Below are 56,228 nucleotides of genomic sequence, written 5' to 3'. Positions count from 1 at the left end.
TCGTCCTTCACCATCACGGTGCGGGCGAGGTAGTAGAACCCTTCGGCGTCATAGGTCACCAGACCCGCCGCCATGCCTTCGAGAAAGCCCAGATATTCCCGCAGCGAGACGGGAACCCCTTCACCCCGCAACGCCTGGAAGAAGGGCAGGAACATCGGCTACCGCGCCATGCGGTCGATGAAGATGGTGGCGAAGAGGCCCAGAAGCGTGAAGGCAATGGCATAGCCCGCCGCATATTGCAGGATGTCCAGCCGCCTGCCGCCGCGCCGTTTGGCGGTCAATCCGCCGATTGCCGCCCCCAGAATGAACCCGCCAATGACGATCAAGCCTGCCCCCGCCTGTTGCGGCAGGGGCCATTGCCCCGGCCTATCCGCGCGCCCCGCGCGCCCCCAGTTGGGCGATCTCCGCCGTCCGGGCCCGCACCTGCCGCTCTGCGCCGAAGCCATAGCGCGCCCAAGGCTGACTGTCGAGACGCAGCGCCTTGGCCTCGGCCACGCGGCCAAGGTTCTCAAGCGCTTCGGCCTTGATCAGCATGAGCGTGGCCAAGAGCCCGGCATTCTGCGCCGCCCGAACGGCCGGAATGGCGCGGTCGGCAAAAGAGATTGCGGCTTCGTTCTGACCCGAGGACAGGGCGACGGCCGCAAGCTGCATATCGACATGGGCAACGTGAACCTCGCCCCCCGGCAGGGCGCGCCAGATGCGGCGCGCTTCGGTAAAGGCGCGCACGGCGCGTTCGGGGTCCGACACCACCTGCGCCCGGCCCACCGCATACCACGAAAAGGCCAGCCGCCCGTCGGTCCAGCCCTGCGCCATGGCCATCGACAGCATCCGCTCTGCCGCCGAAAGTCGGCCATCCGGGCCGCCGCGCACGCCAAAGGCATTCTCGACCGCGGCAACCCATGTGCGCGGCGCGATGGATTTCGGATCGCTGGGCAGGCTCTGCCCGGCCGGGTTCAACCGGGCAAGGATGGCGGGCAGCCGCGCCGCCACCTCGGCTTCGTTCATCGCCGAGCGGAGTTCCGGCGCATAGTGCAGCCGCAGCATCAGCATGTCGAAGCCGGTCAGGACGGTGTGGAAGTTGTCGTCGTTATAGACGGAATCGGTCAGGTGATAGAGGTCGTTCAGCGGCCCGAGCGCCTGCGCCATTTCCTCGTGCAGGCAGTCGCGCACCTCTTGCGGGCTGGTGTCCGAGGGCACGAAGATCGCCACATGCTCGCGCCGGGTCAGTTGCGCCCAATCCACCGTCGCGGTGTTGCGGGCGGCGCGGTATTCGGCAAAGGAACTGACGTTCGGCACCACGAAACAGGCGGCGGTGGGCACCACGCGCTGCATGGCGCTGCGCGGCTGGAATTCAATGGTGATCGAGGCGGCGCTGCCCGGTGCGGCGGGTTGCAGGTCAAGCCCGGCCTCGCTGCGGAACCGCGTGATCAGGCGCTGCAATTCGGCCTGCGCGCTGGCGGGTACGTCGCCGCGCAACGCCACGGTGATCGGCCCTTCAAAGCGCGTCAGGACCGGCAGGCTGCGCCCGCTTTCCATGCGGAATTCAAGGTCAAGGAAGTCGCGGGCCAGCTCGGCATTGCCCCGCCCGGGCGAGCGGGTGACCGGCGCTGCAAGCGTCTCTGCCGGTGGCAGGCTGACGCCAAAGCCCGCTTCGGTGGCGGTGCTTTTGGTCACTTCCGCAGCGGGTGAGACGGCACAGGCGGAAAGCAGGCACAAGGCCAGAACAGACAAGGAACGGTGCATGGCTTGGCAGCTCACAACCATATATGGCGGGGGCGCACCCCCGGATTGACAGGCTGGGCGTCCGGCTGCCCCGCGTGCCGCCGGCCAGCGACCCCGAGGAGGATGCCCCCGCATCCCCCTCGGCGTCAGTCTGGCCGGGCTTTGGCCCGCACGGTCTCCGCACGCCCCCGGACCGGGTATTCCCCCCCGATCCGACGACGGGGACCGGACGCGGCCCCCACCGCTTCCCGCCCCGGATTGCCCCCTCTCTTCACGTCCCCACCCCCGAAAGGGTGTTGGTCCTGACCTCCCCCGCGCTCCTCCGGCCGCAGAAGCCGAAGCCGCGATCTGGTGTTTTCCGCAGCGGAATTCACCGGGATTTGGAACCAATGGGCCGATCCGAGACAGGATCTTTCCTGTAGACGAGACAACAGAGCCCAAGTGTCGGCATCGGGGCGTGTTTGTGTCAATGTCGAGAATTTTACCGACCGGGCCGCTCTCTACCCATCGCGTCGGGCGGCGTGTGCGACGCCAGATTTGGCAATGAATTATCACGCAATATTTCAAAATATGTCATAAAATGCAAATGCGTGATCTGATTGTGGCAAGACTGTGGCTAAATCCCGGCAGAATCGCCCGATTCGGACTTATCCACAGTCTTGAAGCCTATCGCTGGCCCCGCGCCATGAAGGCGAGACGCTCGAACAACTGCACGTCCTGCTCGTTCTTGAGCAGCGCGCCATGCAGGCGGGGCAGGCTGTGCTTGCCGTCGCGCCGCAGGTCTTCCGGCCCCAGATCCTCGGCCAAGAGCAGTTTCAGCCAGTCCAGCACTTCGGAGGTGGAGGGTTTCTTCTTCAGCCCGGGCGTTTCGCGCAGCTCAAAGAACTGGGTGAGGGCGGTGGTCAGAAGCGCCTCCTTGATGCCCGGATGATGGACGCGGACGATGGCCGCCAGCGTCTGCGGATCGGGAAAGCGGATGTAGTGAAAGAAACAGCGGCGCAGAAAGGCGTCGGGCAATTCCTTTTCATTGTTCGAGGTGATGATCACCACCGGGCGGTGCCGGGCGCGGACCGTCTCGCCGGTTTCGTAGACATGGAACTCCATCCGGTCGAGTTCCTGAAGCAGGTCGTTGGGAAACTCGATATCGGCCTTGTCGATCTCGTCGATCAGGAGGACCACGCGCTCCGGCGCCTCGAACGCCTGCCAGAGCTTGCCCTTGCGGATGTAATTGGCCACGTCATGCACCCGCGCCTCGCCCAACTGGCTGTCGCGCAGGCGGGAAACAGCATCATATTCATAAAGGCCCTGCTGCGCCTTGGTGGTGGATTTAACATGCCACTCGATCAGCGGCATTCCCAGCGCTTCGGCCACCTGCCGGGCAAGCTCGGTCTTGCCGGTTCCCGGCTCGCCCTTGACCAGAAGCGGGCGCTGCAATGTCACGGCGGCGTTGACCGCCACGCTCAGGTCGGGGGCGGCCACATAGGCCGCGGTGCCGTCAAATCGCATGGACCTATCCCTTCGCTCTGCTGCTGCCGCGCAAGGGATAGGCCGGGCGCGGCGGCAGGGCAAGCCGCAGACGGTTTGGCCGGGCAGGCTGTCAGTCGCCCGAGAAAGCGAAGGTTCCGGCACGGCTGGAGGTCGCGGCACTCCACCCCGTCAGATCGCGCCAGCATTCCTCGACCTTCAGGAGGGCGGCCTTCGACCCGGACAGGTTCAGCTCGGTCTCGGCCGGGCCGACATGGACATAGATGTTCTGGCCCTCGGCCACGGCCTGCCGCATCTCCAGCGGGAAGGACGCATAAACCCACACTCCGTCGCCGTAATAGGTGTCGGTGAAACTGTATTTGTCCACGTCGATCGAACCCGGATATTCGCCCTCTGCCGCAGCCGAAGTGTAGGGCAGGACAAGCTGCCAGCCGCCCGCGGGCGGCGTGTTGAACACGATGGGCATGGCCTCGGGATAGGCTGAACAGCCGAATTGCTCGCTCTTGACCACGGTCCAGTCGCGGACCGTGGCATAAAGCGTGCCGCCCGAGACGGAATAATCGGCGTCCTGGGCAATTGCGGGGGCCGCCGGAAGGGCCAGCGCAACGAGGAGCAGAACGGAACGCGCAGTCATATCGGATGCCCTCCGGGGCAGGGTGACAAGGACACCGCCGGGCTGCGGCGGCGGCAGGCGCGGTGAACGGCGGGGCCGCTTGCGGGCCCGACTGTCAGCACCGGCGCGGCTGCAACTGAGGCGGGCTGGCGGGCGGCCTGTCAAGCCCTTGCTGCATGGTCGGGTCGCCCGGGCCGCTCTGCGACATCCTGTGCTTTGTGTAGTGACATCCCCTGTCCATTGCGTTAAACGCCCGGCCAACAGGAGCGCGCCATGACAGAAGCCCACCTGTCGGTGCGAACCGACGCAAAGGAGAGTGCTGCGATGAAGCCAGAAGTCTTCCTTACCGACGACTACCGTCCGGCCGAAGACGAGCCCTTCATGAACGACCGGCAACTGGAATATTTCCGCCGCAAGCTGATCGTCTGGAAGCAGGAACTTCTCAGCCAATCCGCAGAGACCATCGACAACCTGCAGGATTCGGGCCGCAACGTGCCCGACATCGCCGACCGCGCCAGCGAAGAGACCGACCGGGCGCTGGAACTGCGCACCCGCGACCGTCAGCGTAAGCTGGTCGCCAAGATTGATGCCGCCCTGCGCCGGATCGACAATGGCGAATACGGCTACTGCGAAATGACGGGCGAGCCGATCAGCCTGAAGCGGCTGGACGCCCGCCCGATCGCCACCATGACGCTGGAGGCGCAGGAGCGCCACGAGCGCCGCGAGAAGGTTCACCGCGACGACTGATCGCGGGGCGCGGGCCTTGTGCCCGCAGCCGGTTGTGAAAAGATGACGCCGGGCCGCGAGGCTCGGCGTTTTGCTTGGCGGAGGGGTGATGCAGGGGCAGGAGGTGACGATCCTCGGCGCCGGGGTGGCGGGGCTGGCTCTGGCCCGAGCGCTGGCGCTGAAGGGGGCGGCGGTGACCGTGCTGGAGCAGGCCGATGCCATCCGCGAGGTGGGGGCCGGGCTGCAGATCAGCCCCAACGGTGCCGCCGTGCTGCGGGCGCTGGGATTGGGTGCCGCGCTTGAGGCGGCTTCGCTGCGGGCGCGGGCGGTGGAACTGCGCGACGGGCTGACGGGCGATGTCGTGCTGCGGATGGACATTGCGCGGCTGCGGCCCGGGCAGGGCTATCACTTCCTACACCGCGCCGATCTGATCGCGCTGCTGGCCGAAGGCGCACGCGCCGCCGGGGTGCAGTTGCGCCTGTTGCAGAAGGTGGAAACGGTGGACCTGACGGGCGCGCGGCCGCGGATCGTCACGGCGCAGGGCGCCGCGATGACGCCCGCGTTGCTGATCGGCGCGGACGGGCTACATTCGCAGGTCCGCAGCGCGCTCAACGGGCGGGTGGCGCCGTTCTTTACCCGGCAGGTGGCCTGGCGCGCGCTGATCCCCGAGGTGCCGGGCGCGCCCGATGTGGCCGAGGTGCATATGGGGCCGGGCCGCCATCTGGTCAGCTATCCCCTGCGCGGCGGCACCCTGCGCAACATCGTGGCGGTGGAAGAGCGCGACCGTTGGGTCGAGGAAAGCTGGTCGCTGCGCGATGATCCGATGGACATGCGGCTGGCCTTCGAGGGGTTCGGCCCGCGGGTGCGCGGCTGGCTGGATCAGGTGCAGGATGTCTGGCTCTGGGGCCTGTTCCGCCATCCGGTGGCGACGACCTGGCAAAAGGCGCTGCCCGAGGGCGCCGCGGCGATTCTGGGCGATGCCGCCCATCCGACGCTGCCCTTTCTTGCGCAGGGCGCCTCGATGGGGCTGGAGGATGCCTGGACCCTGGCCGAGGCGCTGGCGGCAGGCGGGGCAGGGGCCTTGCCCGGCTGGCAGGCGCTGCGGCAGCCGCGGTGCAGCCGGATCGTGGCGGCGGCCAATGGCAATGCGCGGGCCTATCACCTGTCGGGGCCGCTGCGGGCGGTGGCACATCTGGGGCTGCGGCTGGGCGGGGCACTGGCGCCCGGCCTGCCGTTGTCGCGGTTCGACTGGCTTTACGGCCATGATGTGACGGCGAGGTCGTGACAGCCGGGGGCGTCAGGCGGTGACCCGCAGCGGCAGACAGGCGATGTCCACGCCTTCGGCATAGATCACCTCGTCCTGCGCGAAATGCAGCATCAGGAAATGCGCCTGCGGCAGGACATCGGCGCAGATCAGGCGGCCATCCACCAGCCGCCTTGCGGGAACGGCCACTTCGGCCCGGCCCCAGATCGCCTGCGCCCGCCAGTCACGGATCCAGAGCGGCTGGGCCGGCGCGACCACCAGTGCGGCCCCCGGGCGCCCCGAACCCAAGGCGCGCGGCGCAATCCGCACCACCGGCGCATCGGCCTCTGCCCGCCAGTCTACCGCTTCAAGCCGCCGCATCCCGTTGCGCGCGATTACCCGGTCGCCGGGCGTCAGCCATTCGACCGGCAGGGCACCTTCGGCGGTCATTATCCGGGTTCCGGCCAGAAGACCGACCGCATCGCTCCGATCCGGTCGCGTCCCTGCCCTTGCCGCCTGCGACATCCGGCCTCCTGCCTGTCTCTGCTCTGGCCGTTCCGGCCTTTTTGTGTGCCGCAAGCCTAGGGGAAGATATCGTCAGGCGCGAGCCATTCTTCCCCGCGTTTGCCTGCTCTTTTCCTCTCGCTTCCCGCGCGGGGCTTTGTTAGAAGGGCGCGGATTTGCAGGGCCGTGCCGTGGCGGGGCTCTGCAGGGATTTGCGGGTGTGGCGGAATTGGCAGACGCACCGGATTTAGGTTCCGGCGCCGCAGGGCGTGGGGGTTCAAATCCCTTCACCCGCACCAGATTTGGGATGAGAAGGACGAACATATGCAGGTCACCGAGACCCTGAAAGACGGCCTCAAGCGCGCCTACACCATCACGGTGACGGCTGCCGAGCTGGAAGCCAAGGTGCAGGAAAAGCTCCTCGAGGCGCAGCCCGAGGTCGAAATCAAGGGCTTCCGCAAGGGCAAGGTGCCGCTGGCGATCCTGAAAAAGCAATTCGGCCAGCGCCTGATGGGCGATGCCATGCAGGATGCGATCGACGGCGCGATGAAGGATCACTTCGACGCCACCGGCGACCGCCCGGCGCTGCAGCCCGAAGTGAAGATGGTCGGCGGCGAAACCTGGGCCGAAGGTCAGGACGTCGTCGTCGAGATGTCCTATGAGGCGCTGCCGCCGATCCCGGACGTCGATGCCGGCAAGATCGCGCTGGAGCGTCTGGTGGTGAAGGCCGGTGAGGCCGATGTCGAAGAGGCGCTGACCAACCTCGCCGGCACCGCGCAAACCTTTGAGGCCAAGAAGAAGGCCCAGAAGGCCAAGAAGGGCGATCAGGTCGTGATCGACTTCAAGGGGTCGGTTGACGGCGATTACTTCGACGGCGGCTCGGGCGAGGATTATCCGCTCGTCCTCGGCTCGAACAGCTTCATCCCCGGTTTTGAGGATCAGCTGATCGGCGCCAAGACCGGCGACGAAGTGAAGGTCGAGGTGACCTTCCCCGAAGCCTATGGTGCCGCCCATCTGGCCGGCAAGGCTGCGGTGTTCGAGACCACCGTCAAGGAAGTGCGCGAGCCGAAGGCCGCCGAGATCGACGACGAGCTGGCCAAGAAGTTCGGCGCCGAAGACCTCGCCGCGCTGCGCGGCCAGATCGCCGAGCGTCTGGAAGCCGAATACAAGGGTGCCTCGCGCGCCGTGCTGAAGCGCAGCCTGCTGGATCAGCTTGACGCGCAGGTGAAGTTCGACCTGCCCTCGAAGCTGGTCGAGGCCGAAGCGGCGCAGATCGCGCATCAGCTCTGGCACGAGGAAAACCCGGATCACCACGGCCATGACCATGGCGCGGTCGAGCCGACCGACGAACACAAGGCGCTGGCCGAGCGTCGCGTGCGTCTGGGCCTTGTTCTGGCCGAAGTGGGCCGCAAGGCCGAGGTCACCGTGACCGATGCCGAAATGACGCAAGCCGTTCTGGCCGCTGCCCGCCAGTATCCGGGCCAAGAGCGCCAGTTCTTCGAGTTCGTGCAGAAGAACCAGCAGATGCAACAGCAACTGCGCGCGCCGCTCTACGAGGACAAGGTTGTGGACCATATCATGGGTCAGGCCAGCGTCACCGAAAAGGAAGTCGGCAAGGAAGACCTTCAGAAGGCCGTCGAGGCGCTGGACGAACTCTGATCCGCGCAGATTTTTCTGCGAAAAATCTGAAAGCCGCCCTTCGGGGCGGCTTTTTGCATGGGCAGCCGACCGCGCGGACGCGGGGCGCGCGGGCCTAACCCGTCTGCGGCACTGGGGCGGGTTTTGGCGCGGGTTCCGCGCGCAGCACATAGATGCCTGCCGCCACGATCACCGCGATGCCCAGCCAGCCGAAGGCGTCGGGCAGGTCGCCCCAGAACAGCCAGCCCCACAGGATGCCCCAGAAGGCGAAGGTGAACTCGAACGGCGCCACGACCGAGGATTGCGCAATCCGGTAGGCTTGCGTCAGCAGGGTCAGCCCGATGGCCGCGATCACGCCACAGCTTGCCATCATCAAAAGGTCGCGCGTGGTCGGCATGACCCAGCCCCGGGTCAGGAAGGCAAGCGAGGGGTGCAGATCATCCGCCGCACCACCCCAGCCGAACCACAAGGACAGCGCGGCGGCGCAGAGCAGAAAGGCGATATTCCCCCAGAAGGCCATGGCGGCCGCACTGTCGCGCGTGCCCATGGTGCGGGCCAGAATCATCGAACCGGCATAGGCAAAGCCGCAGAAGACCGGCAACAGCGCCGCCCAGTCGAACAGCGCGCCACCGGGGCGCACCATGATCAGCACCCCGCCGAACCCCGCCAGCACGGCAAGCCAGCGCCGCGCCGACACCCGTTCGTGCAGCACGACCACCGACAGCACGGTGATCAAGAGCGGCGCGGTGAAGTAAAGCGCAACGGTCGTCGCCATCGGCAGCGCCGCAAGTGCGAGGTAATAGGCGGTGTAGGCGGTGAAGTTCAGCAGGCCCCGGCCCAGCATGGCCGGCCATGTCCGGCTGAGAAGCCCGCCAAAGCCGCCATCGAACCAGCGCACGATCAGCAAAAGGCAGGGCACCGCCGCAAGGCTGCGCAGCATCATCGCCTGATGCAGCGGATAGTCGCCCGAAATCAGCTTGAGGATGAGATCCTGCACCGAAAAGATGGCGATCCCGCTGACGAGACACAATATTCCGGCCGAGGTGCTGGACAGGCGCATGGCCGGACCCTAGCCCGGCCATCGCTTTCGTCTGGCTTCGTTGCGACAGTGGCGGTCGCTTCCCGCCTGTCAGACGATCAGGAAATCCGAGGCGGCAAGGTCGATGTCGCCGGTAAAGCGCGCCATTGCATAGACGCCGCCTGCCGGATCGTCGCCGTTCGGATCCCAGACAAGGGTGGTGGTGTTGGTCCCGGCATCATAGCTGTAGACGAATTGCGCCGCCGCCCCGACCGCAGCACCTTCGTTCAGCAGGGCAGGGTTCAGCGCCCCGGCACCCGGCCCGAATTGCAGCAGCACGGTCGAGAATTCCAGCCGGTCCACGCCGGTTTCAAAATCGGTGATCAGATGGTTGCCGATCTCGTTGGCGCGGAAGACGAAACGGTCGGCCCCTGCGCCGCCGGTGGCGGTGTCATTGCCCAGTCCGAACACCAGTTGATCGTTGCCGGCGCCGCCATCAAGGCTGTCATTGCCCCATTGTCCTTCCAGCCGGTCATTGCCCTCGCCGCCGATCAGCGTGTCGTTCCCGGCCCCGCCCCAGAGGAAATCGCCGCCGGTGCCGCCATCGAGATAGTCCTGATTGGCACCACCATAGAGGCTGTCACCCCCGGCGTCGCCCATCAGTTGGTCATTGCCCAGCCCGCCCTCAAGCCAGTCGGCCCCGCCACGACCTGAAACGGTGTCATTGCCTCCGCCGCCATAGAAGCTGTCGCGCCCGTCCCACAGTGCCGCGATGTCATTGGTGTTGCCGCTGTAGACCTCGAAGGTTTCAAAGCCGGTGATCGACGACAGATAGCCGTCATCCACCGCCCCCGTCGTGTAATCGGCGATGAAATACAGCGCCGAGCCGCCGTTGGTCACCACCAGAACGTCATTACCGGCGCCGCCCTCAAGCGTGTTGGCCATGCCGATCTGATAGCTGACCAGATCGCTGCCCGCCCCCGCATCGGCCTGATTGGCGCCGCCATAAAGATAGATCTCGTCCCGCCCGCCGCCGGTCTGCACGATGTCGTCACCAAAGCCGCCGTCGAGAACATAAGCCTCAAAGCCGGTGATGACCGAGCCATAGCTGTCATCCGCGCTGCCGGTCACGGTGTTGACGGTGAAGTTCAGCAAGTCGCCATAGGTGGTCCCGATCAGCGTGTCATTGCCGAAGCCGCCATCCAGCGTGCTGCTGCCGCCCAGCACATAGCGCACCACGTCGTTGCCGCCACCGGCGTTGACGAGATTGTCGCCTTCCGCCACGTCGATCAGATCGCCCTGTTCCCCGGCAAGGATGCTGTCATTGCCCTCTCCGGCGGCCAGCACGAGCCGCTCGACATTGATCATCGTGACGGTCCCGCCCGTGGTCGAGGTCGCCTGGCCAAGGCCGGGATTGGTCATGTCGATGTCCACGGCCCCGAGGCTGCCCGCGAACCAGCCAATAACCGCCGTGTCGATCCCCGACCCGCCGGCGAGCGTGGCATCCTGCGCACTGGTCAGGCCGAAAATGTCGTCGCCAGCGCCGCCATTGGCATAGCCGTTGGCACTGTCCGGCGTGATCGACAGCACGATGAGGTCATTGCCGCCGCCGCCATAAAACGTGTTCGGGCCGCCCTGACCGACAAGATAGTCGTCCCCCTCATGGCCGTAGATCACGCTGCTGCCATCGACGGCAAAAACCGTATCGCTGCCCGGGCCGCCATAGATCGTGTCATTGCCGCCCTCGCCGTAGATCAGGTCATGGCCAGCCAGACCGTTGATCACGTCCGGGCCAGAGGTTCCGAACAACAGGTTGTCGTCCGGGTTGCCGACGCGCTTTGCCATGATGAGAATCTCCTGCCTGATGCGAAATGTCCCGGGGTCTGACCGCCCAATCCGGCGCCCCGCTGCGGCAGGCTAGCACAGGCTTTCGAGGTGCCCAAAGCCCGATTTCAACGAAAAACGCCCGGGGTTTCCCCCGGGCGTCCTGCATCGCTTTCGCGCTGCGATCAGTCTTCGGCAGTCGCCGCGCCGATTTCGTCGAACAGTTCGGCGATTTCGAAGTCGGCAGCAGCGTCAGCCTCGGCGGCCAACTCCTGGATCGACTTGCCCGACGCCTGCAGTTCGGCTTCTTCCACCGAGCGGGCGACGTTCAGGCGCACCTTGACGGTGACTTCCGGGTGCAGCACGACCGAAACGGTGTGCAGGCCCAGTTCCTTGATCGGACGGTCCAGCACGACCTGATCGCGCTTGATGGTGAAGCCGCCGGCGGTCGCGGCTTCCGACACGTCACGGCCCGAAACGGAACCATAGAGCGCGCCGGCATCCGAGGCCGAGCGAATCACGATGAAGGTCTGGCCGTCCAGTTGGACACCAGCCGCTTCGGCTTCCTTCTTGGTCTCGAGGTTTTGCGCCTCAAGCTGGACCTTGCGGGCCTCGAAGGATTTGATGTTGCTCTCGTTGGCGCGCAGCGCCTTGCCTTGCGGCAGGAGGTAGTTGCGGGCGTAGCCGTCCTTGACGTTGACGACTTCACCCATCTGGCCAAGCTTGGCCACGCGCTGAAGCAGGATCACTTGCATGTCAGATGCTCCTTACTTCACGGCATAGGGCAGCAGGGCAAGGAAGCGGGCGCGCTTGATGGCCGTGGCCAGTTCACGCTGCTTCTTGGCCGAGACCGCGGTGATGCGGGACGGGACGATCTTGCCGCGCTCGGAGATGTAGCGCTGCAGCAGACGGGTGTCCTTGTAGTCGATCGCCGGAGCGTTGTCGCCCGAGAAGGGGCAAACCTTGCGGCGGCGGAAAAACGGTTTGTTCGCCATGGCTTATTGTCCTTTTCTCAGATCAGCGACGGAAGCCGCCACGGTCGCCACCGCGATCGCCGCGGTCACCACCGAAGGAGGGACGTTCACGACGTTCGCCGCCGCCGAAGCCGCCCTCGGGACGGTCGCCACGGTCGCCGCGCTCACGCTCGTCACGCTTTTGCATCTGCACCGACGGGCCGTCGCCGTGCTTGTCAACCTTGATGGTCAGCACGCGCATCACGTCGTCATGCAGGCGCATCAGACGCTCCATTTCCTGCACGGCAGCCGAGGGGGCGTCCGATTTCAGGAAGGCGTAATGGCCCTTGCGGTTCTTGTTGATCTTGTAGGCCATGGTCTTCACGCCCCAATACTCGCTTTCGACGACTTTGCCGCCGTTGTCCGCGAGGACGGTCGAGAAGTGTTCCACAAGGCCTTCGGCTTGCGTGTTGGACAAGTCCTGACGCGCGATGAAGACATGCTCATAAAGCGGCATGTATGCTCCGTTTCTGATCAGGCGCATTTCATAGGTCGGGCAACCTTCCCGCGGCCCGACCACGAGAGGCTGCGCCGTTGCGTGGAAATTGCGGGAAGGATGCGGCCTTATACAGAAGGCGGGCCGGGATGCAACCCTTCGCGGGGTTTTAGCGGGCCGATGTGGGCAGGCCGAACACCTTGTCAAAGCCCCAGGTGAAGACAAAGGCATAAACACCAAAGAACGCCACCAGCGCCAGATCATAGACCAGCGCCTCGATCAGCCCGGTTTGCAGCCACCATGCCAGGAAAGGCACCATCAGCAGGATCAGCCCGCCCTCATAGAGGACGCCATGCGCAAGGCGGCGGCGCAGGCTGCGGCCTTTGACGGTCTGCCGCCGCTCCCAGGCTTCGAAGATCGCGTTGAACACGTAGTTCCACAGCAGCGCAATCAGGGTTGATCCAAAGGCCGCTCCGCCCGCCGTGGCAGCATCGGCATGGGAAAAGGCCAGAAGGCCCAGCGTGGTGATGGCCAGTCCCAGCCCCTCGAACAACAGGGCATAGACGATGCGGCGGGCGATGGGGGAAAGCGAATGGCGGATCATGGCGGCACCATAGCGCGCCGGGTGGCCCTGTCGAGTGCTGCAAAATCGGGCAGATTTCCGGCCTGACGCAGGTGTGATGTGCGTTGCCGCACAGGAAATGCGCGGTTCGCCTGACTTGAGAATGCAAGGTGACGCAGGCAGATTAGAGCGGCTTTTCAATCTGTTGCAAGGATGTCTTATGACCCGTTTCGCTCCGCTGGCGCTGATCGCCGCGCTGACCGCCGCCCCCGCCTTTGCCGAGGCCGAGAAATATGTGCTGGACCCCAGCCACAGCCAGATCGTGTTCACCTACAACCATCTGGGCTATTCGACCTCGACCGGCATGTTCTCGGGCTTTGACGGCGAGATTCAATTCGATCAGGCCAATCCTGCGGCCTCGTCGGTGACGGTGGCTTTCCCGGTCAAGACCATGCTGACCGGCTGGCAGGCGCGGTTCGATCATTTCATGTCGCCCGATTTCTTTGACGCGACCGAGGATGAAATGGTGTCCTTCACCTCGACCGGCATCGAAGTGACCGGCGAGAAGACGGCCAAGATCACCGGCGACCTGACGCTGAACAGCGTCACGAAATCGGTGGTTCTGGATGCCGTGCTGACACAGGCGGGCGAACACCCGATGGAGAAAAAGCCTTGGGCCGGCTTCAGCGCCACCACCACGCTGATCCGCTCGGACTACAATCTGGGCGCTTTCGCCCCCTTCGTCTCGGATGAGGTGCAGGTGGCGATTTCGGTCGAAGCCTCGAAAGCCGAATAAGCCGTTGCGCAAGGCAGAAGGGCCGCCGGAGTAATCCGGCGGCCCTTTTCCATGCGGTCAGGCGAAGGGCCAAATTTCTTCCAAGAAATTTGCAAATTCCTTCGAAGGAATTTGGTCCCGCCTCGCCCCTCAGTTCCGCCTTGCCGTCAGGGCGATGTCCAGCGTCACGGCAAAGCCCACGGTTTCCTCATCCTCATACCCGGCGCCGATGCCGAAATCGCGGCGGTCGAGCGCGACGGTGCCGGTCACGCGGGCGCTGTCGCCGTCGATCTGCAGGGCAAACGGCAGGGAGAGCGGCCGGCTCTGTCCATGCAGGTCCAGGGTTCCTTCGGCGACATAGCCTGCGCCTTCGGGGCGGATATCGGCGGTGAAGGTGGCGGTCGGGTGTTTGACCACATCAAGGAATTCCGGCCCCTTGGCCTGATCGCCGACCGATCCGAGGGCGAGCGAGGCCAGGTCGATGCTGGCGGTCACCTGACCGTTCCTGCCATCAACCGGAGTTTCGTCAAAGATGATTTCGGCGCTCCAGATGCCAAAACGCCCCTCGACCTCGGCGCCCATCTGCCGGACGCGGAAGGCGATGCTGCCTTCGCTGACCTGCCAGTTGCCCGCTGTGGCGGCCTGCGGCGCCGAGGCGGCGGCTTCGGGCGGGGCGGTCAGGCCGATGGCCAGCGCGGCGGCGGCGGCATAGACCGCCAGCGCGGCAAGGGCAGGCGCCTTGGGATGCGGGGCCGGATGCCCTGCCGCGCGGCCGCTGATCATCCGTGCCAGCGTGCCATCGCGGTCGATCAGCGCATGTTTCAGGGCGCCCGCGACATGCAGGATCAGGCTGGCGATCAGCAGTTTGGTGAAGATCCAGTGCAGGGCGCCCGCGCTGGCCGCGACGGCTTCCGAGACCGGCACGAAGGGCAGGCCCTGACCCAGCGGCCAGAGGATCGGCGCAAAGCCGGTGGTGGCCGCATGATGCACCCAGCCCGACAACGGCACGGCGACCAGCGACAGATAGAGCGTCCAATGCACCGCCTCTGCGGCAAGGGTTTCAAGCCGCCGCCCCGGGTGCAGCGGCGCCGGACGCGGCTGCACCAGTGCCCAGAGGATGCGCAACAGCGCCACGGCAAAAGCCGCGATGCCCAGCGTCTTGTGCAGGCTGAAAAGCTGCGCCTTGCGCGCCGCAGATGCGGCGCCGGTCAGCGCCATGTCATTGGCGATCAGCCCCAGCGGAATCGCCGTCAGGATCAGAAGGGCGGTCAGCCAGTGCAGCGTGCGCGCGACGCTGCCATAGCTTTGGGAGGTATTCGGGCGGGGCATCGGCAACTCCGTTTTCTGCTTTGCAGCAAGATAGCAGGCGCGCGCCGCCGCCGCCTCTGACCTTGCGCACAGCCACTGTGCGGTGACTTTGGCGTGATCGGGCCGTGACCGCCTTGCGATTGTGCGGTGCGGTTGCGCGGGGCGCAGCCATTGGGTAAGCCGGTACAAACAGGGGAGGATCGCCATGAGCCGCGCATTCGTTTTTCCGGGGCAGGGTGCCCAGACCATCGGCATGGGCCGCGCTTTGGCCGAAGCCTATCCGGCGGCAAAAGCCGTGTTCGACGAGGTGGATGCGGCCTTGGGCGAAAAGCTGTCGGCGCTGATCTGGGAGGGCGACATCGCCACCCTGACGCTGACGCAGAATGCGCAGCCGGCGCTGATGGCAACCTCGCTCGCCGCCATGCGCGCGCTTGAGGTGGAGGGGATCGGCATTGATCATGCGGCCTTTGTCGCGGGTCATTCGCTGGGCGAATATTCCGCGCTTTGTGCCGCAGGGGCCCTGAGCCTGTCGGACACCGCGCGCCTCTTGCGCATCCGCGGCCGCGCCATGCAAGAGGCGGTGCCGGTGGGTGTGGGCGCCATGGCCGCCCTTCTGGGGCTGAATTTCGAGCAGGCGGCCGAGGTTGCCGCCGAGGCTGCGCAGGGCGAGGTCTGTCAGGCCGCCAATGACAACGATCCCGCGCAGGTGGTGGTTTCGGGCCACAAGGGCGCGGTCGAGCGGGCACTGGACATCGCCAAGGCCCGCGGCGCCAAGCGCGCGCTCTTGCTGCCGGTCTCTGCCCCGTTCCATTGCGCATTGATGCAGCCCGCCGCCGCCGTCATGGCCGAGGCGCTGGCCGCCGTCACCGTTTCGGCGCCGAAAGTGCCGGTGGTGGTGAATGTGCGGGCCGAGGCGGTGACCGAACCCGACCGCATCCGCGCGCTTCTGGTGGCGCAGGTGACCGGCTCGGTCCGCTGGCGCGAAAGCGTGCAATGGATGGCGGGCGCGGGTGTCACCGAGTTCTGGGAAATCGGCGCGGGCAAGGCGCTGTCGGGCATGATCAAGCGGATCGTCGGCGGCGAGGTGGCGCTGCGCGCCGTGGGCACGCCCGAGGATGTGCTGGCCGCCAAAGGCTGAGGCTACGTTCTGGCCCCGGACGCTGCGGCCTGCCGGCCAAATCGGCGGGTGGAAATTCGGGGCGGGGGTTGTTAAGGAAGCCTCGGTGACTGGAGGGGATGTGCCATGTTCGATCTGACAGGAAAATGCGCGCTGGTGACGGGCGCTTCGGGGGGTATCGGCGGGGCGGTGGCGCGGGCGCTGCATGGTGCCGGGGCCACGGTGGGCCTGTCGGGCACCCGCGTTGCGCCGCTTGAGGCGCTTGCGGCGGAGCTGGGCGGGCGGGCGCATGTGCTGCCCTGCAACCTGTCGGAGCCGACCGAAGTCGAGGGGCTGACGAAGCGCGCCGCCGAGGCGATGGGTTCGGTGGACATTCTGGTCAACAACGCCGGGATCACCCGCGACGGTCTGATGATGCGGATGTCGGACGATGACTGGGCGCAGGTGATCGACGTCAACCTGACATCTTCCTTCCGGCTTTGCCGGGCGGCGCTGCGCGGCATGATGAAGGCGCGCTGGGGCCGGATCATCAACATCACCTCGGTCGTCGGCACCTCGGGCAATCCGGGGCAGGCGAATTATGCCGCCGCCAAGGCCGGGCTGACGGGGCTGTCGAAATCGCTGGCGCAGGAAGTGGCCAGCCGTGGCATCACGGTGAACTGTGTGGCGCCCGGTCTGGTGGAAACCGCCATGACCGAAAAGCTGAACGACGAACAGCGCGCCCGCATTCTGGCCGATGTGCCCGCCGGGCGAATGGGCCAGCCCGAAGAGATTGCGGCGGCGGTGCTGTATCTGGCCTCGGGCGAGGCGGGCTATGTCACCGGGGCGACGCTGCATGTCAACGGCGGCGGCAACATGGCCTGACGCGTGCAGGCGGCGCCGGAGCCCGGTCTGACGGTATTTGCCGGCGCGCATTTGCGGGCCACACTGTTCGATCCGGGTCGGGCGCGGCTGGCCGTGTCTTTCGACCATCTGGAGCGCGGGCGGCGCGGCTTTTCCGGGGCGGCGCCCTCGCGCGCTTTCGCGCGGCGGGGTTTTGCGCAGCTTGTCGTGCAATCCGCCGCGAATGACTGGTATCTGAATGCCGATCTTGCACCGCTGATGCGGGCGCTGGCGCCGGTCTGTGCCGGGTATGACGGCACCACCGGCATCGGCTTTTCCATGGGCGGTTTTGCCGCGCTGAAGCTGTCGGCGGTGCTGCGGCTGCGCCAAGTGCTGCTGGTATCGGCGCAGGTGACGCCCTTTGCCGAGCGGGCGCCCTTTGACGGGCGCTATCGCCGCTTTGCCGGGGGGATGCTGCCGGCGCTGGACCTGATGGCGCAGGATATCGCACCAGAGCTGCAGGGGTTGGCCCTGTTCGATCCGCTCAACCGCAGCAAGGACCGCGACCATGCCCGCGCCATTGCCGCCCTTGCGCCGGGGGTGCGGGCGGTGGCGCTGCCCTTTGGCGGCCATCCGGCGACCGGGCTGATCCGCCGTGCGGGGCTTTGGGGCCATTTGCAGCGGCTGGTGGCCGAGGACCGGCTGACGCCCGCCGCGATGCTGGGCTTGCGTCACAAGGCGCGCGGGGGCAGTCTGGACTATGCCCACCGTCTGGCCGATGCGTTGGAGGGGCGGGCGGCACGGCGCAGCTAGGGGCGGGCGATTGTTTCGGTTGCCTTGCCTTCACGGCTTTGCTATCAGCCGCGCGACGGGAGCCGGGGTTTTGCCTGCGGGCCTTGGCGCATAACCGCCCTCAGGGGCAAGGCAACGACGGGGCACGGCCCCAGTGAAAGAGGAAGTGACATGAGCGACATCGCCGATCGCGTGAAGAAGATCGTCGTCGAGCATCTCGGCGTCGAAGCGGACAAAGTGACCGAGAACGCCTCGTTCATCGACGATCTGGGCGCCGACAGCCTCGACACGGTCGAGCTGGTCATGGCCTTCGAAGAAGAATTCGGCATCGAGATCCCCGATGATGCCGCCGAAACCATCCAGACCTTCGGCGACGCGGTGAAGTTCATCTCGGGCGCTGTCTGAGGTCGGACTGCATCGGCCTTCGGGCGGATCAAGGGCATCCTTCGGGGTGCCCTTTTGCTTTGGCGCCCCTTGCAGGGGCGGCTGGCCCGTCGCAGGATGCCGCGACAATCGGCGAGGCGGCAAATGGCGACACTTGGGGCGATGTTCGGGGCCGAAGGCGGCAAGACCTTCATGGGCCTGCCAGAGGCGCTGGGGCCTGCGGATTTGCAGGGCGCTGCGGCGGTGATCATCGGGGCCGATGGCTGCACACCCTATCCGTCGGTCGGGTTCTATTGCGCGGGCGGCGCGGCGGCGATCCGGGCCGGGGGCGCGGCCTTTGCCGCCGCGCAGGGCAACATGAACTTTGACACCGGCTTGACCGTGCTGCCCGAGGGCGCGCGGGTGCTGGATGGCGGCGATGTGCCGGTGGACGTGGCCGACCCCGAAGGCAACCGCGCCACCCTGCGCGCCGCCGTGGCCGAGATCGTGGCGGCGGGGGCGGTGCCGGTCCTTCTGGGGGGCGACGATTCGCTGCCGATCCCGATGTTGCAGGCGCTGGAGGGGCAGGGGCCGCTGACCATCCTGCAGATCGACGCCCATATCGACTGGCGCGACGAGGTGGGGGGCGAGCGGTGGGGCCTGTCCTCGACCATGCGGCGGGCCTCGGAGATGGCGCATGTGGGCCAGATCATTCAGGTCGGCAGCCGGGGTATCGGCTCTGCCCGACCGGGCGATTATGTCGATGCGGTTGAGGCGGGGGTGCAGTTCGTTCATGCCCGCAAGGTGGCGGCGCTGGGTGTGGCGCCGGCGCTGGCGCTGATCCCCGAAGGGGCGCGGGTGGTGATCTGTCTGGACGTGGATGCGCTGGACCCGGCGGTGATGCCGGCGGTGATCGGGCGCACGGCGGGCGGGCTGACCTATTGGCAGGTGTTCGAACTGATTGCGGGCGTGGCGGCCAAGGCGCGGATCGCCGCCTTTGACATGGTGGAATTCATGCCCGAGCGCGACATTGACGGGCAGGGCGCGCTGGTGGCGGCGCAATTGCTGGCCGGGGTGATCGGGCTGATCGCGGAACAAGGGGGACAGGGATGAGCCGTTTCAACCAACCTTTGGGCGGCAATGACATGCCGCGTTTCGGCGGCCCCGCCACGATGATGCGGCTGCCCGCACAGGCGGATGCGACCGGGCTGGACGTGGCGTTCGTCGGCATTCCGATGGATCATGGCACCTCGAACCGATCCGGCACACGGCTGGGTCCGCGCCAGATCCGCGATGAAAGCCGGATGCTGCGGCCCTATAACATGGCCACCGGCGCGGCGCCTTTTGAGCATTTGCAGGTGGCCGATATCGGTGATGTGCCGATCAACACCTTTGATCTGAAGAAGACGGTGGACATCATCACCGCCTTTTATGACGGGGTGCTGGACAAGGGCGCCATCCCGCTGACCCTTGGCGGCGACCATACGCTGACCTGGCCGATCCTGCGGGCGATGAAGAAGAAACACGGGCCGGTGGCGCTGATCCATGTCGATGCCCATGCCGATATCAATGACACGATGTTCGGCGAGAAGGTCGCCCATGGCTGCCCCTTCCGCCGGGCGTGGGAAGACGGCTGCCTGATCAATGACAAGGTGTTTCAGATCGGGCTGCGCGGCACCGGCTATGGCCCGGACGATTTCGATTGGGGCCGTGAGCGGGGCTGGACCGTGGTGCAGGCCGAAGACTGCTGGCACAAGTCGCTGAAACCGCTGATGGCAGAGGTTCGGGAAAAGATCGGCGATGCGCCGGTTTACCTTAGCTATGACATCGACAGTCTGGACCCGGCTTTTGCGCCCGGGACGGGCACGGTGGAACCCGGCGGGCTGACCATCTGGCAGGGGCTTGAGATCGTGCGCGGTTGTGCCGGGCTGAACCTGATCGGCGGCGATCTGGTCGAGGTTTCGCCGCCCTATGATCCTTCGGGCAATACCGCGCTGATCGGGGCGAACCTGCTTTATGAAATGCTCTGTGTTCTGCCCGGAGTGCCGCAACGGCGGAGTTGAAGAGCGCAATTTGATCAAATTCCTTGATCACCCCCGGGTTTGATCATATCCTTGGCCCAAGCCCCCGGGATTCGGGGTTACGGGATGAGGGATGCCATGAACAAGATCACCAACCACCTGCCCACGGCCGAATTGCAGCGGCTGGACGCGGCGCATCACATGCATCCTTTCACTGATGCCAACGGGTTGGCGCAGAAAGGCGCGCGGGTCATCACTTCGGCCAAAGGCGTCTGGCTGCGCGACAGCGAGGGCAACAAGATCATCGACGGCATGGCGGGCCTGTGGTGTGTCAACATCGGCTATGGCCGCACCGAACTGGGCGATGTGGCCAAGCGGCAGATGGATGAGTTGAGCTATTACAACACCTTCTTCCAGACCACCCATGTTCCGGCCATCGCCCTTGCCGCCAAGATCGCCGAACTGGCGCCGGGTGATCTGAACCATGTGTTCTTCGCCGGGTCCGGTTCGGAAGCCAATGACACCAACATCCGCCTTGTCCGCCGCTATTGGCAGGTCAAGGGCCAGCCGGAAAAGCGGGTGATCATCGCGCGCAAGAACGGCTATCACGGCTCGACCATGGGCGGCGGCAGCCTTGGCGGGATGAGCCCGATCCATGCCCATGGCGGCAAGATCGACGGCATCGTTCACATCGACCAGCCCGATTGGTGGAGCGAGGGCGGCGACATGACGCCCGAGGATTTCGGCCTTGCCCGGGCGCAGGCGCTGGAAACCGCGATCAACGAAATCGGCGTGGACAAGGTTGCAGCCTTCATCGGTGAGCCTATTCAGGGCGCCGGCGGCGTGATCGTGCCGCCCAGCACCTATTGGCCGGAAATCCAGCGCATCTGCGACAAATACGGCATCCTGCTGATTGCGGATGAGGTCATTACCGGCTTTGGCCGCACCGGCAACTGGTTCGGCAGCCAGACCTTCGGCATCAAGCCGCATATCATGACCATCGCCAAGGGCCTGTCCTCGGGCTATCAGCCGATCGGCGGCTCGATCATCTCGGATGAGGTGTTCAATGTGGTGGCCGAGGGGGGTGAACTTTACCACGGCTATACCTATTCCGGCCATCCGGTCGCCGCCGCCGTGGCGCTGGAAAACCTGCGGATCATTCAGGAAGAGGGCGTGGTCGAGCATGTCCGCAATGTCGCGCATCCCTATCTGGCCGAACGCTGGGCGGCGCTGACCGACCATCCCATGGTGGGCGAGGCCAAGCTGGTGGGCCTGATGGGCTCTATCGCGCTGACGCCGAACAAGGCCACCCGGGCGAAATTCGCCTCCGAGGCGGGGACCGTGGGCTATAAGGTGCGCGAGCGCTGCTTTGCCAACAACCTGATCATGCGCCATGTCGGGGACCGCATGATCATCGCCCCGCCGCTGGTGATCACGCCCTCGGAAATCGACGTGCTGATCGAACGGGCGAAGAAGTCGCTGGACGAAGGCTATGCCGCGATCAAGGCCGAAGGGCTGTTCGTGGCGGGCTGAGGCTGTCTGCCGACAGAAAACCGGGGCGTGACAGCGTTTGTCACGCCTTTTTTCGTTGTGCCCGGGCTAGGGTCGGGGCCAAACCCCTGCCGGAGTATCCCATGCGCCATGCCATCCTAGCCGCCTGCCTGACCCTGCTGCCGCTGGGCGCCCTTGCCGAATGTGTGACCGCCAACAGCCTTGCCAAGGGTGTCAGCTTCAAGCGGGCCGATGGCCGGGCGGGGCGGGTGGTGGCAAGGGACGGCGGTATCTACGTCGATTACGCGGCGGGCAAGGGCCTGTGGACGGACGAGCGGCAGACCCTTCTGGGCATCTATGAGACGAACACCACCTCTTTTTTCAGCGACGAAGAGCTGATCGGTTCCGGCGACACAAGGCAGACCTGGAAATTCCGCGGCAAGCCGCCGGTGCCGAAAGCGGGCGAAAGCTGGAAGACGAGGATTTCCGCTGACGCCGTGACCGATAACAGTTCGGAACAGGGCTATCAGGAGTGGTCGGGCAAGTTCGATGCGGTCTATACCTTTCTGCCCGAGATGGAGGCCAAACTCTCTGGCTGCACCTATCGCGCGATCCCGGTCGAGGCGACCTTTCTGGGCGAAGACGGCGGCTTTACCCGGCGCTGGCTGTATTTTGCCGATCTGGGCTTTGGGCTGGAAACCAAGCGCGACGGCACGGGCAACGGTCTGACGGCGCTGAAACCCGACTAAATCGCGCCCCGGCTTGAGTTTGCTTTGTCTTGCCCCTACACAACGAGGAAGAGACACCAAGGGGGCCAACATGCGGATTCACAGCGATCTGGCGGACACGATCGGCAACACGCCGCTTCTGAAACTGAAGCGGGCCTCCGAGCTGACCGGCTGCACCATCCTGGGCAAATGCGAGTTTCTGAACCCCGGTCAGTCGGTCAAGGACCGCGCGGCGCTTTATATCATCCGCGATGCCATTGCGCGCGGCGCGCTGAAACCCGGCGGCACGATTGTCGAGGGCACGGCGGGCAATACCGGCATTGGTCTGGCACTGGTCGGCGCCAGCATGGGGTTCCGCACGGTGATCGTCATTCCTGAAACCCAGTCTCAGGAAAAGAAGGACATGCTGCGGCTGGCGGGGGCCGAGCTGGTCCAGGTTCCGGCGGCGCCCTACAAGAACCCGAACAATTATGTGCGCTATTCCGGCCGCCTGGCCGAGGCGCTGGCCCGGACCGAGCCGAATGGCGCGATCTGGGCCAATCAGTTCGACAATGTGGCCAACCGGCAAAGCCATATCGAAACCACCGGCCCGGAAATCTGGGAACAGACCGGCGGCAAGGTGGACGGCTTCATCTGCGCCGTGGGCTCGGGCGGCACGCTGGCCGGGGTCGGCATGGCCTTGCAGCCCAAGGGCGTGAAGATCGGTCTGGCCGACCCCGAGGGCGCGGCGCTGCATTCCTTCTATACCAATGGCACGTTTGAAAGCCCCGGCACCTCGATCACCGAGGGCATCGGGCAGGGTCGGATCACCGCCAATCTGGAAGGGTTCACCCCCGATTTCAGCTATCGCATTCCCGATGCCGAGGCGCTGCCCTTGGTCTTCGAGATGCTGGAGGATGAGGGCATCTGTCTGGGCGGCTCGTCCGGCATCAACATCGCCGGTGCGATCCGTATGGCGCGCGAGATGGGGCCGGGCCATACCATCGTCACCATCCTGTGCGATTACGGCAACCGCTATCAGTCCAAGCTGTTCAACCCGGCCTTCCTCAAGGAAAAGGGCCTGCCGGTTCCGGCTTGGCTTGACCGTGGCCCGCGCAGCCTGCCCACGGTCTACGAAGACGCATGACGGCGCGCTGCGCCCGGGCGGGGCTGCTTTGGGCGCTGATCCTTGGCGCCCTTCTTTTCATGGCGCCGGTGTTGCAGGCACAGGAGCCCGGTCGTCAGGTGGACGAGACCGGGGCGCTGATGCCCCGGCCCGGCACCAAACCGCTGGTCGAGGCGGACGCGCCGCCCGGCCCGGTCAATGGCCGCCCCGCCAGCGATGAAGACCGCGGCGGCGCCACCACGCTGGATTATGCCGCCTGGGATCTGATGGCCAAACGGGCCGAGGCCGCCATCAGCGACCCCAATGCTTCGGAAGTGTCGCTGGAGCATCTGCGGGCGCAACTGGTGGATTGGCGCGAGGCGTTGCAGGGCGCGCAAAGCGCCAATTCCGCCCGCATCGCCACGCTGCGCACCCAAATCGCCGCCCTTGGCCCGGCCCCGGCCGAGGGTCAGACCGAAGTGGTCGAACTGGCCAACCGCCGCCATGACCTGACCGAACAACTCGTCACCCTGCAAGCCCCCGGCATCGCCGCCGAAGAAGCCTATAGCCGCGCCGATGGGCTGATCCGCGAGATCGACCGCGTGCTGCGCGACCGGCAGGCGGCAGCGCTGCTGACGCTCTGGCCTTCGCCGATCAACCCGGCCAACTGGCCCGAAGCGGTGATCGGTCTGACCGATACCGGGGTGCGGCTTTGGGACGAGCTTGCCGAGAAATGGGCCAACAAGCTGGCACGCAAAGCCTTTACCGGCAATCTGCCGGTGATCGTCGCGCTTTTACTCGTGGCGGCGGGGCTGATCGGCTATGGCCGCCGCTGGGTGGGCCGCATGGCGCAGCGGATGCAGGAACGCGGTTCGGTGCGCGGGCAGCGGGTCTGGGCACTGATCCTGTCCTTGGGCGAAATCGTGGTGCCGGTGGTGGGGGTCATCCTCTTGGCCGCCGCGCTGATCTCGACCGAGATGCTGGGCGTCGTGGGCACCCAGATCATCGAGGCGCTGCCCGACATCACCACGCCGGTCATTCTGGCGTCGTGGCTGGCAGGCCGGGTCTTTCCGCGCGGCACCATCGCCGGGCCGCTGAACCTGCCGCCCGAGCGGCGGGCCGAGGCGCGCTATAACGCGGTGCTGATGGGGCTTTTGCTGGGGCTGGACGATCTGCGGTTCGCCGCGATGGACAGCCAGAGCTATTCCGAGGGCACGACCGCCGTGACCTCTTTCCCGGGTCTTGCGCTTTCGGGGCTGCTTCTGGTGCGGATGGGGCAGCTTTTGCGCCGCCATGCCGATGCCACTCTGCGCGAGAACGAGGCGCAAGCCTATGGCACCCGTCTGCTGGGCGTGCTGGGCCGCGGCGTGATGGTGGTGGGCGTGCTGGGGCCGGTGCTGGCCGCGATCGGCTATGTGCAGGCCGCGGCGGCGCTGACCTATCCGGCGATGTTGAGCCTTGCGCTGATCGGGCTGATCCTGATTTTGCAGGGGTTGATCGAAGACCTCTATGCCATGGTGATGAAGACCACCGGCAATCCCGGCGATGCGCTGGTGCCGGTGCTGGCGAATTTCCTGCTGATCTTCCTGTCGGTTCCGCTTTTCGCGCTGATCTGGGGCGCGCGTGCCGCCGACATCACCGAAATCTGGACCCGCTTCCGCGAAGGGTTCAGCCTTGGCGGCACCCATATCTCGCCCTCCAACTTCCTGATTTTCGCGGTGATCTTCGCCATCGGCTATACGCTGACGCGGATGTTTCAGGGGGGGCTGAAATCCTCGATCCTGCCGCGCACCTCGCTGGATCAGGGCGGGCAGAATGCGGTGGTTTCGGGTGTCGGCTATGGCGGGATATTCCTGTCGGGGCTGGTGGCGATCAATGCTGCCGGGATCGACCTTTCCGGTCTGGCCATCGTTGCCGGGGCACTGTCGGTCGGCATCGGTTTCGGCCTTCAGACCGTGGTGTCGAACTTTGTGTCCGGCATCATCCTCTTGGTCGAACGCCCGGTCAGCGAGGGCGACTGGATCGAGGTCGGCACCACCTCGGGCATCGTCAAGTCGATCTCGGTGCGGTCCACCCGCATCCAGACCTTTGATCGTGCCGATGTGATCGTGCCCAACAGCGACCTGATTTCGGGTCGCGTCACGAACTGGACGCGGTTCAACCGCTCGGGCCGTCTGGTGGTGCCGGTGACGGTGCCCTTCACCGCCGACAGCCGCCGGGTGGAGAAGATCCTGCAAGAGATTGCCGAGGCGCAGCCTCTGGCCATCCTCAACCCGCCGCCGGTGGTGGCGCTGATGGGCTTCACCGGCGAGACGATGAACTTTGAAATCCGGGTGATCCTGCGCGACGTGAACTTTCAGGTGGCGGTGCGCAGCGAGATCAACCACCAGATCGCCGCCCGCTTTGGCGCCGAGGGCATTGTGTTCAGCAATGCCCACCGCGATTTCCTGCAACGTCAGGCCGACACTGCCGCAGCCGAGGCCGAAAAGGCCGAAGAGGCCCGCCAGCATGAAGATGCCGTGGCGGCCCTGCTGGCGCCGCCACCCGCGACCCTGCTGCATCGCAAGGCCAAATCCGACCCCAAATCCGAGCCGGAGTCACAGAGATGATGACCGAACCCCTGTTCCGCAGCGACGCCTATCTGCGCGAGACCACGGGCCGGGTGACCGGCCATACGCCCGAGGGCGGCATCGTGGTGGACCGCACGGTGTTCTACGCCACGGGCGGCGGTCAGCCCGGCGATTGCGGCCTTGTGGAATGGGACGGCGGGCGGCTGACCATTGCCACGGCGGTCAAGGTCGAGGGCGGCGGCATCGCGCTGGTCCCGGCAGAGCCGCTGGCCCTGCCGCCGGTTGGCGCGCCGCTCATGCAGCGCATCGACTGGGACCGCCGCCATCGCCACATGCGGGTGCATACCGCGCTGCATCTGTTATCGGTGGTCATCCCCTTGCCGGTGACCGGCGGCCAGATCGGCGCCGAGCGGGGCAGGCTGGATTTCGCCATGCCCGAGCCGCCCGTCGATGTGGCGGCGCTGGAAACCGCGCTGAACGCGCTGATCGGGCGCGATCTGGCGGTGACGGATGACTGGATCACCGATGCCGAGTTGCAGGCCAATCCGGGGCTGGTGAAAACCCTGTCGGTGATGCCGCCGATGGGGCAGGGGCGGGTGCGGCTGGTCAGGATCGGCGCGGGCGCCGATCAGGTCGATCTGCAACCCTGCGGCGGCACCCATGTATCCCGCACCGCCGAAATCGGCCGGGTTGAGATCGGCAAGATCGAGAACAAGGGCCGCCAGAACCGCCGCGTCAACATCACGCTGGCCTGAGGTCTGTGGCCTGAGGGGCATATCCTGAAAGAAGGCGGGCCGCGCCCCTGCTTGCAGGGGCGCGGCCCGCCGTTTCGTCAATGCGCGGGCTTGATGAAGGTGCCGTTGCGCAATTCGCGCATCGCGGTTTCCAGTTCGGCCCGCGTGTTCATCACGATCGGCCCGTGCCAGGCCACCGGCTCCTGAATGGGCGCCCCGGCCACCAGCAGGAAGCGCACGCCGTCCGGGCCCGCCGTCACCTGCACCTCATCGCCCGCGCCGAATTCAACCAGCGTGCGGTTGCCCGACAGGTCGCGGATGTTCACCTCTTCGCCGCCGACCTCTTTCTCAAGCAGCACGCCGCGCGGATGGGCGGCATCGGCAAAACGGCCCGCACCCTGAAAGACATAGGCGAAAGCCTTGCGCCTTGTGTCGATGGCAAAGGTCTTGCGCCGCCCCTCGGGCACGAAGATGTCGAGGTAGAGCGGATCGGCGGCGATGCCATCGACCGGCCCCTTGCGGCCCCAGAACTCGCCGGTGACGACCTTGACCACGGTGCCGTCATCCTCAAGGATTTCGGGGATGTCATGGGCCTTCACGTCCTGATAGCGCGGTTTGGTCATCTTGAGGTCGCGCGGCAGGTTGGCCCAAAGCTGAAAGCCGTGCATCTGGCCCTGCGCGTTGCCCTTGGGCATTTCCTGATGCAGGATGCCGGACCCGGCGGTCATCCATTGCACATCGCCGCCCTTGAGCGTGCCACGATTGCCCAGACTGTCGCCATGTTCGACCGATCCGGCCAGAACATAGGTGATCGTCTCGATCCCGCGATGCGGGTGCCACGGGAACCCGGCGGTATAGTCGCGCGGGTGATCGCCGCGAAAGTCGTCGAACATCAGGAAGGGGTCCATCCGCTCGGGCTCGGAAAAGCCGAAAGCACGGTGGAGGTTGACGCCCGCGCCTTCGACGGCGGGACGAGCGTGGGACTGGCTGGCAACGGGACGGATCGACATGGCGCTCTCCTGTTCTGCGATGACGCCAAGGTAGGGCGTCGTGGCGCAGGCGGCAACGCCGCCGCCGCCCGCAGTCTCTGTGCGTTGTCGCACAGAAGCCGGGTCAGGAGCAGGTCACGCCCGAGAGGCACACCTTGGGCACAAAGCGCGGGCGGGTCACGATGAACTGCGCCAGCGTTTGGGCATCCATGCCCACGTCGAAGGCCGGCTCATAGCCCACCCGGGTTTCGACGATCACCACATAGTCGCCGTCCGACATGTCGGGGATGCTGTCCTTGAGCAGTTGCAGCGTCGTCGTCGTCAGCGGCGGCAGTCCGGTGGCATCGGTGCTGCGCGACCAGTGGATTTCAAAACGGTTGCGCAGTTGCGACCAGGTGACCGAACTGACCCGCAGGCTGACGTTCTGATCGCGGTCGATCAGCGATTCCATCAGCGTGTCCATGCCGGTGATATAGGCGTCGTTGATCGTCACCATCTCGCGCGAGATCATGTCCGAGATGGTATAGCTGGCCTTCTGGACCTTGTTCATCACCCGGAACGAGTCCCAGTAGACGAAGAGGCCCAGATAGGACCACAGCATGAACGGCAGCACCAGCACGGCCTCGGCCATGATCGTGGCACTTTCGTCCTGTCCGAAACGGCGCAGCAGGCGGCGAAGGAATGTCATGGCGCCCTCTCCTCAGGTCGGCTCGGTGACGAAGGCCGAGGTGGTGATCAACGCATAGCCGTCGCGGCCATCCAGCGGCATCTGCGCCCCGATCGCCATGTTCGGGAACAGGGCATCCTGGATCACGCAGATGCGGACCAGCATCACGTCGTTCTGTTGGCCGATCTGCAACGCCAGAACCGGGTCGATATCTTCGTCGCGGTCCACGCATTGGATATTGCTGGTCGGCACGGCCCAGGTCGAGGTGCTGATGCGGACCAGCTCGATGGTGATGTTGTCTTCGCAATTCTGCAAGATCACCCCGCGCGCGCAGATTTCCTCTTTCAGAAGGGCCGAGGTCGGCAGCGGGTAATGGCCCAGACGCAATTCGCGCATGGTGCGGTCCACGGCCTGCTCCAGCAGGATAGAGCGCATCATCAACAGCCCGCTTTCGAACGAGGCGCAGAAGATCACCATCAGGATCGGCACGGAAATCACGAATTCCAGCGAGGCGGTGCCCTTTTCGCCCGCAAGGAAGCGCCGGAACGGGGCAAGCAGGGCGCGGATCATTGGATCAACCTCAACTGACTGATATTGCTGGCAATGGCACGGAAGGCGGTCTTGATCTGCAACCCGCTGGCGTTGAAGTAATGCGCGGGCGACGAAGCGCAGGCGGCAATCTGGGTCTGGCCGTTGGAGGGGGCCTCGAAGGCAATGCCGTAGACGGTGGTCTTCTGGTTCTTGGTCAGCGTGCAGATCTTTTGCAACTGCGTGTCCATGGCCGATGTCTCGGTCTGGGTGCGCATGGCCGTCATGGCGTTGTTATAGGCGGTGGTCCGGGTCGAAGAGGTGGTGCCAAGGGCACGGCCATAAAGGTTCCAGGCGACATAGGTCACGCGCAGGGCCGACCAGACCTGCGGCCAGGTCTGCTGCACCACGCCCGAGCCCGAGTTCCACGCCGTGGACTTCCACCCGCTCGAAACATCCGAGCCGCTGGTGCAGTTGCTCGAGGTGCAGAGATGGGGCACCCAATATTCGTTGGTGCCCGCCTTGGCCGGGCGGCCCGAGGTGAAGCGGATCGAATAATTGCCGTCGCCGGTGGATTTGTAGATCGGCGACAGGCCGCTGCGATAACCCGAGTTGATGCGCTCTTCGGCAAAATGCTCGCCGTCGGTCATCAGGATGATGATCTTCATCGCCTCGTCATCGGTATAGTCGTAGGGGCGTCCGCTCCAGGTGGAGTCGATCTTGCCGGCGGTGATGAGCTGCGAATACATCGTGCGCAGGGTGGGGTCGATCAGGGCGGTGCCCCAGCGCATTCCGGCGTTGATCGAGGTGGCGCCCACCGCGGTCAGACCGTCGATCTGCGATTTCAGTGTGGTGGCATCGTTCGACGGCAGCCGCACGATATTGGCGCTGGAGGCCGGGCACCAGACGTTGGCAGTGTTGATCGTGGCATAGCTGGTGTTGCTGGGCGCCGTGTGCGAGGTGGACTGGTTCGTCGTGCTGTAGCTGTCGGCATAGGCCGTCATCGGCATCGACGTGGTCGTCGGCATCGCCAGCGTGTTATAGGTCGAAGAGGGCAGATCGACGCAATCGACGTTGGTCACGTTCGGCCCGTCGGTCACGGCAAATTTCGCGCGCAGCACGGGACCAAGGTTCACCTGGCCGTTGAACGGCACTATGGCGATCGAGATGCGGTCTTCGCCGTCGCTGGACAGCACGGTGTCGATGAATTCCTTGGCCGCCGCCTTGAGGTTCACCAGACGGCTGTTGCTGGCCATCGAGCCGGAGACGTCCAGCACAAGAACGATTTCAACATTGGTGATGCGCTGCTCGGCCATCGAATGGCCCGGGGCATCCATTTCGGTCAGGCCGATCAGATGGGTGAAGATGGGATTGGTGGCCGCCGAAGCATCGGCCGTCACCTGACGGTAGTTGATGCCTTCATCGACGTTCACCCCGGTCAGATATTGCGAAAGCTGCGCCTTCTCGAAATATTCATTGACCACCGTTTCGGCGTCCATGTCCTGCGTCAGCGAGGCGGCGGCAAGGGTTGAGCGGTCAAGCGTGTTCTGCAGCTTGGTGCGGACGGTTTCATAGCGCATGACGTCCACCGCAAGTCCGCCGAACATAGTCATGGCAATGAAAAGGCAGAGGGCAAAAACCACAAGGTTGCCCGATTCGTCCCGCCAGAGGCTGGAGGCTCTTTGACGTTGCGGGGCGCGTGCCAGGGCACGGCCGATCAAACCAAACACTACCATTGCTCACACTCCTGCTCCCGCCGATCGGGACGAGAGACCTATTCAGGATGCGAAACTGGTTCAGGGGTCTGGCGTTATTGTGGCGAAAACTGGTGCGCATTGCGTCCTTTGCCCTGTCGCTGGGCGTTTGACGCGGCGTTTCGGCGGATTTTTCGCCATATACCGCCGTTCCCGCCCCGCCGGAGCGGGGCAGTCTGGCGGGCGGCGCGGGCGGATTCCACACCTGCATCGCGGCACCTATTGCGTCAGCCGCAACTGGCTGATCGAATTGGCGATGGTGCGGAAGGCGGTCTGAATTTCCAGCCCCTGCGCGTCAAAGTAGTGCGCTGGCGAGGAAGCGCAACCAGAGATTTGCTGCTGGCCATTCGTCGGCGCCTCGAAGGCAATCCCGTATACAATCACGCCATTTGCCTTGGCCTGATTGCACGAGGTCTGCAACGAGCTGTTCATGGTGTTGACAGCGGCATAGGTCGAGGACAGCAGGTTGATGGCGTTGTTGTATTGCGTGCTGCGGGCGCTGGAACTGGTGCCGAGCGCGCGGGCGTAAAGCTGCCATGCCACCCAGGACAACCGCTGTCCGGCCCAGACTTGCTGCCAGGTTTGTTGCGTCACGCCCGCGCCCGAGTTCCACGGCGTCGCGCGCCATCCTTCGGCCACATTGCTGCCGGTCATGCAGGCGTTCGAGACGCACAGATGCGGCACCCAATACTGGTTGGTGCCCGCCGCCGCCGGCCGCCCGGTGGTGAAGCGGATCGAATAATTGCCGTCGCCGGTCGAGCGGTAGATCGGCGAGGTGCCGGTCTTGTAATCGTCATTGATCCGGTTGTGCGCCACATGCTCACCATCCGTCATCAGCACGACGACCTTCATCGCCTCGGTATCGGTATAGTCATAGGGGCGGCCTTCGTAATAGGCTGGGATCTGGTTGGCGGCGATCAGTTCGGAATACATGCCGCGCGCTGTCGGGTCGAGCAGCGCCACCCCCCATTTCATCCCCAGCGTGATCGAGGTGTTGCCCCCCGCCTGCAGCGCGTTGATCTGGCTTTGCAGGGTGGCCACGTTGTTCGAGGGCAGCCGGACGATGTTGCGCGTCTCGTTCCGGCAGAAAGGCGCCGAGGTCAGCATCGTCGCATAAGAGCTGTTGTTCCACGCGACATAAGAGGTGGTCTGGTTGGTGCCGTTGGTCACATCGGCAAAGGCCGCCATCGGGATCGAGGTGGTGCGGCTGATGCCCGGTGCGCCGTAAAGCGTGGATTGCAGCTCAAGGCAGTTCACATTGGCCACGCCATGCTGGTTGGCCGCATTGTATTTCGCCCGCAAGACCGGGCCGAGGTTCACCTGCGCATTATAGGGAACGATGGTGATCGACACCCGGTTGTCGGTGTCGCCGGCCAGAACCGTCTGCACGAATTCCGAGGCAGCGGTGCGCAGATTGGCGATCTTGGCCCCCGACATCGAACCGGAGACGTCCAGCACCAGCACGATTTCGACATTGGTGATGCGCTGTTCGGCGGCCGAGCCGCCGATGGCATCGAACTTGTCGATGCCGATGAGATGCAGGAACAGCGGATTGCTGTCCACTACGCCCTTGGCCGCAACCGAACGGCCGTTGACGCTTTGCACCACGGTGATTTCCTGAAGGTCAACGCCAAGGCCCGACTTGTTCACATAGTCCCGCACCACGCTTTCCGGGTCGAGATCCTGGGTCAGCGCGGCGGCGGCCAGCGTGGCGCGGTCAAGCGTGTTCATCAGCGCGGTCTGCCGCGCCTCGCGCTTCATCACATCCAGCGCGACACCGCCCATCATGGCCATCAGCAGGAACAGCACCAGCGCAAAGACGATCAGCGAACCGCCTTCGTCCCTTGTGAAACGCGCCAGTGCCGCGAGAGGGCGACGGGGGGGAAATGCAGTCATGGCAGCCTACCTCGGAAGGCGTCCGGCTGTTAACCGTCCGCAAAATCGTCATACCCCCGCCATCGGACTGCCCAGAAGTTAAGGCAAAATTGTGGCAGAGGCGGCAGAGGCGGGGCATAACCCGGGGGGCCGGAAACACTCGCCAGCGGCAGCATTCATTGTCTGCGCCGGGGCAACGGTAATCACGGCAAAACCCGGCATCCGGCGCCGCATCCCTGCCCGAATTGCCCTAATCCGAATCACTTCATGGCGAAAAACCGGCCAGATTGCCCGGAGTTCGTTGGTGATTTGGTTAATCAAACCGCCTAATCTCTGTGCATCCGAATGCCGGACAGGGAGAAAAGGCATGAACGTGACAGGTGAACCGAGCTTTCGGGAATCGGTCGATCTGATGTTCCGGCGGGCAACCGCCCTGATGGATCTGAGTCCGGGGCTTGAGGAGAAGATCCGGGTCTGCAACTCCACCTACACCGTGCGGTTCGGGGTGCGGTTGCGTGGCGCGATGAAGACCTTCACCGGCTATCGCTCGGTGCATTCGGAACATATGGAGCCGGTCAAGGGCGGCATCCGCTATGCGCTGTCGGTGCATCAGGACGAGGTAGAGGCGCTGGCGGCGCTGATGACCTATAAGTGCGCCTTGGTCGAGGCGCCGTTCGGCGGCTCGAAAGGCGGGCTCTGCATCGACCCGCGCGAATGGGACGAGCATGAGCTGGAACAGATCACCCGCCGCTTTGCCTATGAGCTGATCAAACGCGACCTGATCAACCCGGCGCAGAACGTGCCCGCCCCCGACATGGGCACGGGCGAACGGGAAATGGCCTGGATCGCCGATCAATACGCCCGGATGAACACCACCGACATCAACGCCAAAGCCTGCGTCACCGGCAAGCCGCCCCATGCGGGCGGTATTCAGGGCCGGGTCGAGGCGACGGGCAGGGGGGTGCAATTCGCCCTGCGGGAATTCTTCCGCCATGCCGAGGATGTGGCCCGCGCCGGCCTGTCCGGCGGGCTTGAGGGCAAGAAGGTGGTGGTGCAGGGCCTTGGCAATGTAGGCTACCACGCCGCCAAATTCCTGTCGGAAGAGGATGGCGCCAAGATCATCGCCGTGGCCGAGCGCGACGGCGCGGTGGTGGACCCCGAGGGCATCAATATCGAGGAACTGCGCCAGTGGATGGGGCGCAATCAGGGATCGGTCAAGGGCTTCCCCTATGGCAGCTACATGGCCGATGGCGCGGCGGCGCTGGAACTGGCCTGTGACATCCTGATCCCCGCCGCGCTCGAGGGGGTGATCCACAAGGGCAATGCGGCCAACATCCAGGCGCCGCTGATCGTCGAGGCGGCGAACGGCCCGATCACCTTTGGCGCCGATGAAATCCTGCGCGAGAAGGGCGCGGTGATCATTCCCGACATGTATGCCAATGCCGGGGGCGTCACGGTCAGCTATTTCGAATGGGTCAAGAACCTGTCGCACATCCGCTTTGGCCGGATGCAGCGGCGGGCCGAGGAAGGGCGGTCGCGCCTGCTGGTCGAAGAGCTGGAACGGCTGAGTGCCGACAAGAACCTTGGCTGGACGCTCTCTGCCGATTTCAAGCAGAAGTTCCTGCAAGGCTCGGACGAGCTGGCGCTGGTGCGGTCGGGTCTGGATGACACGATGCGCACCGCCTATCAGTCGATGCGCGAGGTCTGGCACGGGCGCTCCGAGGTCGAGGATCTGCGGACCGCCGCCTATATCGTCTCGATCGACCGGGTGGCAAAGACCTATCGCTCCAAGGGGCTGTAACCCCCCTTACCCTGACCCTCTCCCCGCCGGGGAGAGGGAAGCGCCAGCGCCCGGATGTTGCGGAAATTCGCTGGCCTGCGCCGGATGCGACATCTTTCGTCGCAGGCGACCAAGGATTTTGCCGTCCGCTCTTGAATAACCGCGCATGTCCCGGTTTGATGGCCGGGTCAGGGAAAGGTCGTTTCGGATGCGCTACTCCGGCTTGAAGGTCATCACCGAAGGTCTCTTTGGCAACAAGGGGTGGAAGCCCGCCTGGCGCGATCCCGCCCCCAAGGCCGAATATGATGCGGTGATCATCGGCGGCGGCGGGCATGGCCTGTCCACCGCCTATTACCTTGCCAAGAACCACGGGCTGCGCAACATCGCGGTGCTGGAGAAGGGCTATCTGGGCAGCGGCAACATCGGGCGCAACACGACGATCGTGCGCGCCAATTACTTCCTGCCCGGCAATTCCGAGTTCTATTCGCACAGCCTGAAGCTCTGGGAAGGGCTCGAGGCCGAACTGAACTACAACGTGATGCATTCGCAGCGCGGGCTGATCAACCTGTTCCATTCCGACGGTCAGCGCGATGCCTTTGCTCGGCGCGGCAACATGATGATCAATCAGGGCGATGATGCGGTTCTCTTGGACCGCGAGGGCGTGCGCGAGTTGCTGCCCTATCTCGATTTCGACAACACCCGCTTCCCGATCTATGGCGGCCTTCTGCACCCCCGCGGCGGCTCGGCCCGGCATGATGCGGTGGCCTGGGGCTATGCCCGCGGCGCCGACCGGCTGGGCGTCGATCTGATCCAGAATTGCGAAGTGACCGGCATCGACATCGAGAACGGGGTGGTCAAAGGCGTGCAGACCACGCGCGGCGCGATCCGCGCCAAGAAGGTCGGCATGGTGGCGGCGGGCCGCTCGGGGCTGGTTGCGGCGATGGCGGGTATGCGCCTGCCGGTGGAAAGCCACATCCTGCAAGCCTTCGTGACCGAGGGGCTGAAGCCGGTGATCGACCATGTGATCAGCTTCGGCATGGGGCATTTCTATATCAGCCAGTCCGACAAGGGCGGGCTGGTCTTCGGCGGCGACCTTGATTTCTACGCCAGCTATGCCGCGCGGGGCAACCTGCCGATGGTCGAGCATGTGATGGAAGCAGGCATGACGCTGATGCCGATGATCGGCCGCGCCAAGGTGCTGCGGTCCTGGGGCGGCATCATGGACATGACGCCGGACGGCAGCCCGATCATCGACAAGACCAATATCGAGGGGCTCTATCTGGATTGCGGCTGGAACTACGGCGGCTTCAAGGCTGTGCCGGCAAGCGGCTGGTGCATGGCGCATCTGATGGCCACCGATACCCCGCATGAGGTCGCCAAACGCTTCCGCCTTGACCGTTTCCGCACCGGCCAGATCCTCGACGAGGAAGGCACCGGCAGCCAGCACAACCTGCATTGAGGCCAGGATGACACGCGCAACCTGTCCGCATTGCATCGCCGTCGAAGCCTCCGGCGGGGATATTTTTGCCAAGATGAAACCGGCAGCGCTTTCATCTTGGTCCAAATATCCCGGGGTGAAGCCCGCAAGGGCCGAGGGGCAGCGCCCCTTTCTTCCGTTCCGTTCTGCCGTGAGGTTTCCGACATGCGCCTGACCTGCCCCCTCTGCGGCCCCCGCGACCGGCGTGAGTTTTATTATTACGGATCTGAGGATTACCTGAACCGCCCCGGCCCCGATGCCGGGATCGACGCCTGGGACGACCATCTGCATCTGCGTGACAACCCCGCCGGTGTGACGCGCGACCTTTGGTATCACGAGACCGGCTGCGCCCAGTGGCTGCGGGTCACCCGCAACACCGTCAGCCATGAGATTCTGGCAACCGAACTGGTGGCCGAGCGCAAGAAGGGGCCCGCCGCATGAGGATTCTTGGCAAGGGTCAGGTTGACCGCTCACGCCCCGTCAGCTTTCGCTTCGATGGCAGGTCGTTTCAGGGCTATCAGGGCGATACGCTGGCTTCGGCGCTGATGGCCAATGGCGTGCGGCTGATGGGCCGCAGTTTCAAATATCACCGCCCGCGCGGGGTGTTGACGGCGGGCAGCGAAGAGCCGAACGCGCTGGTCGAGGTGGTGGGTGCCACCAATCAGACGCCGAACGTCCGCGCCACCGTGCAGGAGATTTTCGAGGGGCTGAACGCACAGAGCCAGAACCGCTTCCCGTCGCTGGCCTTTGATGTGCTGGGGGTCAACGACTTCCTGTCGCCCTTCCTGTCGGCGGGATTTTATTACAAGACCTTCATGTGGCCGCGCGCCTTCTGGGAGAAGATCTATGAACCGGCGATCCGCCGGGCGGCAGGCTTGGGGCGGCTTTCGGGCAAGCATGACGAAGGGGCTTATGAAAAAGCCTATGCCTTCTGCGACCTTCTGGTGATCGGCGCCGGGCCTGCGGGCCTCGCGGCGGCGCTGACGGCGGCGCGGGCCGGGGCGCAGGTGATCCTTGCCGAAGAGGACCGGCAGTTGGGCGGTCGGCTTCTGGCCGATGAGGCCGAACTGGACGGTGCCCCGGCGGCGGATTGGGTGGCCTCGGTCGAGGCGGAGCTGCGCAGCCTGCCCAATGTCCGCATCCTGACGCGCAGCGCCGTCACCGGCGCCTATGACAATGGCACCTTCGGCGCGCTGGAGCGGGTGGGGCTGCATCTGCCCGCGCGGGCCGATCTGCCGCGCGAATGTTTCTGGCGCATCTCTGCCGCCCGCGCGATCCTCTGCGCCGGGGCACTGGAGCGGCCGCTGGCCTTTCCGATGAACGACCGGCCCGGGATCATGCTGGCGGGCGCGGTGCGGGCCTATCTCAACCGCTGGGGCGTGGTGCCGGGCAAGCGGGTGACCCTCTTTGCCAACAATGACGGCGCCCGCGCCACGGCGCGGCAGCTCATGGCGGCGGGGATCGAGGTGGCGGCCATTCTGGACAGCCGCACCGATGCCAGCGCGGTCGAGGATTGCCCGGTCTATCTGGGCGCGCGGATCACTGATACTTCGGGCCGTCTCGGCCTCAGCCGGATCAGCGGCACCCATGTCGGCGGCCAGTTCCAGATTCTGACCGATTGCCTTGCGATGTCGGGCGGCTGGAACCCGACGGTGCATCTGACCTGCCACATGAACGGGCGCCCGCGCTGGCGCGAGGATATCGCGGCTTTCGTGCCTTCGGACGGGGCGGTGCCGGGGCTGACCACCGCAGGCGCGGTGAATGGCGATTACACCACCCATGCCTGCCTTGCCGCGGGCCATGCGGCGGCGGTGGCAGCACTTGAGGCGCTGGGGCGGAGCGCGCCCGCCGTGACCCTGCCGCGGGCCGAGGGCACGCCCTACCGGCACGAGCCGTTGTGGCTGGTGTCGGGCAAGGGGCGGGCCTGGCTCGACTTTGCCAATGATGTCACCTCGAAGGATGTGAAGCTGGCGGCGCAAGAGGGGTTCACCTCGGTCGAGCATATGAAGCGCTATACCACCCAAGGCATGGCGCCGGATCAGGGCAAGAACTCGAACGTGGCGGCGCTGGCGGTGCTGGCCGATGCCACCGGGCGCGGTATTCCCGAGACCGGCACCACGACCTTCCGCCCGCCCTATCTGCCGGTGTCCATCGCCGCAATGGGGGCGGGGGGCCGCGCGATGGGCTTTGCCCCGCAACGCTTTACCACCTCGGATCAGGCCAGCCGCGACCGCCACGCGCCGATGATCGAGGCGGGGCTCTGGTATCGGCCGAGCTATTTCCCCAAGCCGGGCGAGAAGACATGGCGCGAGGCTTGCGACCGCGAGGTGGCCATGGTGCGTGCGGCGGTGGGCATCTCGGATGTCTCCACCCTTGGCAAGATCGACATTCAGGGCCGCGACGCCGCCCGCTTCCTCGATCTGGTTTATACCAATACGTTCAGCACGTTGCCCGTGGGCAAGGTCCGCTATGGGCTGATGCTGCGCGAGGATGGCTTTGTGCTGGATGACGGCACAACGGCGCGGCTGGGCGAGCATCACTTCCTGACCACCACCACCACGGCAGCGGCGGGTCTGGTGATGCGGCATCTGGATTTCATCCACCAGACGCATTGCGCCGACTGGGATCTCCGGATGATTTCCGTCACGGAATCCTGGGCGCAATTCGCCGTGGCCGGGCCGAAGGCGCGCGCCCTTCTGAACGCCGTTCTCGATCAGCCTGTCGAGGGGTTTCCCTTCATGTCCTGCGGCACGGTTTCGGTGGGCGGGGTGCAGGCGCGGCTCTTCCGTATCTCGTTCTCGGGCGAGGAGGGCTATGAAATCGCCGTTCCCACCCGCTATGGCGAGGCGCTGTTCCGTGACCTTCTGGCCAAGGCCGAGGTGATGGGCGGCGGCCCCTACGGGATGGAGGCGCTGAACGTGCTGCGGATCGAGAAGGGCTTCATCACCCATGCCGAGATCCATGGCCGCACCACCGCCTTCGACATCGGCATGGAAAAGATGGTCAGCCCGAAGAAGGACTGCATCGGCAAGGCGATGGCGGCCCGTCCCGGCCTGACAGGGGACGAGCGGCAGCAGTTGGTGGGCCTGAAGCTGTCCGATGCCGTGGCGGCATTTGGCGGGGCGCATCTTTTCACACCCGGCGCCACGGTGGACCGTGAGGGGAGCGAAGGCTATGTCACCTCGGTCTGCTGGTCGGTGACGTTGAAGGCGACGCTGGCCATGGGCTTCCTGAAAAATGGCCGGGCGCGGCATGGTGATCTGATCAGGATCGTCGATCACCTGCGCGGCATCGACGTTCTGGCCGAGGTCTGCGACCCGGTGTTCCACGATCCGGCAGGGGAGAAGCTGCGTGCCTGAACTCATCGCCAAAACCGCACTTGAAGGCCGCGCGGCCCTGACCCTTGCCACCACCACGCTGGCCGAGGCAGATCCCGGCCCGGTCACATCGGTCGCGCTGTTCCCGGGGCAGGGTAAGGCGGCGGCCAAGGCGCTGAAACCGCTGGGGCTGACCTTCCCGGCGCCGAACCGGCTGGTGGAGAAGGACGGGCTGCGGCTGGTCTGGACGGGCCGCGAGCAGGCGTTCCTGATCGGCGGCCCGGCCCCCGATCTGGCGGGCATTGCCGCCGTGACAGATCAGTCTGGCGGTTGGGCCACCCTGCGCCTGACCGGCCCGGCGGGGGCCGAGGCGCTGGCCCGGCTGGTGCCGCTGGACCTGTCAGAGGCGACCTTCCCGGTGGGCCATGCCGCCCGCGCGCCGCTTGGCCATATGCAGGCGGTGCTGATGCGGCCTGCGGCAGAGGTGATCGAGGTCATGGTCTTCCGCTCGATGGCCCGCACCGCCTGGCATGAGGTTGAGGTGGCGCTGCGCGCCCTTGCCGCCCGCGCGGCGCTGACCTGATGCTGACCAATGCCGACATTGCCGAACTGACGGCGCTGCGCCGTGACCTGCACCGCTTTCCCGATGTCTCGCGCGAAGAAGGCCCGACCGCGGCGCGTATCGTGGCGGCATTGGCAGTGCTGGCGCCGGATCAGGTGATGACCGGTCTTGGTGGTCATGGCGTGGCGGCGGCGTTTCAGGGCGCGGCCCCCGGGCCGACCGTCCTCTTCCGCGCCGAACTGGACGGTCTGCCGATCGAGGAACTGAGCGTGGCGCCCCACCGCTCCACCCTGCCGGGCAAGGGGCATCTTTGCGGCCATGACGGGCATATGACCATGCTGATGGCGCTGGGGCGGCTTTTGTCGCGGCAGCGCCCGGCGCGGGGGCGGGTGGTGCTGATGTTCCAGCCCGCCGAGGAAGACGGCTCGGGTGCTGCGGCGGTCACCGCCGACCCCGCCTTTGCCGCGATCCGGCCCGACTGGGCCTTTGCCATCCACAACCTGCCCGGCGTGCCCTTTGGGCAGGTGCGGCTGGCCCCGGGCGTGGTCAACTGCGCCAGTCAGGGCCTGAAGATCACGCTCACGGGCAAGACCGCCCATGCCAGCCAGCCGGAAACCGGCACCTCGCCGGCCGCGGCGCTGTCGCGGTTGATCCCGGCGCTGACGGCGCTGGGGCAGGGCGGGGCGCTGATCCCCGGCTACCGTCTGGTCACGGTGACCCATGCCCGCCTTGGCGCCCCGGCCTTCGGCATTGCGCCGGGCGAGGCCGAGCTTTGGGTCACCCTGCGCACGCTGGAGGATGGCGCCATGGCCGCCCTGCGGGCCGAGGCGGTCATGCTTGCCGAAACCGCCGCTGCCGCTGACGGCCTGTCGCTGACCCTCACGACCCACGACGATTTCGCGGCTTCGGTCAATCACCCCGAGGCCGCCGCCTGCGTTGCCGCCGCGCTGGACGCGCTGCATATCCCCCACAGCACCGAAGACCTGCCGATGCGCGCCTCCGAGGATTTCGGACGCTTCGGCGCCGCCCCCACCCGCAGCGCGATGCTGTTTCTGGGGGCGGGCGAGATGGCGGCGCTGCACAACCCCGATTACGACTTCCCAGATGATCTGACCCCGATTGGCGCGCGGATCTTTGCCCGGATCGCCCGCGACATCCTGCGATAGACTCTCCCCTTCATCTTGGCCTAAATATCCCACGGGGGTCCGGGGGTGTGAAACCCCCGGTTCCACCTTCAGGGAAATATCTGCCGTATGAGCCTGCCAACCGGCTTCCTTGACGAATTGCGCACCCGCGTCTCGCTCTCTTCCGTCGTCGGGCGGAAGGTGACATGGGACATGCGCAAGTCGAACATGGGCAAGGGCGACATGTGGGCGCCTTGCCCGTTCCATCAGGAAAAATCCGCGTCTTTCCATGTGGATGACCGCAAGGGCTATTACTATTGCTTTGGCTGCCACGCCAAGGGCGACGCCGTGACCTTCGTCAAGGAAACCGAAAACCTCGGCTTCATGGAGGCGGTCGAGGTTCTGGCGCGCGAGGCCGGAATGCCGATGCCCGCCCGCGATCCGCGTGCCGCACAGGTGGCCGACCGGCGCACCCAACTTGCGCAGGTGATGGAAGAGGCAGTCAAATGGTTCCGCCTGCAACTGAAAACCTCTGCGGCCGCCGATGCCCGGGCCTATCTGGCCAAGCGCGGCCTCTCGCCCGAGGCGCAGGACCGCTGGGAAATCGGCTTTTGCCCCGAGCCGCGGCAGGCGCTGTTCACCGCCTTGACGCAAAAGGGCATGGCGCCAGATCTGATCGTGGCCTCCGGCGTCTGCGCGCAGTCCGACGACGGCCGCAAGCCCTATGACCGTTTCAGCAACCGCATCATCTTCCCCATCCGCGACGGGCGGGGCCGCGCCATCAGCCTTGGCGGCCGGGCGATGGACCCGAATGCGCGGGCCAAATACCTGAATGGCCCCGAGACCGAACTCTTCGACAAGGGCCGCAACCTGTTCAACCACGGCCCCGCGCGGGAGGCGGCGGGCAAGGGCAAGCCCTTGATCGTGGCAGAAGGCTATATGGATGTGATCGCCCTCAGCGAAGCCGGGTTCAAGGCCGCCGTGGCGCCGCTTGGCACGGCGGTCACCGAGGATCAGTTGCGCCTGATGTGGCGGATTTCGGATGAGCCGATCATCGCGCTGGATGGCGATGCGGCGGGCACCCGCGCCGCGCTGCGGGTGATCGACCTTGCGCTGCCGCTGCTTGAGGCGGGCAAGGGCCTGCGCTTTGCCCTCTTGCCCGGCGGCATGGACCCGGATGACCTGATCAAGGCGCGGGGGGCTGCGGCGATGCAGGCGGTGTTGGATCAGGCGCAGCCGATGGTGCGCCTTCTGTGGCAGCGCGAGACGGAAGGTCAGGTCTTCGACAGCCCCGAGCGCCGGGCGGCACTGGACAAGCGCCTGCGCGCCGCGCTGACCCGCATCGCCGACCCGTCGATCCGCAGCCATTACGGCGAAGAGATCAAGGCGCTGCGCTGGGAACTTTTCGGCGCGTCCCGCCGCCCTGCCGCCACGCCGCGCAGCCCCGGTGGCCGGTTTCAGCCGCGCGATGCCATCCTGCCCGCCACCCCCGGCACCCGCCAGTCGATGCTGGCGCAGGGGCCAGAAGCGGTGGAGCTTTTGCTTGAGGCGGCAGTTCTGGCCACTCTGGTCACCCATCCTGTGCTGATCCACCGTTTTGAAACGCCGCTGGAGCGGATCGACTTTCACGGGCAGGGCCATGACCTCATGCGCAACCTCTTGCTGCGCCATGCCGATGCGCCCGACATTCATGACCAGATCCTTGCGCAGGCGCCCGCTGCCCTTGACGTCCTGATGTCGCAACCCCACGTCCGCAATGCCCCCGCCGTTCGCAACCGCGAGGATGCCGAGTTTGCGGCCCTTTGTCTGGCCGGTGATCTGGCCAAGCTAGAGACCAGCCGTTCGGCGCGGCGCGAGATTGCGGAGGCACAAGACGACATCACCGGCCTCAGCGATGAGGGGCTGACATGGCGGCTGCACAAGGCCGCCGAGGCCCGCAACGCCGCTGAGAAGATCGCCACCGACGACACCAATGACCTGGGCGAAGACCGCGCCGCCCTGTCAAACCACCTGCAACGCCTGATCGACGGGCGCATCTGGGAGAAAAAACGCTGATTCGGCTTTCGCTCCCCGTGATTCGCGCTACAGATTCGGCACGACCCTTCTGATTCGCCGCAAGGAACCCTCATGGCCGTTAAAGACAGTGACGAAGGCAAACCCGAAGCCGATGAGGCCGATGTTTCGCTCGACATGAGCCAGGCCGCCGTCCGCAAGATGATCGCCGACGCGCGCGAGCGCGGCTACATCACGATGGAGCAGCTTAACACGGTCATGCCGCCCGATCAGGTCTCGTCCGAGCAGATCGAGGACATCATGTCGATGCTGTCCGAGATGGGCATCAACGTGGTCGAAGACGATGAGGGCGACGAGGCCGAGGCGCCGGTGGGCGAATTGGTCGAAACCTCCAGCGCCTCGCGCGAGGTGGCGCTGGTCGGCCCCGCGACCGAAACGCTGGACCGCACCGATGACCCGGTGCGGATGTATCTGCGCGAGATGGGCTCGGTCGAACTCCTCAGCCGCGAGGGCGAAATCGCCATCGCCAAGCGGATCGAGGCCGGCCGCAACACGATGATTGCGGGCCTGTGTGAAAGCCCGCTGACCTTTCAGGCCATCATCATCTGGCGCGACGAACTTCTGTCCGAAGACATCCTCTTGCGCGATGTGATCGACCTTGAGGCCACCTTTGGCCGCAGCTTGGACGGTGACGACGAAATCGTCGGACCGGACCTTGAAGGCGTTGATCTGGCCAATGCGGCGCCGCGCCGGTCGGGCGCTTCGGAGCCTGAACTCGATGCCGACGGCAATCCCCTGTCGCGCGCTGACGACGAGGAAGACGACGAGGACGGCGCGTCGATGTCGCTGGCCGCGATGGAAGCGGCACTGAAGCCCAAGGTTCTGGAAACGCTGGACCTGATCGCACGCGATTATGGCAAGCTGGCCGAAATGCAGCGCGCCCGGATGGCCGCCACCATGTCGGAGAAAACCCGCTTCTCGGCTTCGGAAGAGACCGCCTATCAGAAGCTGCGCTCGGAAATCGTGGTGCTGGTGAACGAGCTTCACCTGCACAACAACCGGATCGAAGCGCTGATTGACCAGCTTTACGGCATCAACAAGCGGATCATGGCGATCAACTCGGGTATGGTGAAGCTGGCCGACGCCGCCCGTATCAACCGCCGCGAATTCATCGACGAATATCAGGGCTATGAACTGGACCCGACCTGGCTGGACCGCATGGCGGCCAAGGCCGGGCGCGGCTGGCAGACCCTGATCGAGAAGAGCCGCGAGAAGGTCGAGGAACTGCGCGAGGAAATGGCGCAGGTCGGCCATTATGTGGGCGTGGACATCTCGGAATTCCGCCGCATCGTCAATCAGGTGCAGAAGGGCGAGAAAGAGGCCCGTCAGGCCAAGAAGGAAATGGTCGAGGCCAACCTGCGCCTGGTGATCTCGATTGCCAAGAAATACACCAACCGCGGGTTGCAATTCCTTGATCTCATTCAGGAAGGCAACATCGGCCTGATGAAGGCGGTCGATAAATTCGAATACCGCCGCGGCTATAAATTCTCGACCTATGCGACGTGGTGGATTCGTCAGGCCATCACCCGGTCCATCGCCGATCAGGCCCGCACCATCCGTATCCCGGTGCATATGATCGAGACGATCAACAAGCTGGTGCGCACCGGCCGTCAGATGCTGCACGAAATCGGCCGTGAGCCGACGCCGGAAGAGCTGGCTGAAAAGCTGCAAATGCCGCTGGAAAAGGTCCGCAAGGTGATGAAAATCGCCAAGGAACCGATTTCGCTGGAAACCCCGATCGGCGATGAGGAAGACAGCCAGCTTGGCGATTTCATTCAGGATACCAACGCCATCCTGCCGCTGGATTCCGCCATTCAGGAAAACCTGAAGGAAACCACCACCCGGGTTCTGGCCAGCCTGACCCCGCGCGAGGAACGGGTTCTGCGGATGCGGTTCGGCATCGGCATGAACACCGACCACACGCTGGAAGAGGTGGGCCAGCAGTTCAGCGTGACCCGCGAGCGTATCCGCCAGATCGAGGCCAAGGCGCTGCGCAAGCTGAAACATCCCAGCCGCAGCCGCAAGCTGCGCAGTTTTCTGGATCAGTAAGACGGAAACGGGCGGCCTTCGGGCCGCCTTTTTCATGGGGCCGTCACGATGGCGCAGAAACAAAAAAGCTCCCCGCGAGGGGAGCGTCTTTGATCACATCTTTGGTGAAACTGGAGCGGGCGATGAGATTCGAACTCACGACCCTAACCTTGGCAAGGTTATGCTCTACCCCTGAGCTACGCCCGCACCGTCTGGATGCCGGGGGAATACGGCCTTGCCGCGGGGCTTGCAAGAGGAAAAACGCAAAGCCGCCGCGGATTTCTGTGCCGCCTCAGGCGGCCTTGACCGCCCGTGCCGCGGCAGAGACCGCGCCCGCGATGAAATCCAGTTCCGCCTCGGTCAGTCGGGTTGGCAGGCGCACGTCGCAGGCCCGCATCAGCATGGCCCGCGTGCGCGGCAGCTCGGGCGCGGGGCCCAGAAACTCCCAGTTCCAGAAGGCGCGGGCATTGCCCTCGGACAGGCCGAACACCTGCACGGAAACGCCGCGCTTCTTCGCTTCGGCCTGAAAGCGCAGCGCTTCGGCATCGGTCCAGTCGCCGGACAGGTTGAACTGGATCGAATCGGGCGCCCGCTCTTCCGGCGGCAGGGCAGGGGGCACGGCCAGCCAGGGGCTTTGGTTCAACTGCGCTGCCACCCTGTCATGGCCCGCGCGGCCCTTGGCCACACGCCCCGCCACTTCGGGCAGTTGCGGCCGGATCACCGCCGCCGAAAGGTTCTGCATCCGCATGTTGTAGAGCGGCAATTTGTTCTGCCACAGCATATAGCTGTTCTGCATCCCCGGATGTTTCTTCCAGTTCGATTCGTAGGCGCCCGACATGATCACGCAGCGCGCCGCGATTTCCGGGTCATCGGTGATCAGGATGCCGCCTTCACCGGCGTTCACCAGCTTGTAGGATTGAAAGCTGAAACAGCCGACCTTGCCGATGGTGCCGATCTTGCGGCCATGCCATGTGGTGCCCAGCGAATGCGCCGCATCCTCGACCACCGGAATGTCGCGGGCATCGCACAGCGCCATGATCGCATCCATGTCGCTGGTATGGCCGCGCATATGGCTGATCAGCACCGCATCGGCGCCGTCCAGCTTGGCCGCGAAATCGGCCATGTCCACGCGGTAATCCTCGCCCACCTCGACCAGAACCGGCTCGCAATCGGCATGAACGACTGCCGAGGGCACGGCGGCAAAGGTGAAGGCCGGGATCAGCACCTTCGCCCCGCGCGGCAGGTCCAGCGCCTTGAGCGACAGGAACAGCGCCGCCGAGCAAGAGGCGACGGCCAGCGCATAGCGCGACCCCATCAGAGCGGCAAATTCCTCTTCCAGAAGCGAAACCGGCGCCCCGGTGTCGGCAGTATAGCGGAACAGATCGCCCGAACTCAGCAGCCGGTCGATCTCGGCCCGCGCCGCCTCGGGGATGGGTTCGGCATCATGGACATTGGGGGCAAGGGTCTGACCATCGGCAGCCATATGTGAAGCTTTCCTGAAACTCTTCTTCAGGAAAGCTTTAAACCCCAGCCAGATCACAGGCCAGTGACAAATGCGGCCGAGGGGCGAAAACCGCCGAGGAACCGGGCAAAACCCCGCCTCAGAGGCCCAGCCGGTCGCGCATCGCATACCATGTCATGGCCAGCACCAGAAGCGGCCAGCGCAGCGCCACGCCGCCCGGAAAGCGCGGCTGCGGCAGGCTGGCCATCAGGTCAAACCCGCCCGCATTTCCCGCCACCGCCTCGGCCATCAGCTTGCCCGCCAGTGTCGCCATCGCCACCCCGTGCCCGGAATAGCCCGAGGCCGACAGCACATTCGGCGCGGGCCGCGCAAAGCAGGGCATCCGGTTCAGCGTGATGGCCAAAGTGCCGCCCCAGGCATAGTCGATCCGGGTGCCCTTGAGCTGCGGATAAACCTCAAGCATCGGTTTCGACACGGTTTTCACGATGTCGGGGAAGCGGTAGCCATAGCTTTCGCCGCCCCCGAACAAGAGCCGGTTATCCTCGGACAGCCGCCAGTAATTCACCACGAATTTGGTGTCGGCCACCGCCACCGGCTCGGCCAGCACCCCGGCGGCGCGGTCGCCCAAAGGTTCGGTCGCCAAAATGAAATTGTTGATCGGCATGACCTTGGCCGCCACCTCGCGGTTCAGCCCGCCCAGATAGCCGTTGCCGGCAAGGATCACCTGATCACAGATCACCCGGCCCTGGCCTGTCTGCACCACCGGCTTTGCGCCGTGCTGGATGTGATGCACTTCGCTGCCTTCATGCAGCCGGGCCCCCGCCGCTGCGGCCGCCGTCGCAAGTCCGATGACATAGTTCAGCGGGTGGACATGACCGGCGCCCCGGTCCACCTCGCCCCCCTTGTAGACGGGCGAGCCGATCAGGCGGCGGATACCGGCGCTGTCCAACGGCTCAAGCTGGTCATAGCCGTAATCGCGGCGCAGCTTGTCGGCATAGGCATGGGTGTCGCGCACCTCGGCCTCGGACCAGCAGGCATGGGCCACGCCGGGATGAAAGGTGACGGGCATCGCATGATCGCGGATCAGGTCGCGGACCAGTGCCTTGGCATCCTCGGCCAGTGTCCACATCTGATACGCGGCGTCGCGGCCCATGGTCTTTTCCAGCCAGACCTGATCCTGCCGCTGCCCCGAGCCGACCTGCCCGCCATTGCGCCCCGAAGCGCCGAAGCCCACGCGATGCGCTTCGAGCAGCACCACATCCAGCCCCTTTTGCGCCAGATGCAGCGCCGCCGACAGGCCGGTATAGCCGCCGCCGACGATGCAGACATCGGCCCGCACCTCACCCTTCAACGCGGGGAAGGGGGCCAGTTCGGTGCGCGTGGCCGCGTAGTAGCTGGCGGGGTAGTGCCCCGCCTTGTCGTTCACATGCAGCAGGTTCATTGCCGCCTCAGACGTTCAACAGCAGGTGTTCGCGTTCCCATGGGCTGATGACTTGCAGGAACTCTTTGTATTCGTTGCGCTTTACCGAATCGTAGACTTTGCAGAAATCGACACCAAGCACCTCTTTCAGCGCGGCATCCTCATCCAGCAGGTCCAGCGCATCGCCCAGGTTCACCGGAATCTCGTCGCTGTCGATATAGGCGTTGCCCTTGAATTCCGGCCGCGCGCCCTTTTTCTCCATCAGGCCGAGATAACCGCAGGCCAGCGTCGCGGCGATGCCCAGATAGGGGTTGCAATCCATCCCCGGCAGCCGGTTTTCCACCCGCCGCGCCGCGGAGGAGGAAATCGGAATGCGCAAGCCCGTGGTGCGGTTGTCGCGGCCCCATTCCAGATTGATCGGCGCGGCAAAGTCGGGGACATAACGGCGATAGCTGTTCACATAGGGCGCGATCACCGCGATGGCGGCGCCAAGGTGGCTTTGCAGCCCGCCGATGAAGTTCAAGAAATGCTCGGTCTCAACCCCCTTCGGCCCGGCGAAGATGTTCTTGCCGGTTTTTGTATCCACCACCGAAGTATGGATATGCATGGCGCTGCCGGGTTCGCCGGCAATCGGCTTGGCCATGAAGGTGGCAAAGCAATCGTGGCGCAGCGCCGCCTCGCGGATCAGCCGCTTGAAGAAGAACACATCATCCGCCAGCCGCACCGGATCGCCATGGGCAAGGTTCAGCTCGATCTGGCCTGCGCCGCCCTCTTGCAGGATGCCGTCGATTTCCAGACCCTGCGCCTCGGCAAAGTCATAGATGTCGTCGATGACCTTGCCGTATTCGTCCACCGCTGACAGCGAATAGGCTTGCTTGCCCGCCGCGCGCCGCCCCGAACGGCCCATCGGCGGGATCACCGGCTGATTGGGGTCGATGTTGCGGGCGGTCAGGAAAAACTCCATCTCGGGCGCCACTACCGGGGTCCAACCCTGCGCGCGGTAGAGGTCAACCACCCGGCGCAGCACGTTGCGCGGGCTGAAGGGCACCGGATTGCCTTCTTGATCCTTGGCGTCATGGATGACCTGCAAGGTGACATCCGCCGTCCATGGCGCGGCGGTGGCGGTGGACCAGTCCGGTTCCAGGATCATGTCCGGTTCGGTAAAGGCATCAAACGGGTTGTCGGCCCATTCGCCGGTGATGGTTTGCAGAAAGATCGAGTTCGGCAGGAAGTAATTGGTCTGCTTGGCGAATTTCGCGGCGGGCATCGCCTTGCCGCGTGCCACCCCGGCGATATCGCCGATCACGCATTCCACCTCATCCACCCGGCGGTTGCCGATGTATTCACGCGCTGCCTCGGGCAGTTGGTCGGTCCATTTGGACATATGTCACACTGTGTTTTGGGTTGGCCCCGGCCCGGAATCAGGCGCGGGGTTCCTTGAAGAAGGCGGCGATGCGGCCTGCCATGGTCTTGTCCTGGATCGGATCGGCCAGCCGGGTTGCGGCGGCCGCCATCACCTCGTCGGGGACCAGACCTTTGCCCCGGGTCTTCATCAATCCATCCACGAAAGCGGGGCGGAATTCGGGATGGGCCTGCACGGTCAGCGCGCGGTCGTCATAGAGAAGCGCGGCATTGGCGCAGAAATCGTTGCTGGCGATGACCTTTGCGCCCGGCGGCGCCTGCACCACCTGATCGCGGTGCCAGGCGTTCAGCGTGAGCTTTTCACCCGCGAAGTCATAATCGGTCGCCCCCACGGCCCAGCCGCTGGCAAAGCGTTCGACCTTGCCGCCCATCGCCTGCGCCACGATCTGGTGGCCAAAGCAGATGCCGACAACCGGAACATGGGCGGTAAAGCAATCGCGGATGAACTGCTCCAGCGGCGGGATCCACGGGTGATCTTCATAGACCCCATGGCGCGAGCCGGTGATCAGCCAGCCCTGACAATCGGCGACGCCCTTGGGAAACTCGCCATCCACCACCTTGTAGGTGCGGAAGGTGAAGCCATGCCCCTCCAGCAGCCGGGCGAACATGTCGGGGTAATCGCCCATTTCCGGGGCGAGGGCCTCGGGCGCAAGCCCGGTTTGCAGAATGCCGATCAGCATGGGATGTCCGCGTGTTTCCTGCCGGCTAGGGTAGCCTGCCCCCCCGGGGGTCCGTCAAGGGGGCAGGTGGCGGATTTGATCAAATATCAGCGGCCACGGATGCGCGGGTCCAGCGCATCGCGCAACCCGTCGCCGATGTAGTTCACCGACAGCACGGTGATCGAGATGGCAAGGCCCGGCCAGACCACCCGTTCGGGATAGGTGCGGATCGAGTCGATGCCATCATACAGAAGCCGCCCCCAGGTCGGGAAATCGGGCGGAAAGCCAAGGCCAAGGAAGGACAGCACCGATTCCGTGATGATCGCCGCCGCAATCCCCAGCGTCGCCGCCACCAGCACCGGCGACAGCACATTGGGCAGGATGTGGCGCAGGATGATCCGCCGTCCCGGCGTGCCCACCGACCGGGCCGCCAGCACGAATTCCCGCTCTTTCAGCACCAGAACCTCGCCGCGCACCACGCGGGCCGCCTGCATCCAGCTTGTCACCCCGATGGCCAGCACGATCAGCAGGAAGGTGCCCAGCCGCGGCCCCAGCACCGCCGCCGTCGCCTCGGAGAAAAGCATCATCATCACCAGCAGCAGGGGCAGCAGCGGCAGCGCAAGGAACAGGTCCGTCAACCGCATCAGCCACGAGTCCAGCCGTTTGAAGAAGCCCGCCAGCACGCCGATGGTGGTGCCGATGAAGATGGCAACCATCATGGCGACCGATCCGACCGCCAGCGAAATCCGCCCGCCGAACATCATCCGTGCCAGCATGTCGCGGCCCAACTGATCGGTGCCCAAGGGATGCGCCAGACTGGGGCCGAGGTTGCGCGATTTCATCATCTTCACCGTGTTCGTTTCGATGAAGTTGGGGTCGATCCGCCAGATCAGCGGCCCGACCAGCACGAACAGCGCCAGCAGCACCAGCATCACCAAGGCCGCCATCGCGCCCCGGTGGCGGCGGAACTGCGCCCAGACATCGCGCCACTGGCTGCGCGGTTTTTCCAGCGTGATTTCAGTCATAGCGAATCCGGGGGTCGAGGATGCCGTAAAGGATATCGGCGATCAGGTTGAACAGCACGATCAGCACCGCAAAAATGAAGGTGACCGTCTGCACCGTCGGCAGGTCGCTCACATGAATGGCGCCGATCAGAGCGGCGCCGATCCCGTTGATCTTGAAGATATTCTCGGTCACGATCGCGCCGCCGAACACCGTGGGCAGCCCCAGTGCAATGACCGTGACCACCGGGATCAGGCTGTTGCGCAGAACGTGTTTCAGCACCACGACCTTTTCGCCCATGCCCTTGGCGCGGGCGGTGCGGACGTAATCCTGCCCTAGGTTTTCCAGCACCGATGACCTTGTATAGCGGCTGATCTCGGCGGCGTTGAACAGCGCCAGCACGGTCACCGGCAGGGCCATCTGCATGACCATTTTGTAAAAACTGGCAAAGTCGGTGACCTTCAGGTTCGTGTCATAGATCGTCGGGAACCAGCCCAGCTTGACCGCGAAGACAAGGATCAGCACGTTGCCGGTAAAGAAGGTCGGCACCGAAAAACCCGCCATGGCAAAGAAGGTGCCTGCCTGATCGAACCAGCTGTACTGGCGATAGGCCGAATAGATGCCGATGGGCAGCGCGATCAGAATGCCGATCAGATAGGCCGTGCCCACCACGGTCAGCGTCTGCGGCAGACGCTCGCCGATGATGCGGAACACCGGCATCTTGGACTGCCAAGAGATGATCCGCTGCGCGCCCTGCGCGAAATCGGTGCCCAGAAGGGCGTCGATGCCATAAAGCGGCTCGATCCAGAAAAACTGTTTAAGCCAAAGCACATAGCGCACCATGACCGGCTGATCCGCGCCCATGGCGGCGATCATCTTCTGGCGCACCTCGGGCGGCACGGTCAGCGGGATCTCCGACAGCGGCGATCCGGGTGCCATGTCCACCAGAAGGAAGATCACCAGCGAGATCAGCAAGAGCGTCGGGATCGCCGCAAGCAATCGGCGGAGCGTATATGTCAGCATGGGGCCCCCTGGCGGCAGGAAGTCGTCGCCCTGCGGCGGCTTGGGTCAAGGATTGGAACAAGGATGCAAAGAGGAGGGGCGCGGCGGGCGGATGTCCCGCTCGCCGCGCCCCGGGTCAGATCACTTCACGCGGGTCCAGTCCTGCGCGTTCCACAGTTCGGCGTCCCACGAGTTCATCACGAACCCGCCCAGAGCGTTGGATTGCGCCGAGAAGCGGCCACGGTCCACCAGCGGGATCACGACGTTGCTGTCCTTGGTCAGCATGTCGTTCAGCTTCTTCACCAGAGCGCCGCGCGCTTCGATGCCGTTGGTGACGGACAGTTCCTTGACCAGGGCGTCATAGGCCGGGTCGCAGAAACGGTTGACGTTTTCACCCTGCCACTGATTTTCCGGGCCGGGGATCTTGTTGCACAGATACTGGGCCATATAGGGCTCGGCATCGGTGCCGTCGAAGTTGTTGGCATACATCTCGACATCGGCATAGAACTTCTGGAAGGTGTCGGGCGAAGCCGCGTCACCGCCAAAGAACACGCCCGGGTCGATCGCCTTCAGCTCGACTTCGATGCCGATTTCGTTCCACCAGCCCTTGATCAGCGCCTGGAAGTCCTGACGCACGGGGTTGACGGTGGTCTGGTAGACGATCGACAGCTTCTTGCCGTCCTTGTCCACGATGCCGTCGCCGTCGCTGTCGGTCCAGCCGGCTTCGGCCAGAAGAGCCTTGGCGCCTTCCAGATCCTGGGTCAGACAGTCGGTGTTCTCCGAAGCCTGATAGGCCGGGGCGGGCACCAGGTTGCAGGTCGGACGGCCGGCGCCGCCATAGCCGATGTCCACCAGCGCCTGACGGTCAATCGCCTTGGACAGGGCCGCGCGCACCTTGGCATCCGAGAAGATCGGGTGCGGGTGCTTGGTCGTCGAACGCTCGCCTTCGGCGAGTTCCGCCGACGGGTCGGTCATGTTGATCTCGACCCGCTCAACCAGCGTGCCGAAGGCATTGACGAACTTGCCCTTGCCGCCGGCTTCCATCTGGGCCTGCTGCTCGGGGTTGATCTGGGTGTTCCAGGCATAGTCGAACTCGCCCGTTTCCATCACGGCCGAGGCCGCGGCCAGCGCATCGCCGCCGCCCTTCAGCGTGACGGTGGCAAAGGCGGGCTTGGCCGGGTCACGGTAGTTGGGGTTGGCGGCCAGCGTCACCACGTCGTTCACCTTGAAATCGGTGACCATGAACGGGCCGGTGCCGATTGGCTTCGAGTTCTGCTCGGTGCAGGTCGAGGCGGCAGCGCCAAGGCAATTGGCGAATTGCGCCTTTTGCAGGATCGGCGCGGTGCCGCCGGTGAAGGGCTGATAGGGATAGGGCTTCGGCCCTTCGAAGTTGACGACCACGGTCAGGTCATCGGGGGTATCGACCGATTTAACGCCTTCATATTTGGCGCCCTGGGCGCAGCCGCCGCCTTCGGCGGTGCAATATTCCCAGGTGAATTTCACGTCGGCCGAGGTGACCGGGGTGCCATCGGACCAGACCAGACCCGGCTTCAGCTTCCAGGTGATCGAGGTCAGGTCGGCTGCAACGCCGCCGTTTTCGACCGTCGGGATGCTTTCGGCCAGACGCGGGAACAGCACGCCGTCCTGGTCAAAGCCGGCCAGCGGCTCCAGCACGAGGGAGCCGGCTTCCACGTCTTTGGTGCCCGAGGACAGATAGGCGTTCAGCGTCGAGACGGCCTGATAATACAGAATCTTGACTTCGCCGTCGCTGCCGCGCTCGGCATGGGCGGCGGGCGCAAAGGCAAGCGCCGCGGCGGCCCCCAGAAGGGCTGTTTTCAATTTCATTGGGTCACTCCTTGTTGATTATGCTCTGTGGCCTCGGTTCCGCCGGTTGATCCGGCGGCAGGTTTGGTTTCGCTGTAAAGGTGGCAGGCCACAAAGCGGCCCGGCTCGACCTCGGACAATTCGGGTTTCACCGCCCGGCACAGGTCAAAGACCTTCGGGCAGCGGGTGCAGAAGTTGCAGCCCTTGGGCGGGTTGGCGGGCGAGGGCACATCGCCTTTCAGGATGATGCGCTGGCGCCGGGCCAGAGAGGGGTCCGGCTCGTTCACCGCCGACAAGAGCGCCTCGGCATAGGGGTGCAGCGGGCGGGCATAAAGCGCGTCGCGGGGGCTGAGTTCGGCGATCCGGCCCAGATACATCACCGCAACCCGGCTGGCGAGGTGACGCACCATGGAAAGGTCATGGCTGATAAAAAGATAGGTCAGGCCAAGCCGGTCCTGCAGGTCTTCCAGAAGGTTGACCACCTGCGCCTGAATAGACACGTCCAGCGCGGCAATGGGTTCGTCGCAGACGATGAACTTGGGGTTCAGCGCCAGCGCCCGGGCGATGCCGATGCGCTGCCGCTGGCCGCCGGAAAATTCATGCGGATAGCGGTTGGCAAAGCGGCGGTTCAGCCCGACCTGATCCATCAGTTCAAAGATGCGCTGCATCTGCTGCTGCGGCGACTGGCCGGTGTGTTCGCTGAGAGGTTCGCCAATGATCTGGGCCAGCGTCATGCGCGGGTTCAGGCTGGCTTGCGGATCCTGAAACACCATCTGCATGGTCGGCCGTTTCTGCCGCAGCTTTTCGGGCGAGAGGCTCGCCACATCCTCGCCGTCGATCACCACGCGGCCCGCCGTGGGTTCGTATAGCCGCAGAAGCGCGCGGCCGACGGTGGACTTGCCGCAGCCCGACTCGCCCACAAGACCCAGCGTCTCGCCCTGCGGAATGGCAAAGCTGACGCCATCCACCGCCTTCACATCGCCGGTATGGCGGCGCAGCACGCCGGTATGGATCGGGAAATACATCTTCAGGTTTTCGACCTGAACCAGCGGCGGCGGTGCGGCGTCAAGCATGGGCGACCTCCGCGCTTTGCGCGCTCCAGTGGCAGGCAACGTCATGGCCCAGCCCCAGCGCCGCGCTGTCCACCGGATGGCGCAGCGGGTTCTGATGGGCGCAAACCTCAAGCGCATGGGCGCAGCGGGCGCGGAACGGGCAAGAGGTGGGTTCCGCCATCAGGATCGGCGGCTGACCTTCGATCACCTGCAGGCGGCTGGCGCGGGCGCCGTGGATCGACGGAATGGTTTTCAGAAGCGCCCGCGTATAGGGGTGCTGCGGATGGGCGAACAATTCCTTGACCGGGGCATGTTCCACCACCTGCCCGCCATACATCACCATCACCCGGTCGGCGATGGCGGCGATGACGCCAAGGTCATGGGTGATCCAGATGATCGCCATGCCCAGCTTTTGCCGAAGCTCTTTCACCAGTTCCAGAATCTGCGCCTGAATGGTCACGTCCAGCGCGGTGGTGGGTTCGTCCGCGATCAGCACATCCGGGTCGCAGGCCAGCGCAATGGCGATCATCACCCGCTGCCGCATCCCGCCGGAGAACTGGTGCGGATAGGATTTCAGCCGTTTTGCCGCATCGGGAATGCCCACAAGCTCCAGCAGTTCCACCGCCCGGTCGCGGGCCTGCGCCTTGGTCATGCCCTTGTGCGTCAGCAAAGGCTCCATGATCTGGTTGCCCACGGTAAAGACCGGATTCAGGCTGGTCATCGGGTCTTGAAACACGAAACCGATCTTGGCGCCGCGCACCTGCCGCAGCTCTGCGGCATCGACTTTCAACAGGTCACGCCCGGCCAGCAGCACCTGACCGGCCCGCACCTCCGCAGGGGGCGAGGGCAGAAGGCCGATCAGCGACATCATCGTCACCGACTTGCCCGAACCGCTTTCACCCACAACGCCCAGCAATTCACCGGGTTTCAGATGAAAGCTGACCGAGTTGACGGCGTGAATCTCACCCGCGCGGGTTCGGAAAACGGTCTTAAGACCCCGGACATCAAGAACGGGCACGGCCCCATCGGGCATATGATACTCCCCAGGTCTTTGTTATTCTTTATTTTTATCAGGTTCGGTCGTTGCCGCACCCATCGCTTGCGGGAAGTCTTCCCGATTTTGAAGCCCCTATCAATCCCGATTTTGGGCTGCAAACCAGAGCGTTCTTTCGTCATTCTGCCGATGCAGAGCAACATTTTGCCAAGGATTGACAGGGATCGTGGGCCGCATCACCTTCGGCCCCAAGATATGGGGTGCCTGATGGACAAGCTTACGCAGCGTCAACTTCTCGACAAGCTGGTTTCCTTCCCGACCGTGAGTCGCGGATCGAACCTTGAACTGGTCGATTGGCTGGAGGGCTATCTGACCGGCCATGGCATCACCTGTCACCGCCACTGGAACGAGGACCGCCAGAAGGCCGCGCTGATGGCCCATGCCGGGCCGATGGTGCCGGGGGCGGTGGTGCTGTCGGGCCATTCCGATGTGGTGCCGGTGGACGGGCAAGACTGGACCAGCGACCCTTGGACGGTGGTGGAACGCGACGGGCGGCTTTACGGGCGCGGCACCTGCGACATGAAGGGCTATGTCGCGCTGGCCGTCTGGGCGCTGGTCGAGGCGCAGG

The 56,228-nt window shown here is 65.1% G+C and carries 51 protein-coding genes and 2 tRNA genes (2 of these 53 cut by a window edge); 25 read left to right on the top strand and 28 right to left on the bottom strand.

The genetic code is table 11. The features are described 5' to 3' along the window. The 5 genes from HS053_RS08215 to HS053_RS08195 all read right to left on the bottom strand — a co-directional run. Positions 1-155, bottom strand: the 5' portion of a protein-coding gene (locus HS053_RS08215) for a vWA domain-containing protein (protein WP_174210737.1). It extends 1,027 nt beyond the left edge of the window; the window shows 155 of its 1,182 coding nt (coding positions 1-155); it begins with the start codon at positions 153-155; the stop codon falls past the left edge of the window. A gap of 3 nt (positions 156-158) precedes the next feature. Continuing rightward, positions 159-326 carry a hypothetical protein gene (locus HS053_RS08210; RefSeq protein ID WP_174210736.1) on the bottom strand — a complete coding sequence of 56 codons (168 nt, stop codon included), beginning with the start codon at positions 324-326 and terminating at the stop codon, positions 159-161. Between the two features lie 40 nt (positions 327-366). Next, positions 367-1,743 carry a DUF2927 domain-containing protein gene (locus HS053_RS08205; protein ID WP_174210735.1) on the bottom strand — a complete coding sequence of 459 codons (1,377 nt, stop codon included), beginning with the start codon at positions 1,741-1,743 and terminating at the stop codon, positions 367-369. 645 nt (positions 1,744-2,388) lie between these two features. Beyond that, positions 2,389-3,228 (bottom strand): AAA family ATPase, encoded by an 840-nt coding sequence (locus HS053_RS08200; RefSeq protein WP_174210734.1) that lies wholly within the window; start codon positions 3,226-3,228, stop codon positions 2,389-2,391. Between the two features lie 91 nt (positions 3,229-3,319). Then, positions 3,320-3,841: a hypothetical protein gene (locus HS053_RS08195; RefSeq protein WP_174210733.1), complete on the bottom strand. Its 522-nt coding sequence runs from the start codon at positions 3,839-3,841 to the stop codon at positions 3,320-3,322. A gap of 303 nt (positions 3,842-4,144) precedes the next feature. Here HS053_RS08195 and dksA point away from each other — a divergent pair, with 303 nt between their 5' ends. Together dksA and HS053_RS08185 are read left to right on the top strand one after the other, a co-directional pair. Next, a complete protein-coding gene (gene dksA / locus HS053_RS08190) occupies positions 4,145-4,567 on the top strand; it encodes an RNA polymerase-binding protein DksA (RefSeq protein ID WP_174210882.1) in 423 nt (140 codons plus the stop codon). Between the two features lie 88 nt (positions 4,568-4,655). Next, the gene (locus HS053_RS08185; protein ID WP_174210732.1) at positions 4,656-5,831 is read left to right on the top strand and encodes an FAD-dependent monooxygenase; all 1,176 of its coding nucleotides are present in this window, start codon (positions 4,656-4,658) and stop codon (positions 5,829-5,831) included. Positions 5,832-5,843: 12 nt separating this feature from the next. On the opposite strand, the gene HS053_RS08180 is transcribed toward HS053_RS08185, so the two are convergent. Further along, positions 5,844-6,314 carry a Hint domain-containing protein gene (locus tag HS053_RS08180; protein ID WP_277817048.1) on the bottom strand — a complete coding sequence of 157 codons (471 nt, stop codon included), beginning with the start codon at positions 6,312-6,314 and terminating at the stop codon, positions 5,844-5,846. A gap of 193 nt (positions 6,315-6,507) precedes the next feature. On the opposite strand from HS053_RS08180, the gene HS053_RS08175 reads away from it, so the two are divergent. Both HS053_RS08175 and tig read left to right on the top strand, forming a co-directional pair. After that, a tRNA-Leu gene (locus tag HS053_RS08175) sits at positions 6,508-6,592 on the top strand. A 25-nt stretch (positions 6,593-6,617) separates the two neighbouring features. Then, positions 6,618-7,952, top strand: coding sequence for a trigger factor (gene tig / locus HS053_RS08170; protein WP_174210730.1), 1,335 nt, complete (start codon positions 6,618-6,620; stop codon positions 7,950-7,952). 94 nt (positions 7,953-8,046) lie between these two features. Here tig and HS053_RS08165 read toward each other — a convergent pair whose 3' ends face one another. The 6 genes from HS053_RS08165 to HS053_RS08140 all read right to left on the bottom strand — a co-directional run bounded on the left by HS053_RS08165 (position 8,047) and on the right by HS053_RS08140 (position 12,826). After that, positions 8,047-8,991 (bottom strand): DMT family transporter, encoded by a 945-nt coding sequence (locus HS053_RS08165; protein WP_174210729.1) that lies wholly within the window; start codon positions 8,989-8,991, stop codon positions 8,047-8,049. A gap of 69 nt (positions 8,992-9,060) precedes the next feature. Next, positions 9,061-10,794 carry a calcium-binding protein gene (locus HS053_RS08160; RefSeq protein ID WP_174210728.1) on the bottom strand — a complete coding sequence of 578 codons (1,734 nt, stop codon included), beginning with the start codon at positions 10,792-10,794 and terminating at the stop codon, positions 9,061-9,063. Positions 10,795-10,958: 164 nt separating this feature from the next. Further along, positions 10,959-11,528: a 50S ribosomal protein L9 gene (gene rplI, locus HS053_RS08155; RefSeq protein WP_174210727.1), complete on the bottom strand. Its 570-nt coding sequence runs from the start codon at positions 11,526-11,528 to the stop codon at positions 10,959-10,961. Positions 11,529-11,540: 12 nt separating this feature from the next. After that, complete coding sequence (gene rpsR, locus HS053_RS08150; RefSeq protein WP_125327012.1) at positions 11,541-11,768, bottom strand: 30S ribosomal protein S18; 228 nt, start codon at positions 11,766-11,768, stop codon at positions 11,541-11,543. 22 nt (positions 11,769-11,790) lie between these two features. After that, positions 11,791-12,243, bottom strand: a complete 453-nt coding sequence (gene rpsF, locus HS053_RS08145; protein ID WP_174210726.1) for a 30S ribosomal protein S6 — start codon at positions 12,241-12,243, stop codon at positions 11,791-11,793. A 148-nt stretch (positions 12,244-12,391) separates the two neighbouring features. After that, on the bottom strand, positions 12,392-12,826 hold the full coding sequence (locus HS053_RS08140; protein ID WP_174210725.1) for a PACE efflux transporter: 435 nt from the start codon (positions 12,824-12,826) through the stop codon (positions 12,392-12,394). Positions 12,827-13,004: 178 nt separating this feature from the next. On the opposite strand from HS053_RS08140, the gene HS053_RS08135 reads away from it, so the two are divergent. Further along, entirely contained in the window at positions 13,005-13,580 is a 576-nt protein-coding gene (locus tag HS053_RS08135; RefSeq protein WP_174210724.1) for a YceI family protein, read from the top strand. 129 nt (positions 13,581-13,709) lie between these two features. Here HS053_RS08135 and HS053_RS08130 read toward each other — a convergent pair whose 3' ends face one another. Then, positions 13,710-14,888 (bottom strand): cytochrome b/b6 domain-containing protein, encoded by a 1,179-nt coding sequence (locus HS053_RS08130; protein ID WP_174210723.1) that lies wholly within the window; start codon positions 14,886-14,888, stop codon positions 13,710-13,712. Positions 14,889-15,072: 184 nt separating this feature from the next. On the opposite strand from HS053_RS08130, the gene fabD reads away from it, so the two are divergent. The 11 genes from fabD to HS053_RS08075 all read left to right on the top strand — a co-directional run bounded on the left by fabD (position 15,073) and on the right by HS053_RS08075 (position 26,610). After that, entirely contained in the window at positions 15,073-16,005 is a 933-nt protein-coding gene (gene fabD / locus HS053_RS08125; RefSeq protein ID WP_174210722.1) for an ACP S-malonyltransferase, read from the top strand. 105 nt (positions 16,006-16,110) lie between these two features. Then, a complete protein-coding gene (gene fabG / locus HS053_RS08120; RefSeq protein WP_174210721.1) occupies positions 16,111-16,848 on the top strand; it encodes a 3-oxoacyl-[acyl-carrier-protein] reductase in 738 nt (245 codons plus the stop codon). A gap of 3 nt (positions 16,849-16,851) precedes the next feature. Next, complete coding sequence (locus HS053_RS08115; protein WP_174210720.1) at positions 16,852-17,619, top strand: alpha/beta fold hydrolase; 768 nt, start codon at positions 16,852-16,854, stop codon at positions 17,617-17,619. Between the two features lie 150 nt (positions 17,620-17,769). Next, positions 17,770-18,003 (top strand): acyl carrier protein, encoded by a 234-nt coding sequence (locus HS053_RS08110; RefSeq protein WP_174210719.1) that lies wholly within the window; start codon positions 17,770-17,772, stop codon positions 18,001-18,003. A gap of 123 nt (positions 18,004-18,126) precedes the next feature. Continuing rightward, entirely contained in the window at positions 18,127-19,074 is a 948-nt protein-coding gene (locus tag HS053_RS08105; RefSeq protein WP_174210718.1) for an arginase family protein, read from the top strand. Further along, the gene (speB, locus tag HS053_RS08100) at positions 19,071-20,024 is read left to right on the top strand and encodes an agmatinase (protein WP_174210717.1); all 954 of its coding nucleotides are present in this window, start codon (positions 19,071-19,073) and stop codon (positions 20,022-20,024) included. The genes HS053_RS08105 and speB overlap by 4 nt, the downstream gene beginning before the upstream one ends. A gap of 96 nt (positions 20,025-20,120) precedes the next feature. Then, positions 20,121-21,515, top strand: coding sequence for an aspartate aminotransferase family protein (locus HS053_RS08095; protein ID WP_174210716.1), 1,395 nt, complete (start codon positions 20,121-20,123; stop codon positions 21,513-21,515). Positions 21,516-21,616: 101 nt separating this feature from the next. After that, a complete protein-coding gene (locus HS053_RS08090) occupies positions 21,617-22,222 on the top strand; it encodes a hypothetical protein (RefSeq protein WP_174210715.1) in 606 nt (201 codons plus the stop codon). A 70-nt stretch (positions 22,223-22,292) separates the two neighbouring features. Continuing rightward, entirely contained in the window at positions 22,293-23,327 is a 1,035-nt protein-coding gene (locus HS053_RS08085) for a cysteine synthase A (RefSeq protein ID WP_174210714.1), read from the top strand. Next, positions 23,324-25,894, top strand: coding sequence for a DUF3772 domain-containing protein (locus HS053_RS08080; RefSeq protein ID WP_174210713.1), 2,571 nt, complete (start codon positions 23,324-23,326; stop codon positions 25,892-25,894). The genes HS053_RS08085 and HS053_RS08080 overlap by 4 nt, the downstream gene beginning before the upstream one ends. Next, on the top strand, positions 25,894-26,610 hold the full coding sequence (locus tag HS053_RS08075; protein ID WP_174210881.1) for an alanyl-tRNA editing protein: 717 nt from the start codon (positions 25,894-25,896) through the stop codon (positions 26,608-26,610). The genes HS053_RS08080 and HS053_RS08075 overlap by 1 nt, the downstream gene beginning before the upstream one ends. 77 nt (positions 26,611-26,687) lie before the next feature. On the opposite strand, the gene HS053_RS08070 is transcribed toward HS053_RS08075, so the two are convergent. The 5 genes from HS053_RS08070 to HS053_RS08050 all read right to left on the bottom strand — a co-directional run bounded on the left by HS053_RS08070 (position 26,688) and on the right by HS053_RS08050 (position 32,423). After that, complete coding sequence (locus HS053_RS08070) at positions 26,688-27,599, bottom strand: pirin family protein (RefSeq protein WP_174210712.1); 912 nt, start codon at positions 27,597-27,599, stop codon at positions 26,688-26,690. Between the two features lie 103 nt (positions 27,600-27,702). Next, entirely contained in the window at positions 27,703-28,266 is a 564-nt protein-coding gene (locus HS053_RS08065) for a TadE/TadG family type IV pilus assembly protein (protein WP_174210711.1), read from the bottom strand. 12 nt (positions 28,267-28,278) lie between these two features. Next, the gene (locus HS053_RS08060) at positions 28,279-28,815 is read right to left on the bottom strand and encodes a TadE/TadG family type IV pilus assembly protein (RefSeq protein WP_174210710.1); all 537 of its coding nucleotides are present in this window, start codon (positions 28,813-28,815) and stop codon (positions 28,279-28,281) included. Beyond that, on the bottom strand, positions 28,812-30,509 hold the full coding sequence (locus HS053_RS08055) for a TadE/TadG family type IV pilus assembly protein (protein WP_277817047.1): 1,698 nt from the start codon (positions 30,507-30,509) through the stop codon (positions 28,812-28,814). Before HS053_RS08055 ends, HS053_RS08060 begins: the two co-directional genes overlap by 4 nt. Before the next feature lie 237 nt (positions 30,510-30,746). Continuing rightward, positions 30,747-32,423: a vWA domain-containing protein gene (locus HS053_RS08050; protein WP_174210708.1), complete on the bottom strand. Its 1,677-nt coding sequence runs from the start codon at positions 32,421-32,423 to the stop codon at positions 30,747-30,749. Between the two features lie 346 nt (positions 32,424-32,769). Here HS053_RS08050 and HS053_RS08045 point away from each other — a divergent pair, with 346 nt between their 5' ends. The 8 genes from HS053_RS08045 (at position 32,770) to rpoD (ending at position 44,784) form a co-directional block, all read left to right on the top strand. Continuing rightward, positions 32,770-34,203 carry a Glu/Leu/Phe/Val family dehydrogenase gene (locus HS053_RS08045; protein ID WP_174210707.1) on the top strand — a complete coding sequence of 478 codons (1,434 nt, stop codon included), beginning with the start codon at positions 32,770-32,772 and terminating at the stop codon, positions 34,201-34,203. Between the two features lie 187 nt (positions 34,204-34,390). Then, positions 34,391-35,641 (top strand): sarcosine oxidase subunit beta family protein, encoded by a 1,251-nt coding sequence (locus HS053_RS08040; protein ID WP_174210706.1) that lies wholly within the window; start codon positions 34,391-34,393, stop codon positions 35,639-35,641. A 183-nt stretch (positions 35,642-35,824) separates the two neighbouring features. Continuing rightward, positions 35,825-36,100, top strand: coding sequence for a sarcosine oxidase subunit delta (locus tag HS053_RS08035; protein WP_174210705.1), 276 nt, complete (start codon positions 35,825-35,827; stop codon positions 36,098-36,100). Beyond that, on the top strand, positions 36,097-39,018 hold the full coding sequence (locus tag HS053_RS08030; RefSeq protein ID WP_174210704.1) for a sarcosine oxidase subunit alpha family protein: 2,922 nt from the start codon (positions 36,097-36,099) through the stop codon (positions 39,016-39,018). Before HS053_RS08035 ends, HS053_RS08030 begins: the two co-directional genes overlap by 4 nt. Then, complete coding sequence (locus HS053_RS22585; RefSeq protein ID WP_174210703.1) at positions 39,011-39,559, top strand: sarcosine oxidase subunit gamma family protein; 549 nt, start codon at positions 39,011-39,013, stop codon at positions 39,557-39,559. The genes HS053_RS08030 and HS053_RS22585 overlap by 8 nt, the downstream gene beginning before the upstream one ends. Then, a complete protein-coding gene (locus HS053_RS08020; RefSeq protein WP_206677594.1) occupies positions 39,559-40,704 on the top strand; it encodes an amidohydrolase in 1,146 nt (381 codons plus the stop codon). The genes HS053_RS22585 and HS053_RS08020 overlap by 1 nt, the downstream gene beginning before the upstream one ends. 87 nt (positions 40,705-40,791) lie before the next feature. Continuing rightward, entirely contained in the window at positions 40,792-42,717 is a 1,926-nt protein-coding gene (gene dnaG / locus HS053_RS08015) for a DNA primase (RefSeq protein ID WP_174210702.1), read from the top strand. A gap of 72 nt (positions 42,718-42,789) precedes the next feature. Beyond that, positions 42,790-44,784 carry an RNA polymerase sigma factor RpoD gene (gene rpoD / locus HS053_RS08010; RefSeq protein WP_174210701.1) on the top strand — a complete coding sequence of 665 codons (1,995 nt, stop codon included), beginning with the start codon at positions 42,790-42,792 and terminating at the stop codon, positions 44,782-44,784. Positions 44,785-44,895: 111 nt separating this feature from the next. Here the strand turns inward: rpoD and HS053_RS08005 are convergent. The 10 genes from HS053_RS08005 to HS053_RS07960 form a co-directional block, all read right to left on the bottom strand. Beyond that, a tRNA-Gly gene (locus HS053_RS08005) sits at positions 44,896-44,970 on the bottom strand. An 85-nt stretch (positions 44,971-45,055) separates the two neighbouring features. Next, positions 45,056-46,246, bottom strand: coding sequence for a DegT/DnrJ/EryC1/StrS family aminotransferase (locus HS053_RS08000; RefSeq protein WP_174210700.1), 1,191 nt, complete (start codon positions 46,244-46,246; stop codon positions 45,056-45,058). A gap of 118 nt (positions 46,247-46,364) precedes the next feature. Continuing rightward, a complete protein-coding gene (locus HS053_RS07995; protein ID WP_174210699.1) occupies positions 46,365-47,666 on the bottom strand; it encodes an NAD(P)/FAD-dependent oxidoreductase in 1,302 nt (433 codons plus the stop codon). 7 nt (positions 47,667-47,673) lie between these two features. Beyond that, the gene (locus tag HS053_RS07990) at positions 47,674-49,029 is read right to left on the bottom strand and encodes a glutamine synthetase family protein (RefSeq protein WP_174210698.1); all 1,356 of its coding nucleotides are present in this window, start codon (positions 49,027-49,029) and stop codon (positions 47,674-47,676) included. Between the two features lie 37 nt (positions 49,030-49,066). Next, positions 49,067-49,747, bottom strand: coding sequence for a type 1 glutamine amidotransferase (locus HS053_RS07985; RefSeq protein WP_174210697.1), 681 nt, complete (start codon positions 49,745-49,747; stop codon positions 49,067-49,069). 86 nt (positions 49,748-49,833) lie between these two features. Then, on the bottom strand, positions 49,834-50,751 hold the full coding sequence (locus tag HS053_RS07980) for an ABC transporter permease (RefSeq protein ID WP_174210696.1): 918 nt from the start codon (positions 50,749-50,751) through the stop codon (positions 49,834-49,836). Further along, the gene (locus HS053_RS07975; RefSeq protein WP_174210695.1) at positions 50,744-51,751 is read right to left on the bottom strand and encodes an ABC transporter permease; all 1,008 of its coding nucleotides are present in this window, start codon (positions 51,749-51,751) and stop codon (positions 50,744-50,746) included. The genes HS053_RS07980 and HS053_RS07975 overlap by 8 nt, the downstream gene beginning before the upstream one ends. A gap of 120 nt (positions 51,752-51,871) precedes the next feature. Continuing rightward, a complete protein-coding gene (locus tag HS053_RS07970; protein WP_174210694.1) occupies positions 51,872-53,575 on the bottom strand; it encodes a peptide ABC transporter substrate-binding protein in 1,704 nt (567 codons plus the stop codon). Next, positions 53,572-54,627, bottom strand: a complete 1,056-nt coding sequence (locus HS053_RS07965) for an ABC transporter ATP-binding protein (RefSeq protein ID WP_174210693.1) — start codon at positions 54,625-54,627, stop codon at positions 53,572-53,574. The genes HS053_RS07970 and HS053_RS07965 overlap by 4 nt, the downstream gene beginning before the upstream one ends. Then, positions 54,620-55,639 (bottom strand): ABC transporter ATP-binding protein, encoded by a 1,020-nt coding sequence (locus tag HS053_RS07960; RefSeq protein WP_174210692.1) that lies wholly within the window; start codon positions 55,637-55,639, stop codon positions 54,620-54,622. Before HS053_RS07960 ends, HS053_RS07965 begins: the two co-directional genes overlap by 8 nt. Positions 55,640-55,864: 225 nt before the next feature. On the opposite strand from HS053_RS07960, the gene argE reads away from it, so the two are divergent. Beyond that, on the top strand, positions 55,865-56,228 hold the start of the coding sequence (gene argE / locus HS053_RS07955; RefSeq protein ID WP_174210879.1) for an acetylornithine deacetylase. The gene runs 797 nt beyond the window's last position; only the first 364 of its 1,161 coding nucleotides appear in the window; it begins with the start codon at positions 55,865-55,867; its stop codon lies beyond the right edge, outside the window.

The sequence above is a fragment of the Tabrizicola fusiformis genome (genome assembly GCF_013328815.1).
Taxonomy (GTDB): Bacteria; Pseudomonadota; Alphaproteobacteria; order Rhodobacterales; family Rhodobacteraceae; genus Fuscibacter.
Note: the sequence above shows the minus strand (reverse complement) of the source record. Positions and strands in the feature narration are given on the sequence as shown.

What these genes read in the sequence shown, in the direction of transcription:
- HS053_RS08085 (WP_174210714.1), top strand. Translation starts at nt 22,293, where the DNA reads ATGCGGATTCACAGCGATCTGGCGGACACGATCGGCAACACGCCGCTT.
- HS053_RS08195 (WP_174210733.1), bottom strand. Translation starts at nt 3,841, where the DNA reads ATGACTGCGCGTTCCGTTCTGCTCCTCGTTGCGCTGGCCCTTCCGGCG.
- HS053_RS08070 (WP_174210712.1), bottom strand. Translation starts at nt 27,599, where the DNA reads ATGTCGATCCGTCCCGTTGCCAGCCAGTCCCACGCTCGTCCCGCCGTC.
- HS053_RS08060 (WP_174210710.1), bottom strand. Translation starts at nt 28,815, where the DNA reads ATGATCCGCGCCCTGCTTGCCCCGTTCCGGCGCTTCCTTGCGGGCGAA.
- HS053_RS08095 (WP_174210716.1), top strand. Translation starts at nt 20,121, where the DNA reads ATGAACAAGATCACCAACCACCTGCCCACGGCCGAATTGCAGCGGCTG.
- HS053_RS08030 (WP_174210704.1), top strand. Translation starts at nt 36,097, where the DNA reads ATGAGGATTCTTGGCAAGGGTCAGGTTGACCGCTCACGCCCCGTCAGC.
- HS053_RS07990 (WP_174210698.1), bottom strand. Translation starts at nt 49,029, where the DNA reads ATGTCCAAATGGACCGACCAACTGCCCGAGGCAGCGCGTGAATACATC.
- HS053_RS08165 (WP_174210729.1), bottom strand. Translation starts at nt 8,991, where the DNA reads ATGCGCCTGTCCAGCACCTCGGCCGGAATATTGTGTCTCGTCAGCGGG.
- HS053_RS07970 (WP_174210694.1), bottom strand. Translation starts at nt 53,575, where the DNA reads ATGAAATTGAAAACAGCCCTTCTGGGGGCCGCCGCGGCGCTTGCCTTT.
- HS053_RS07995 (WP_174210699.1), bottom strand. Translation starts at nt 47,666, where the DNA reads ATGAACCTGCTGCATGTGAACGACAAGGCGGGGCACTACCCCGCCAGC.
- fabG (WP_174210721.1), top strand. Translation starts at nt 16,111, where the DNA reads ATGTTCGATCTGACAGGAAAATGCGCGCTGGTGACGGGCGCTTCGGGG.
- HS053_RS08080 (WP_174210713.1), top strand. Translation starts at nt 23,324, where the DNA reads ATGACGGCGCGCTGCGCCCGGGCGGGGCTGCTTTGGGCGCTGATCCTT.
- HS053_RS08135 (WP_174210724.1), top strand. Translation starts at nt 13,005, where the DNA reads ATGACCCGTTTCGCTCCGCTGGCGCTGATCGCCGCGCTGACCGCCGCC.
- HS053_RS08090 (WP_174210715.1), top strand. Translation starts at nt 21,617, where the DNA reads ATGCGCCATGCCATCCTAGCCGCCTGCCTGACCCTGCTGCCGCTGGGC.
- HS053_RS08180 (WP_277817048.1), bottom strand. Translation starts at nt 6,314, where the DNA reads ATGTCGCAGGCGGCAAGGGCAGGGACGCGACCGGATCGGAGCGATGCG.
- HS053_RS08050 (WP_174210708.1), bottom strand. Translation starts at nt 32,423, where the DNA reads ATGACTGCATTTCCCCCCCGTCGCCCTCTCGCGGCACTGGCGCGTTTC.
- HS053_RS08055 (WP_277817047.1), bottom strand. Translation starts at nt 30,509, where the DNA reads ATGGTAGTGTTTGGTTTGATCGGCCGTGCCCTGGCACGCGCCCCGCAA.
- HS053_RS08000 (WP_174210700.1), bottom strand. Translation starts at nt 46,246, where the DNA reads ATGGCTGCCGATGGTCAGACCCTTGCCCCCAATGTCCATGATGCCGAA.
- HS053_RS08110 (WP_174210719.1), top strand. Translation starts at nt 17,770, where the DNA reads ATGAGCGACATCGCCGATCGCGTGAAGAAGATCGTCGTCGAGCATCTC.
- HS053_RS08035 (WP_174210705.1), top strand. Translation starts at nt 35,825, where the DNA reads ATGCGCCTGACCTGCCCCCTCTGCGGCCCCCGCGACCGGCGTGAGTTT.
- HS053_RS08185 (WP_174210732.1), top strand. Translation starts at nt 4,656, where the DNA reads ATGCAGGGGCAGGAGGTGACGATCCTCGGCGCCGGGGTGGCGGGGCTG.
- HS053_RS08140 (WP_174210725.1), bottom strand. Translation starts at nt 12,826, where the DNA reads ATGATCCGCCATTCGCTTTCCCCCATCGCCCGCCGCATCGTCTATGCC.
- HS053_RS07985 (WP_174210697.1), bottom strand. Translation starts at nt 49,747, where the DNA reads ATGCTGATCGGCATTCTGCAAACCGGGCTTGCGCCCGAGGCCCTCGCC.
- HS053_RS08075 (WP_174210881.1), top strand. Translation starts at nt 25,894, where the DNA reads ATGACCGAACCCCTGTTCCGCAGCGACGCCTATCTGCGCGAGACCACG.
- rplI (WP_174210727.1), bottom strand. Translation starts at nt 11,528, where the DNA reads ATGCAAGTGATCCTGCTTCAGCGCGTGGCCAAGCTTGGCCAGATGGGT.
- speB (WP_174210717.1), top strand. Translation starts at nt 19,071, where the DNA reads ATGAGCCGTTTCAACCAACCTTTGGGCGGCAATGACATGCCGCGTTTC.
- HS053_RS08200 (WP_174210734.1), bottom strand. Translation starts at nt 3,228, where the DNA reads ATGCGATTTGACGGCACCGCGGCCTATGTGGCCGCCCCCGACCTGAGC.
- HS053_RS07960 (WP_174210692.1), bottom strand. Translation starts at nt 55,639, where the DNA reads ATGCCCGATGGGGCCGTGCCCGTTCTTGATGTCCGGGGTCTTAAGACC.
- HS053_RS08105 (WP_174210718.1), top strand. Translation starts at nt 18,127, where the DNA reads ATGGCGACACTTGGGGCGATGTTCGGGGCCGAAGGCGGCAAGACCTTC.
- rpoD (WP_174210701.1), top strand. Translation starts at nt 42,790, where the DNA reads ATGGCCGTTAAAGACAGTGACGAAGGCAAACCCGAAGCCGATGAGGCC.
- HS053_RS08065 (WP_174210711.1), bottom strand. Translation starts at nt 28,266, where the DNA reads ATGACATTCCTTCGCCGCCTGCTGCGCCGTTTCGGACAGGACGAAAGT.
- rpsF (WP_174210726.1), bottom strand. Translation starts at nt 12,243, where the DNA reads ATGCCGCTTTATGAGCATGTCTTCATCGCGCGTCAGGACTTGTCCAAC.
- tig (WP_174210730.1), top strand. Translation starts at nt 6,618, where the DNA reads ATGCAGGTCACCGAGACCCTGAAAGACGGCCTCAAGCGCGCCTACACC.
- HS053_RS07980 (WP_174210696.1), bottom strand. Translation starts at nt 50,751, where the DNA reads ATGACTGAAATCACGCTGGAAAAACCGCGCAGCCAGTGGCGCGATGTC.
- fabD (WP_174210722.1), top strand. Translation starts at nt 15,073, where the DNA reads ATGAGCCGCGCATTCGTTTTTCCGGGGCAGGGTGCCCAGACCATCGGC.
- HS053_RS07965 (WP_174210693.1), bottom strand. Translation starts at nt 54,627, where the DNA reads ATGCTTGACGCCGCACCGCCGCCGCTGGTTCAGGTCGAAAACCTGAAG.
- HS053_RS07975 (WP_174210695.1), bottom strand. Translation starts at nt 51,751, where the DNA reads ATGCTGACATATACGCTCCGCCGATTGCTTGCGGCGATCCCGACGCTC.
- HS053_RS08045 (WP_174210707.1), top strand. Translation starts at nt 32,770, where the DNA reads ATGAACGTGACAGGTGAACCGAGCTTTCGGGAATCGGTCGATCTGATG.
- HS053_RS08040 (WP_174210706.1), top strand. Translation starts at nt 34,391, where the DNA reads ATGCGCTACTCCGGCTTGAAGGTCATCACCGAAGGTCTCTTTGGCAAC.
- rpsR (WP_125327012.1), bottom strand. Translation starts at nt 11,768, where the DNA reads ATGGCGAACAAACCGTTTTTCCGCCGCCGCAAGGTTTGCCCCTTCTCG.
- HS053_RS08205 (WP_174210735.1), bottom strand. Translation starts at nt 1,743, where the DNA reads ATGCACCGTTCCTTGTCTGTTCTGGCCTTGTGCCTGCTTTCCGCCTGT.
- dnaG (WP_174210702.1), top strand. Translation starts at nt 40,792, where the DNA reads ATGAGCCTGCCAACCGGCTTCCTTGACGAATTGCGCACCCGCGTCTCG.
- dksA (WP_174210882.1), top strand. Translation starts at nt 4,145, where the DNA reads ATGAAGCCAGAAGTCTTCCTTACCGACGACTACCGTCCGGCCGAAGAC.
- HS053_RS08160 (WP_174210728.1), bottom strand. Translation starts at nt 10,794, where the DNA reads ATGGCAAAGCGCGTCGGCAACCCGGACGACAACCTGTTGTTCGGAACC.
- HS053_RS08020 (WP_206677594.1), top strand. Translation starts at nt 39,559, where the DNA reads ATGCTGACCAATGCCGACATTGCCGAACTGACGGCGCTGCGCCGTGAC.
- HS053_RS08130 (WP_174210723.1), bottom strand. Translation starts at nt 14,888, where the DNA reads ATGCCCCGCCCGAATACCTCCCAAAGCTATGGCAGCGTCGCGCGCACG.